The 57085-nt window shown below is 71.5% G+C and carries 52 protein-coding genes (1 of these 52 cut by a window edge); 36 read left to right on the plus strand and 16 right to left on the minus strand.

Features of this window, described 5'->3' with window-relative positions:
• Positions 1–431: 2-phospho-L-lactate transferase CofD family protein (locus Vgi01_RS03930; RefSeq protein WP_204290149.1), on the minus strand; the 431-nt coding region annotated here is incomplete at its 3' end.
• 98 nt (positions 432–529) lie between these two features.
• Between Vgi01_RS03930 and Vgi01_RS03935 the strand changes: the two genes are divergently transcribed.
• Together Vgi01_RS03935 and Vgi01_RS03940 are read left to right on the plus strand one after the other, a co-directional pair.
• Positions 530–1738: a hypothetical protein gene (locus tag Vgi01_RS03935; protein ID WP_204290151.1), complete on the plus strand. Its 1209-nt coding sequence runs from the start codon at positions 530–532 to the stop codon at positions 1736–1738.
• A gap of 69 nt (positions 1739–1807) precedes the next feature.
• Positions 1808–4366, plus strand: a complete 2559-nt coding sequence (locus Vgi01_RS03940; protein WP_204290156.1) for a bifunctional FO biosynthesis protein CofGH — start codon at positions 1808–1810, stop codon at positions 4364–4366.
• A 13-nt stretch (positions 4367–4379) separates the two neighbouring features.
• Here the strand turns inward: Vgi01_RS03940 and Vgi01_RS03945 are convergent, their stop codons facing one another.
• Positions 4380–4595: a hypothetical protein gene (locus Vgi01_RS03945; RefSeq protein WP_158244951.1), complete on the minus strand. Its 216-nt coding sequence runs from the start codon at positions 4593–4595 to the stop codon at positions 4380–4382.
• Between the two features lie 653 nt (positions 4596–5248).
• Here Vgi01_RS03945 and Vgi01_RS03950 point away from each other — a divergent pair.
• Positions 5249–5506: a WhiB family transcriptional regulator gene (locus Vgi01_RS03950; RefSeq protein WP_013731688.1), complete on the plus strand. Its 258-nt coding sequence runs from the start codon at positions 5249–5251 to the stop codon at positions 5504–5506.
• Between the two features lie 94 nt (positions 5507–5600).
• Here the strand turns inward: Vgi01_RS03950 and Vgi01_RS03955 are convergent, their stop codons facing one another.
• The gene (locus Vgi01_RS03955; protein ID WP_043719749.1) at positions 5601–6050 is read right to left on the minus strand and encodes a metallopeptidase family protein; all 450 of its coding nucleotides are present in this window, start codon (positions 6048–6050) and stop codon (positions 5601–5603) included.
• A gap of 150 nt (positions 6051–6200) precedes the next feature.
• Here Vgi01_RS03955 and Vgi01_RS03960 point away from each other — a divergent pair, with 150 nt between their 5' ends.
• Positions 6201–6584 carry a DUF3499 domain-containing protein gene (locus Vgi01_RS03960; protein WP_102660718.1) on the plus strand — a complete coding sequence of 128 codons (384 nt, stop codon included), beginning with the start codon at positions 6201–6203 and terminating at the stop codon, positions 6582–6584.
• Positions 6585–6630: 46 nt separating this feature from the next.
• On the opposite strand, the gene Vgi01_RS03965 is transcribed toward Vgi01_RS03960, so the two are convergent.
• Both Vgi01_RS03965 and Vgi01_RS03970 read right to left on the minus strand, forming a co-directional pair.
• On the minus strand, positions 6631–8007 hold the full coding sequence (locus Vgi01_RS03965) for an NAD(P)/FAD-dependent oxidoreductase (RefSeq protein ID WP_204290163.1): 1377 nt from the start codon (positions 8005–8007) through the stop codon (positions 6631–6633).
• Positions 8008–8090: 83 nt separating this feature from the next.
• Positions 8091–9437 (minus strand): aspartate aminotransferase family protein, encoded by a 1347-nt coding sequence (locus Vgi01_RS03970; protein WP_204290164.1) that lies wholly within the window; start codon positions 9435–9437, stop codon positions 8091–8093.
• A gap of 359 nt (positions 9438–9796) precedes the next feature.
• On the opposite strand from Vgi01_RS03970, the gene Vgi01_RS03975 reads away from it, so the two are divergent.
• Together Vgi01_RS03975 and Vgi01_RS03980 are read left to right on the plus strand one after the other, a co-directional pair.
• A complete protein-coding gene (locus Vgi01_RS03975; RefSeq protein WP_204290165.1) occupies positions 9797–10567 on the plus strand; it encodes a helix-turn-helix domain-containing protein in 771 nt (256 codons plus the stop codon).
• Entirely contained in the window at positions 10558–10755 is a 198-nt protein-coding gene (locus tag Vgi01_RS03980; RefSeq protein ID WP_102660975.1) for a DUF397 domain-containing protein, read from the plus strand. Before Vgi01_RS03975 ends, Vgi01_RS03980 begins: the two co-directional genes overlap by 10 nt.
• 120 nt (positions 10756–10875) lie before the next feature.
• Here the strand turns inward: Vgi01_RS03980 and Vgi01_RS03985 are convergent, their stop codons facing one another.
• The gene (locus Vgi01_RS03985; RefSeq protein ID WP_204290166.1) at positions 10876–11400 is read right to left on the minus strand and encodes an Lrp/AsnC family transcriptional regulator; all 525 of its coding nucleotides are present in this window, start codon (positions 11398–11400) and stop codon (positions 10876–10878) included.
• 202 nt (positions 11401–11602) lie between these two features.
• Between Vgi01_RS03985 and Vgi01_RS03990 the strand changes: the two genes are divergently transcribed.
• The 15 genes from Vgi01_RS03990 (at position 11603) to Vgi01_RS04055 (ending at position 27700) form a co-directional block, all read left to right on the plus strand.
• Positions 11603–12787, plus strand: coding sequence for a polyamine ABC transporter substrate-binding protein (locus Vgi01_RS03990; RefSeq protein WP_204290167.1), 1185 nt, complete (start codon positions 11603–11605; stop codon positions 12785–12787).
• A gap of 2 nt (positions 12788–12789) precedes the next feature.
• Positions 12790–13941, plus strand: coding sequence for an ABC transporter ATP-binding protein (locus Vgi01_RS03995; RefSeq protein ID WP_102660973.1), 1152 nt, complete (start codon positions 12790–12792; stop codon positions 13939–13941).
• On the plus strand, positions 13938–14852 hold the full coding sequence (locus Vgi01_RS04000; protein WP_102660972.1) for an ABC transporter permease: 915 nt from the start codon (positions 13938–13940) through the stop codon (positions 14850–14852). Before Vgi01_RS03995 ends, Vgi01_RS04000 begins: the two co-directional genes overlap by 4 nt.
• The gene (locus tag Vgi01_RS04005; protein ID WP_102660971.1) at positions 14849–15691 is read left to right on the plus strand and encodes an ABC transporter permease; all 843 of its coding nucleotides are present in this window, start codon (positions 14849–14851) and stop codon (positions 15689–15691) included. Before Vgi01_RS04000 ends, Vgi01_RS04005 begins: the two co-directional genes overlap by 4 nt.
• Positions 15688–17106, plus strand: coding sequence for an NAD(P)/FAD-dependent oxidoreductase (locus tag Vgi01_RS04010; RefSeq protein WP_204290174.1), 1419 nt, complete (start codon positions 15688–15690; stop codon positions 17104–17106). Before Vgi01_RS04005 ends, Vgi01_RS04010 begins: the two co-directional genes overlap by 4 nt.
• Complete coding sequence (locus Vgi01_RS04015) at positions 17106–18308, plus strand: saccharopine dehydrogenase family protein (RefSeq protein WP_204290179.1); 1203 nt, start codon at positions 17106–17108, stop codon at positions 18306–18308. The genes Vgi01_RS04010 and Vgi01_RS04015 overlap by 1 nt, the downstream gene beginning before the upstream one ends.
• Positions 18305–19318: an agmatinase gene (speB, locus tag Vgi01_RS04020; RefSeq protein WP_204290180.1), complete on the plus strand. Its 1014-nt coding sequence runs from the start codon at positions 18305–18307 to the stop codon at positions 19316–19318. The genes Vgi01_RS04015 and speB overlap by 4 nt, the downstream gene beginning before the upstream one ends.
• A 350-nt stretch (positions 19319–19668) precedes the next feature.
• A complete protein-coding gene (locus Vgi01_RS04025; RefSeq protein WP_239088791.1) occupies positions 19669–20514 on the plus strand; it encodes a type IV toxin-antitoxin system AbiEi family antitoxin in 846 nt (281 codons plus the stop codon).
• A 408-nt stretch (positions 20515–20922) separates the two neighbouring features.
• The gene (locus tag Vgi01_RS04030; protein WP_102658255.1) at positions 20923–21591 is read left to right on the plus strand and encodes a response regulator transcription factor; all 669 of its coding nucleotides are present in this window, start codon (positions 20923–20925) and stop codon (positions 21589–21591) included.
• Positions 21588–22646: a sensor histidine kinase gene (locus Vgi01_RS04035; RefSeq protein WP_204290181.1), complete on the plus strand. Its 1059-nt coding sequence runs from the start codon at positions 21588–21590 to the stop codon at positions 22644–22646. Before Vgi01_RS04030 ends, Vgi01_RS04035 begins: the two co-directional genes overlap by 4 nt.
• A gap of 128 nt (positions 22647–22774) precedes the next feature.
• Positions 22775–23953 (plus strand): acyltransferase family protein, encoded by a 1179-nt coding sequence (locus Vgi01_RS30455; RefSeq protein ID WP_239088792.1) that lies wholly within the window; start codon positions 22775–22777, stop codon positions 23951–23953.
• Between the two features lie 62 nt (positions 23954–24015).
• On the plus strand, positions 24016–25092 hold the full coding sequence (locus Vgi01_RS30460) for a threonine ammonia-lyase (RefSeq protein WP_239088793.1): 1077 nt from the start codon (positions 24016–24018) through the stop codon (positions 25090–25092).
• On the plus strand, positions 25089–26252 hold the full coding sequence (locus Vgi01_RS04045; protein WP_204290182.1) for a D-alanine--D-alanine ligase family protein: 1164 nt from the start codon (positions 25089–25091) through the stop codon (positions 26250–26252). The genes Vgi01_RS30460 and Vgi01_RS04045 overlap by 4 nt, the downstream gene beginning before the upstream one ends.
• Positions 26249–26884, plus strand: coding sequence for a M15 family metallopeptidase (locus Vgi01_RS04050; protein ID WP_204290183.1), 636 nt, complete (start codon positions 26249–26251; stop codon positions 26882–26884). The genes Vgi01_RS04045 and Vgi01_RS04050 overlap by 4 nt, the downstream gene beginning before the upstream one ends.
• 141 nt (positions 26885–27025) lie before the next feature.
• Positions 27026–27700 carry an RlpA-like double-psi beta-barrel domain-containing protein gene (locus Vgi01_RS04055; protein WP_102658243.1) on the plus strand — a complete coding sequence of 225 codons (675 nt, stop codon included), beginning with the start codon at positions 27026–27028 and terminating at the stop codon, positions 27698–27700.
• Between the two features lie 58 nt (positions 27701–27758).
• On the opposite strand, the gene gabT is transcribed toward Vgi01_RS04055, so the two are convergent.
• Both gabT and Vgi01_RS04065 read right to left on the minus strand, forming a co-directional pair.
• On the minus strand, positions 27759–29030 hold the full coding sequence (gene gabT / locus Vgi01_RS04060) for a 4-aminobutyrate--2-oxoglutarate transaminase (RefSeq protein WP_204290184.1): 1272 nt from the start codon (positions 29028–29030) through the stop codon (positions 27759–27761).
• 8 nt (positions 29031–29038) lie between these two features.
• Positions 29039–30475: a gamma-aminobutyraldehyde dehydrogenase gene (locus tag Vgi01_RS04065; protein WP_102658241.1), complete on the minus strand. Its 1437-nt coding sequence runs from the start codon at positions 30473–30475 to the stop codon at positions 29039–29041.
• A gap of 140 nt (positions 30476–30615) precedes the next feature.
• Here Vgi01_RS04065 and Vgi01_RS04070 point away from each other — a divergent pair, with 140 nt between their 5' ends.
• Positions 30616–32055, plus strand: a complete 1440-nt coding sequence (locus tag Vgi01_RS04070) for an aldehyde dehydrogenase family protein (RefSeq protein ID WP_204290185.1) — start codon at positions 30616–30618, stop codon at positions 32053–32055.
• Positions 32056–32116: 61 nt separating this feature from the next.
• Here the strand turns inward: Vgi01_RS04070 and Vgi01_RS04075 are convergent, their stop codons facing one another.
• On the minus strand, positions 32117–33349 hold the full coding sequence (locus Vgi01_RS04075) for an SUKH-3 domain-containing protein (RefSeq protein ID WP_204290186.1): 1233 nt from the start codon (positions 33347–33349) through the stop codon (positions 32117–32119).
• A gap of 72 nt (positions 33350–33421) precedes the next feature.
• On the opposite strand from Vgi01_RS04075, the gene Vgi01_RS04080 reads away from it, so the two are divergent.
• From Vgi01_RS04080 to ahcY, 10 genes are all read left to right on the plus strand, one after another.
• On the plus strand, positions 33422–33841 hold the full coding sequence (locus tag Vgi01_RS04080; RefSeq protein ID WP_199180202.1) for a YbaB/EbfC family nucleoid-associated protein: 420 nt from the start codon (positions 33422–33424) through the stop codon (positions 33839–33841).
• Positions 33841–34179 (plus strand): hypothetical protein, encoded by a 339-nt coding sequence (locus tag Vgi01_RS04085; RefSeq protein ID WP_199180201.1) that lies wholly within the window; start codon positions 33841–33843, stop codon positions 34177–34179. Before Vgi01_RS04080 ends, Vgi01_RS04085 begins: the two co-directional genes overlap by 1 nt.
• An 18-nt stretch (positions 34180–34197) precedes the next feature.
• Entirely contained in the window at positions 34198–37383 is a 3186-nt protein-coding gene (locus Vgi01_RS04090) for a toxin glutamine deamidase domain-containing protein (RefSeq protein ID WP_204290187.1), read from the plus strand.
• A gap of 188 nt (positions 37384–37571) precedes the next feature.
• On the plus strand, positions 37572–38792 hold the full coding sequence (locus Vgi01_RS04095) for a hypothetical protein (RefSeq protein WP_204290188.1): 1221 nt from the start codon (positions 37572–37574) through the stop codon (positions 38790–38792).
• A 69-nt stretch (positions 38793–38861) separates the two neighbouring features.
• A complete protein-coding gene (locus Vgi01_RS04100; protein WP_102658253.1) occupies positions 38862–40241 on the plus strand; it encodes a phosphomannomutase/phosphoglucomutase in 1380 nt (459 codons plus the stop codon).
• Between the two features lie 62 nt (positions 40242–40303).
• Complete coding sequence (locus Vgi01_RS04105) at positions 40304–40486, plus strand: Trm112 family protein (RefSeq protein ID WP_013731721.1); 183 nt, start codon at positions 40304–40306, stop codon at positions 40484–40486.
• Positions 40483–41679: an SIS domain-containing protein gene (locus Vgi01_RS04110; protein ID WP_102658235.1), complete on the plus strand. Its 1197-nt coding sequence runs from the start codon at positions 40483–40485 to the stop codon at positions 41677–41679. The genes Vgi01_RS04105 and Vgi01_RS04110 overlap by 4 nt, the downstream gene beginning before the upstream one ends.
• A gap of 16 nt (positions 41680–41695) precedes the next feature.
• Positions 41696–42649 (plus strand): cation diffusion facilitator family transporter, encoded by a 954-nt coding sequence (locus tag Vgi01_RS04115; protein ID WP_102658234.1) that lies wholly within the window; start codon positions 41696–41698, stop codon positions 42647–42649.
• 3 nt (positions 42650–42652) lie between these two features.
• A complete protein-coding gene (gene manA / locus Vgi01_RS04120; protein WP_204290189.1) occupies positions 42653–43828 on the plus strand; it encodes a mannose-6-phosphate isomerase, class I in 1176 nt (391 codons plus the stop codon).
• A 296-nt stretch (positions 43829–44124) separates the two neighbouring features.
• The gene (gene ahcY, locus Vgi01_RS04125) at positions 44125–45624 is read left to right on the plus strand and encodes an adenosylhomocysteinase (protein ID WP_204290190.1); all 1500 of its coding nucleotides are present in this window, start codon (positions 44125–44127) and stop codon (positions 45622–45624) included.
• A gap of 69 nt (positions 45625–45693) precedes the next feature.
• Here the strand turns inward: ahcY and Vgi01_RS04130 are convergent, their stop codons facing one another.
• Positions 45694–45849 (minus strand): hypothetical protein, encoded by a 156-nt coding sequence (locus Vgi01_RS04130; RefSeq protein WP_199180203.1) that lies wholly within the window; start codon positions 45847–45849, stop codon positions 45694–45696.
• Positions 45850–45900: 51 nt separating this feature from the next.
• Positions 45901–46962 carry an RDD family protein gene (locus tag Vgi01_RS04135; protein WP_204290191.1) on the minus strand — a complete coding sequence of 354 codons (1062 nt, stop codon included), beginning with the start codon at positions 46960–46962 and terminating at the stop codon, positions 45901–45903.
• A 45-nt stretch (positions 46963–47007) separates the two neighbouring features.
• Between Vgi01_RS04135 and Vgi01_RS04140 the strand changes: the two genes are divergently transcribed.
• Complete coding sequence (locus tag Vgi01_RS04140) at positions 47008–47961, plus strand: stage II sporulation protein M (RefSeq protein WP_204290192.1); 954 nt, start codon at positions 47008–47010, stop codon at positions 47959–47961.
• Positions 47962–47986: 25 nt separating this feature from the next.
• Here Vgi01_RS04140 and Vgi01_RS04145 read toward each other — a convergent pair whose 3' ends face one another.
• Genes Vgi01_RS04145 through Vgi01_RS04165 form a run of 5 tightly spaced genes read right to left on the minus strand, consistent with a single transcriptional unit; the run spans position 47987 to position 53118 of the window.
• The gene (locus Vgi01_RS04145; RefSeq protein ID WP_204290193.1) at positions 47987–49297 is read right to left on the minus strand and encodes a DUF58 domain-containing protein; all 1311 of its coding nucleotides are present in this window, start codon (positions 49295–49297) and stop codon (positions 47987–47989) included.
• The gene (locus Vgi01_RS04150; protein ID WP_199180200.1) at positions 49294–50280 is read right to left on the minus strand and encodes an AAA family ATPase; all 987 of its coding nucleotides are present in this window, start codon (positions 50278–50280) and stop codon (positions 49294–49296) included. The genes Vgi01_RS04145 and Vgi01_RS04150 overlap by 4 nt, the downstream gene beginning before the upstream one ends.
• Entirely contained in the window at positions 50277–51629 is a 1353-nt protein-coding gene (locus Vgi01_RS04155; RefSeq protein ID WP_199180199.1) for a DUF4350 domain-containing protein, read from the minus strand. The genes Vgi01_RS04150 and Vgi01_RS04155 overlap by 4 nt, the downstream gene beginning before the upstream one ends.
• Positions 51626–52276, minus strand: a complete 651-nt coding sequence (locus tag Vgi01_RS04160; protein WP_204290194.1) for a DUF4129 domain-containing protein — start codon at positions 52274–52276, stop codon at positions 51626–51628. Before Vgi01_RS04160 ends, Vgi01_RS04155 begins: the two co-directional genes overlap by 4 nt.
• The gene (locus tag Vgi01_RS04165; protein ID WP_204290195.1) at positions 52273–53118 is read right to left on the minus strand and encodes a hypothetical protein; all 846 of its coding nucleotides are present in this window, start codon (positions 53116–53118) and stop codon (positions 52273–52275) included. Before Vgi01_RS04165 ends, Vgi01_RS04160 begins: the two co-directional genes overlap by 4 nt.
• Before the next feature lie 214 nt (positions 53119–53332).
• Here Vgi01_RS04165 and mtrA point away from each other — a divergent pair, with 214 nt between their 5' ends.
• The 3 genes in view from mtrA to Vgi01_RS04180 are tightly spaced (at most 13 nt apart) and all read left to right on the plus strand, a layout consistent with a single transcriptional unit that may run on beyond the window.
• The gene (gene mtrA / locus Vgi01_RS04170; RefSeq protein WP_013731734.1) at positions 53333–54022 is read left to right on the plus strand and encodes an MtrAB system response regulator MtrA; all 690 of its coding nucleotides are present in this window, start codon (positions 53333–53335) and stop codon (positions 54020–54022) included.
• 13 nt (positions 54023–54035) lie between these two features.
• Positions 54036–55793, plus strand: a complete 1758-nt coding sequence (gene mtrB / locus Vgi01_RS04175) for an MtrAB system histidine kinase MtrB (protein WP_204290196.1) — start codon at positions 54036–54038, stop codon at positions 55791–55793.
• Positions 55790–57085 carry the 5' portion of an LpqB family beta-propeller domain-containing protein gene (locus tag Vgi01_RS04180; protein WP_204290197.1) on the plus strand. The gene runs 498 nt beyond the window's last position, so 1296 of the gene's 1794 nt are visible here — the first part of the coding sequence; its start codon is at positions 55790–55792; the stop codon falls past the right edge of the window. The genes mtrB and Vgi01_RS04180 overlap by 4 nt, the downstream gene beginning before the upstream one ends.

Raw genomic sequence — 57085 nt, forward strand, 5'->3', positions numbered from 1 at the left:
ATGGCGTGGGTTTCGAGGCGGTCGTTGGTGGCTGGGAGCAGGCGGATGCCGGGCTGCCAGCGGGTCGCCAACGCCTCGGTCACCTCGTGCAGGGGGTAGCCCGCGTCCAGCATCTGGGTGCGAACCAGGTGGGTGGCGAGGTCCTTGTCGCCCAGCCCGAACCAGCTCGGCTCGGCACCGTACGCGGCCAACTCGTCCTTGACTGTCCAGCTCTCCCCGGTGCGGCCCCAGCCCCGCTCCGGGTCGGCACCCCCGCCCAGGGTGTACATGACGCTGTCCAGATCCGGGCAGACGCGTAGCCCGTGCAGGCGTAGGTCGTCGCCGACGTTGACCACGGCGGTAACCTCCGCGCCCACCTCCCGGGCGTAGGCCCGCACCCCGAGCAGGAAGCGGGCTCCGCCGATTCCCCCGGTCAGAACCACGATGCGCATCCGACCATCCTCGCCTACCTGACGCCTGCGGCGGGAAGTCGCCCCGGGAGACTAGGCTCACGTCGGCATCTGTCCGCTTTCGCCCCCAGGGAGAGTTCGTGACCAGCCCCGCCGAGCCCCCGCCCCACACCCCGACGCCGGCCGCTCAGGTGACCGGGCCGCTGCGGGAACTCGCCGCCCTCGTGCTCCTCGCCGCGAACGCCGTATTCCTCTTCGTCGGTCTGATCCGGCTGGTCACCCCCCAGGGCGCCTACAGCACGGTGACCGGCCGTGCGGGCAGTGCCTTCTTCGCCTTCATCGGGCTTGAGGCGGTCGTGCTGCCGGTGCTGGCCGTGCTGCTGGCCACGCACATCGCCCCGGCGGTACCGAGAGCCAAGTTGATCACGCAGGTCGCGCTCGTGGAGTACGCGGTAAGTGCCGTGCTCGGCGGGCTGACCCTGTTGATCTGGACGGTCGGTCGGCTGGCCGAGGCGCAGATCTTCGACGCCCTCACCGGCATGCTCACCCGGGCCGCCTGGGTGGCGCTGTTCGGGGTGGCGGCGTACGTGGTGTGGAGCATCTGGCGGCGGCTCTACCACGTGCCCCGGCCCAAGGCCGAGCCCGGCATGTACGGCACCCCGCAGTCCGGCTGGCCGGGCAACCCGGGCCAGCCCGGCGGTGCTCCCGGTCAGCCCTGGTACCCGGGCCAGCCCGGTCCCGGCGGGGCCGGCCAGTCCGGATATCCGGGTCAGCCTGCTCCCGGCCAGTCCGGATATGCGGGTCAGCCGGGCCCCGGTGGGGTCGGCCAGTCCGGATATCCGGGTCAGTCGGGTTCCGGTGAGGGCGGGCAGTCCGGTTATCCGGCCGGGGGATGGTCGAGCGGCGGGTGGTCTGCTGGTGACCAGCCGAGCAGCACCGGTGCGGGTCAGGAAACCGGCTCCGGTGCCGGGTGGCCGATGGCCGGGCAGGCACCGTCTTCGCCGGAGTCGTCCGCGTCCCCGCACACCTGGCCGCCGCACGGTCAGCCGGCCGTCCCCCCGCAGTCGCCACCGTCCGCGTCGCAGCCCTCCGCGCCGCCGTTCGGTCAGCCCGCGTCGACCGATGCCACCCAGACCATCGCGCGCCAGAACGCCGAGCCGACCGAGGCCATCGCCCGTCCGGGCGCCGAGCCGACCCAGGCCATCGCGCGTCCGAGCGAGGCCACCTCCAGCGGCGATCCGACCGAGGCCATCGCGCGTCCGGGCGCGGAGCCGACCCAGGCGCTGCCCCGACCGGACGGTGACGAGGACCGTACCCGGCGCATCGATCTGGGCGGGCAGTCGACCTGACGTGTGACGCCACGGTGTGGTTGCCCACGCCAGCGCAATGGGACGGGCCGCAGCGAATAGGCTGAGCGGATGGTTGACGGGAGCGGGCCCGTGTCGAACGAGACCGGCGTGCGCCGGGCGTTGCGCCGGGCTGCGGCCGGGCGGGCGCTCGACGTCGAGGAGGCGTCGACACTGCTGACCGCGCGCGGCGCGGCGCTTGACGAGTTGCTCGACATCGCCGGGGCGATCCGCGACGCCGGTCTGCGTGACGCCGGTCGGCCGGGTGTGGTGACGTACTCCAAGAAGGTCTTCATCCCGCTGACCCGGCTGTGCCGGGACCGCTGCCACTACTGCACCTTCGCCACCGTGCCGCACCGGTTGCCGGCCGCGTTCCTCGACCGCGACGAGGTGTTGGAGATCGCCCGGGCGGGTGCCGCGCAGGGGTGCAAGGAGGCGCTGTTCACGCTGGGCGACCGGCCGGAGGAGCGCTGGCCGGCGGCCCGGCAGTGGCTCGACGAGCGGGGCTACGAGTCGACCCTGGACTACCTGCGGGCCTGTGCGGTGGCGGTGCTGGAGGAGACCGGCCTGCTGCCGCACCTGAATCCGGGCGTGCTCTCCTGGTCGGAGTTGCAGCGGCTCAAGCCGGTCGCGCCGAGCATGGGCATGATGCTGGAGACCACCGCGACCCGGCTCTGGTCGGAGCCGGGTGGCCCGCACTACGGCTCACCGGACAAGGAACCGGCGGTACGGCTGCGGGTGCTCGACGACGCCGGCCGGGTCGGTGTCCCGTTCACCACCGGCATCCTGATCGGCATCGGTGAGACCCTCGCCGAGCGGGTGGAGGCGATCTTCGCGATCCGTCGGGCGCACCGGGAGTACGGCCACCTCCAGGAGGTGATCGTGCAGAACTTCCGCGCCAAGCCGGACACCGCCATGCGGTCGATGCCCGACGCGGAGCTGCACGATCTCGCCGCGACGGTGGCGGTGGCCCGGGTGCTGCTCGGCCCGAAGGCCCGCATCCAGGCCCCGCCCAACCTGATCGCCGGCGAGTACGACCTGCTGCTGCGGGCCGGCATCGACGACTGGGGCGGGGTCTCCCCGGTGACCCCGGACCACGTCAACCCGGAGCGCCCCTGGCCGCAGCTCGACGAGTTGGCGGCGCGTACCGCCGGGGCCGGGTTCACGTTGCGGGAGCGGCTGACCATCTACCCGGAGTACGTGCGGGCCGGCGACCCGTGGCTGGATCCGCGGCTGCTGCCGCACGTCGGTGCGTTGGCCGATCCGGCGACCGGGCTGGCTGTGGAGTCGGCCCGGCCGGTGGGTCGGCCGTGGCAGGAGCCCGACGAGGCGTACGGCGGGCGTACCGATCTGCACGTCACCATCGACACCACGGGGCGTACCGCCGACCGGCGGGGCGACTTCGACCACGTCTACGGCGACTGGTCGGAGGTGGCCGCCAAGGCCGTCGTACCCCCGACCCGGGCCGCTGCGGACGGCCAGGCAGCAGCGGCCGGCCGGTCGGCCACCGCGGGCGTCGGCGACGCCGACCTGCGCGCCGGGCTGCGGCTGGCCGCACAGGATCCGGCGGCGCTGCTGGAGCCCCGGCACGCCGACGCGGCACTTGCGTTGTTCGCCGCCGACGGCGAAGCGCTTGACGAACTCTGCCGTACCGCCGACGACCTGCGCCGCGACGCGGTGGGGGACGACATCACCTACGTCGTCAACCGCAACATCAACTTCACGAACGTCTGCTACGTGGGGTGCCGCTTCTGCGCGTTCGCCCAGCGTGAGCGCGACGCTGACGCGTACCGGCTGTCGGTGGAGCAGGTCGCCGACCGGGCCGAGGAGGCGTGGCAGGCCGGTGCCAGCGAGGTCTGCCTCCAGGGCGGCATCGATCCGAAGCTGCCGGTGACCGGCTACGCCGACCTGATCCGCGCGATCAAGGCGCGGGTGCCGCAGTTGCACGTGCACGCCTTCTCGCCGATGGAGATCGCCACCGCCGCCGCCAAGGCCGGCGTGTCGGTACGCGAATGGCTCAGCGGACTGCGCGAAGCCGGGCTGGACACCATTCCGGGCACCGCCGCGGAGATCCTCGACGACGAGGTGCGCTGGGTGCTGACCAAGGGCAAACTGCCGACCGCCGCCTGGGTCGAGGTGGTCAGCACCGCCCACGAGCTGGGCATCCGGTCCAGCTCCACGATGATGTACGGACACGTGGATCATCCGGGCCAGTGGCTTACGCATTTCCGGGTGCTGGCCGGGATCCAGGATCGTACGGGTGGGTTCACCGAGTTCGTGGCGCTGCCGTTCGTGCACACCAACGCGCCGATCTACCTCGCCGGCATCGCCCGGCCGGGGCCGACCTGGCGGGACAACCGGGCGGTGCACGCGATGGCGCGGGTGCTGCTGCACGGCCGCATCCACAGCATCCAGTGCTCCTGGGTCAAGCTCGGCGACGAGGGCAGCGCGGAGTTGCTGCGCAGTGGCTGCAACGACCTGGGCGGCACGTTGATGGAGGAGACCATCTCCCGGATGGCGGGCTCGGGCAACGGGTCGGCGCGTACCGAGGAGCAGTTGCGGGCGATCGCGGCGGCAGCGGGACGGCCGGCGCGTAGGCGTACGACTGCGTACGGTCATGTTCAAGCCTGACGTCGAACCTTCGTCAGTCGCCGGCCGTACCTGTCGATGCCGACACCAGCACCGGCCCGTTCACCCAGGTTTCCCGACTGGGTAACCCGTTGTTCAAAGAGGCAGCGGAACAGTCCTGCTCGATCTGGGTGGCGACACCGGCGCTTTGATCATTTACACCGGGCGTCAACTGCTCGGCCGGGAAATCGAGATCAGCCCGCTGGGTGAGGACGGTGGACCGCGTACCCATGCTGCGGTGCGGGAACGCCCGGTCCGGGACGGGACATTCCACAGTGCAGTGTATCCGGACCTTTGTGCTGGTCTGTATACCGTATGGTGGGACGAAATGCGGTCGGCCGGTACGGTCACCGTGGCCGGTGGCGGTGTGGCCGAGTTCGTCTGGCCCACCAGGGATTCTCCACCCGCTGACTGACTCTGATCGCTCCGCCGACGGCCGCGCCCAGTCCACAATGTGGACGAGGTGCGGCCGTCGCGTTTGTGGCCGACGGGCAGGGGCGGCGAAGTCGGGATAACCTTGCGGGTCAAGATCAAAGGTTTGCCGGGGAGACTGCCGGAAGCGCTTGCGCGCGGCCCGACGGGGCTGGCCGCGGAACGAGCGCCACGGGAGAAAACTCGCGCAACTCGCCGGGAGGGGCGTTACTCGGCCGGGGTCTGAATCGATAGGGCAGGGCGAGACCGGGTGGTCCGGACGGCAGTCCGGGGGCGTGTCGGGAGGGCGACTCCATTATCAAGTTTGGCTTGACGGCGCACGCATTACACGCGTGTAATTTGAATGGGGTTGTTCGCACGGAACGCAACAAAACGGGGCCGGACGGACAAACACGCCTTTCGCGTGGGGGGTTGCAGCGGCGATGACGCCGGTGCGCGACAAGGAGGCAATTGATGGACGGCCAACTCGAGGCGGCCGACCTGCTCGGAAACGCGCCGGAGTGGCAGGAGCGGGCGTTGTGCTCGCAGACCGACCCGGAGGCGTTCTTTCCCGAGAAGGGCGGCTCGACCCGCGAGGCGAAGCGGATCTGCTCGCGGTGTGAGGTCAAGACGGAGTGCCTCGAATACGCTCTCGGACACGACGAGCGGTTCGGGATCTGGGGCGGGCTCTCCGAACGGGAGCGTCGCAAGCTCAAGCGGCGCGCCGCCTGATTCGTCGTCGGGGTGGGGGCGGTGGGGGACCGCCCCGCCCGGGCTGGGACGGCGTGTCGCGGTGGGGGCCGCGACAGTCGTTCGGACCCGAGGGTCAGGCCAGCTCGTCCGGGTCGACGCCGAGCAGGTTCGCCACCTGCTCGATGATCACGTCGTGTACCAGGTCGGCCAGGTCTTCCCGGTCCATCGCCCGGAACTCCAGCGGTCGGCGGTACAACACGATCCGGGGCGGCACCTCCTGGCGGCCGGGCCGACCCGGCAGCAACCGGGCCAGCGGGACCTCGCCGTCCTCCAGCACGTCGGAGTCGTAGACGTTGAGCTCCGGCGGGACGTCCTCCACCGCGAACTCCACGCCGGCCAGCTCCTTGGCGAACCGGCGCTCCAGCGTCTCGACGGTGTCCAGCACCAGGTCGTCGAAGATCTCCGCCTTGGTGCGCGCCAGCGGCACGGTGGCCGGCACGAGCCGTCCGCGCAGGCCACGGCCATGCCGGTCGCGGTGGCCGCGCCGGCTGCCGCCGGGGCGGCGGCTCTCCGGGCTCGTCATGAGCCAAAGGGTAGCCTCCGCCCGGGGCAGGTCACAGCTGCGTCGGCACGTGGCGCGTCGGACCCTCGTGTAGGAAATGTGATCACCAAGACGGGCGTGTCGTAACGCGAAGCGGTGCGCCGGACCCGGTAATGGAGATACCCTGCGCCCGTGAGGTCACCACGGCGCTGCTCCCGCAACGGCTGCCCCCGGCAAGCAGTCGCCACGCTGACCTATGTCTACAACGAGTCGACAGCCGTGGTCGGCCCACTGGCGGCCTTCGCCGAACCGCACACGTACGACCTCTGCGAGCCGCACGCCCGCAGCCTCACCGCCCCCCGGGGTTGGGAGGTGGTCCGGCACGAGGGCGAGTTCGAGCCCCCGCCGCCCACCACCGACGACCTGGTCGCCCTCGCCGAGGCGGTACGTGAGGCCGCCCGCCCCGCCCCCCGTCCGCCCCAGGACGACCAGAAATCCAACGCCCAGGCGAGCACGCCCCCCGGCTCTTCGACCTCCCGCCGCGGCCACCTCCGCGTGATCCCCCCGTCCCACTGACCCGCGCCGGCGTCCCGCCCGGTGCCAGAGGTGGGGACGGAAGGGCTCAGCTGTCGAGCAGGCGGGAGAAGGTCTCGGCTCGGCGGGAAGGGCGGCCGGTGCGACTTTCGGCGTCGTCGGCGGAGTACATGACCCGTAGGCCGGCGTTGACGGCCAGCCAGCGCAGCGGCTCCGGCTCCCAGCGCGGAGAACGGTGGTTGACCCAGGGCAGCGCGGTCAGTGCGGTCTGCGCACCCCGGATCAGGTCGGCCAGGGTGCGTCCGGCCAGGTTGCTGGTGCCGACACCGTCGCCCACGTACCCGCCGGCCCAGGCCAGCCCTTCGCTCGGGTGGTAGCCGACCGAGGCGGTCCAGTCCCGGGTCACCCCGAGCGGCCCACCCCAGGTGTGTGACACGGGCACGTCGGCGCCCAGCACTGGGAAGAGTTCGGTGAGCGTGCGACGCAGCGCCGCGAAGACCCGCGGCTCCCGGTCGTACGCGGCCCGCACCCGCGAGCCGAAATGGTACGGGGCACCCCGCCCGCCGAAGGCGAGCCGACCGTCGGCGGTGCGTTGGCCGTAGATGATGACGTGTCGGAGATCCGTGAACGTCTCCCGTTCGACCAGGCCGATGTGGGCCCAGGTGGCCGGCGGGAGCGGCTCGGTGGCGAGCATCAGCGAGTAGACCGGAGCGATGGCCCGCCGCTGCCCGGGCAGCCCCGGGGTGTACCCCTCGGTCGCCCGCACCACCACCGGCGCGCGTACCGTCCCGTGCGGGGTCACCGCCGCGCCCCGACGGATCTGGGTGACCGGGGTCCGTTCGTGGATGGTCACCCCTCGTCGCTCGACCGCCCGGGCCAGCCCGCGGACCAGCCGGGCCGGGTGCACGGTCGCGCAGTGCGGGGTGTACGTGCCACCCCGTACCCCCTCGGCGGCGCACCGGGCCTCGGCCTCGTCGGGACCGAGCAGGGCGAGATCCTCGGCGCCGAAACCGAACTCCCGAGCCTCCAGGACCGTCGCGCGGGCCCGCTGGAGTTGCGGTGCGCTGCGGGCGAGCACGACGGTGCCGGCGTACGCCCAGTGGCAGTCGATGCCCTCGGCCGCGACCACCCGACCGACCTCGCGCACCGTGTCGTGCATGGCGTGCTGCATGGCGATCGCGGCGTCCCGGCCGTGTCGACGGGCCAGCCCGGTCAGCGAGGTGGGCAGCAGGGCGGAACACCAGCCGCCGTTGCGCCCGGACGCGCCGAACCCAGCCACCTGACGCTCCAGCACCACGATGCGCAGCGTCGGGTCGGCGTGCGCCAGGTAGTACGCCGTCCAGAGCCCGGTGTAACCGGCACCGACGATCACCACGTCGGCGTCTGCGTCACCGCCCAGCGTCGGACGCGGAGTCAGCGGCTCGTCGACGGTGGACAGCCAGTACGACAGGTCGTGATAGGACACGGCGACTCCCGACGCTGCTGGTCGGACCGGACCTGTGACAGCCCGGCCCGACCAGGATGGACGCTGGCGCGGCCCGGCTTGTGTCAGAGGCGGGACCAGGCCTCGGTGAGCACGCTGCGCAGGATCTGCTCGATCTCGTCGAACTGCTGCTGCCCGGCGATCAGCGGCGGAGCGAGCTGCACCACCGGGTCACCCCGGTCGTCGGCCCGGCAGTAGAGCCCGGCGTCGAAGAGTGCGGTGGAGAGGAAGCCGCGCAGCAGCCGCTCCGACTCGGCCTCGTCGAAGGTCTCCCGGGTCTCCTTGTTCTTGACCAGCTCGATGCCGTAGAAGTAGCCGTCGCCCCGCACGTCGCCGACGATCGGCAGGTCGTGCAGCTTCTCCAGGGTCGAACGGAACGCATCCTCGTTGGCCCGTACGTGCCCGACGAGGTCCTCACGGGCGAAGACCTCCAGGTTGGCCAGGGCCACCGCGCAGGAGACCGGGTGACCGCCGAAGGTCACCCCGTGGGCGAACATGCCGGTCTCGGTCAGGAACGGCTCCATCAGCCGGTCGCTGGCGATCATCGCGCCGAGTGGGGCGTACCCCGAGGTGATGCCCTTGGCGGTGGTGATGATGTCGGGCTGGTAGCCGTAGCGGACCGCGCCGAAGTACTCGCCGAGCCGCCCCCACGAGCAGATCACCTCGTCGCTGACCAGCAACACGTCGTACGCGTCGCAGATCTCGCGGACCCGCTCGAAGTAGCCGGGCGGCGGCGGGAAGCAGCCGCCGGAGTTCTGCACCGGCTCCAGGAAGACCGCCGCGACCGTGTCCGGCCCCTCCCGCTCGATGGCGCGGCCGATCTCGTCGGCGGCCCAGCGGCCGAACGCCACCGGGTCGTCGCCGTGCTCCGGTGCCCGGTAGAAGTTGGTGTTCGGCACCTTGATGCCGCCCGGGACCAGCGGCTCGAAGTCCGTCTTGATGCCCGGCAGGCCGGTGATCGACAGGGCGCCCATCGAGGTGCCGTGGTAGGCGATGTACCGGCTGACCACCTTGTGCTTGGTGGGCTTACCGACCCGCTTGAAGTACGCCCGGGCCAGCTTCCACGCCGCCTCCACCGCCTCGGAACCGCCGGTGGTGAAGAAGACCCGGTTCAGGTCGCCGGGGGTGAGGCTGGAGATCCGTTCGGCCAGCTCGACCGCGGTCGGGTGCGCGTACGACCAGAGCGGGAAGTAGGCAAGCTCGCCGGCCTGCTTGGCGGCGGCCTCCGCCAACTCGGTGCGCCCGTGGCCGGCGTTGACGACGAAGAGCCCGGCGAGCCCGTCCAGGTAGCGGCGACCCTGCGCGTCCCAGACGTACGCTCCTTCGCCGCGCACGATGGTCGGCACCTCGCCCGCGGAGTAGCTCGCCATCCGGGTGAAGTGCATCCAGAGGTGGTCGGTGGCGTTGGCCATGTCAGCCCCATCGGTCTCGGGCCGGTCAGGGGTCACCGGCCGCTCTGCCCACGGTTATCCCACAGTCAAGCGACGAATGGCAAGTGCAATCGGTTGGCCAAGCGGCCCATGGCGACGGATTCAGCAAGTCCGGACCTTGCAGGCAACGGAATCCGTATTCGAGTGTGACGCATGTCGGCTCCGGGGCCGCTGGTGGGGCCGGGCCGGGTGGGGGCATGTCGGGGGCGATTGGGGGGCGTTTCGGGGACGTTTGAAGTGTGCGAAACAGTCCTTACGCGACACGCCGGGAGCGGGCGGACAGGGCCACGCAGGGTGGCTAGCGTGCTGCGCAACGTCATGGGCGGGGTGGAGGTCGGGAAGTGAACGAGGTGCTGCGGCTGGCGATGGCGAACAAGGGGGAGACGGCTGAGTCGTTGGCCGGGAAGGTTGGCGTCGACCCGAAGACGGCGGGTCGGTGGATCGCGGACGGGCGGGTTCCGCATCCTCGGACCAGGGTCGCGGTGGCCACGGTGCTCGGGCGGCAGGCCGAGGAGCTGTGGCCCGAGCCGTTTCGCCGCCGCGATCTGCCGTGGTTCCGGGAGTGGGCGGATCTGGAGCAGAAGGCCAGCTCACTCCGATCATATGAGCCGCTGTTGGTGCCGGGGTTGCTGCAGACCGAGGCGTACGCCCGGGGGGTGCTGGCCACCGGCGGCCTGATGTCGCCGACGGAGGTCGAGGAGATCGTTGCGGGGCGGATGGCGCGGCAGCGGGTGTTGGAGCGGGAGAGTCCGCTTCAACTGGTGGCGGTGATCGACGAGGTGGTGCTGCGTCGGCAGGTGGGCGGCGATCGGGCGGTGATGGCCGGGCAACTCGGCCACCTGGCGGAGTTGAGCGATCGGGAGCACGTGCAGGTACGGGTGATTCCGGCGGAGAACCCGTGGCACACCGGGCTGGCCGGGCCGTTCGTGCTGGCCCGCACACCGGACGGCGGCGAGGCGGCCTATCTGGACAATCAGCTGCGCGGTCAGGTGGTGACCGAGCGTGCCGACCTTGCTAGCCTGAGCGCGAGATGGGAGAGCGTCACCGGTGAGGCGCTGCCCCGTCGCCAGTCCATCGAGCTGATCAGGGAAGTGGCGACGACATGGAGATGACCGGCGCCCGTTGGCGCACCGCCACCCGCAGCAGCAACAACGGCGGCAACTGTGTCGAGGTGGCCGACAACCTGCCCGGCCGGATCCTGGTGCGCGACAGCAAGGACCGGGCCGGCGGCGTGCTGACCTTCGCTCCTGACGCCTGGCGCGCCTTCGTCGCCGCCACCGGGCGCCGACCCGGCCGCTGACTGTCGCGGTTCGCCACGTCGATCAAGCACAAGCCGGTTGGCGGGCCAGCCCGGCCCAGCCCGGCCGGGCCGAGGCGGGCAGGGCAGGCGGGCCGGGTCCAAGCGGGCAGGGCGGGTGGGTCAGGCGGTGCCCCAGGTGTAGGTCTGCTTGCGGAGCTTGAGGTAGACGAACGCCTCGGTGGAGACGACGCCGGTGACGGCGCGCAGGCGTTGCAGGATCTCCAGCAGGTGCTCGTCGTTGCGGCAGACCACCTCGGCCAGCAGGTCGAACGAGCCGGCGGTGATCACCACGTAGTCGACCTCGTCGAACTCGGCGATCCGGTCGGCGACGGACTCCAGGTCACCATCGGTACGAAGGCCGATCATGGCTTGTCGGGGGAAGCCGAGTTGGAGCGGGTCGGTCACCGCGACGATCTGCATCACCCCGGCGTCGAGCAGGCGCTGCACCCGCTGGCGTACGGCTGCCTCGGAGAGCCCGACCGCCTTGCCGATGGTGGCGTACGGTCGGCGTCCGTCCTGCTGCAACTGCTCGATGATCTGCTTGGCCACGTCGTCGAGCAGGGCGTGGCTCGCGCCCTCGCGCACACTGACCCGGCGGCCCCCGTTGCCGTTGCCGTTGCCGTTGTCGTGCTGCCGGTTCGTCATCGACCGCTCCCCATGTCCGTCACCGGGATGAGCCTAATGCCATCGGAGAGTTTGGCGTAATTCGTCGTCGGAAGCTAATGCGGCAACGGAATCCCTTGTACGAGAGGGTTGCTCATGTCAGGATCAGTCGTCCATCGCCATTGATCCTCCCGTTGGCGCGCCACCCCCGTCTCGCCGCCGACCGATCAATAGGAGTCGTCATATGCGTAGTGCCTTCCGGCCCCTCACCCGGCGTGGTCTGCTCACTGGCACCCTCGGTTCGGCTGCACTGCTCGCTGCGGGTGGAACCCTCGCCGGCTGTGGCACCCCGGCCGCCCAACAGACCGAAGAGGGCTGCGTCAGCGAGGACCTTTCCGGTACGGAGAAGAAGCTCGCCTTCTCCAACTGGCCGCAGTACATGGACGTCGACGACGACGACAACGCCAAGCGACCCTCGTTGGACGGATTCGTCAGCAAGACCGGCATTCAGGTGGCCTACACCGAGGACGTCAACGACAACAACGAGTTCTTCGGCAAGGTGCAGAACCAGCTTGCGGCGTGCCAGGGCACCGGGCGGGACATCATGGTGCTCACCGACTGGATGGCCGCCCGGATGATCCGGCTGGGCTGGATCCAGAAGCTGGACAAGGCGAACCTGCCGAACGTCGAGGCGAACCTGCTGCCGTCGCTGCGCAACCGCCCCTTCGACGTGGACAACCACCTCGCCGTACCGTGGCAGTCCGGTCTGGCCGGGCTGGCCTACAACGGCCGGGTCACCGGCGAACTCCGTACGCTCGACGAACTGCTCACCCGCCCGGATCTCAAGGGCAAGGTGACCGCGTTGACCGAAATGCGTGACACCATGGGGCTGCTGTTGATGTCCAACGGGCACAACCCGTCCGACTTCACCAGCAGCCAGTTCGACGACGCGCTCAACAAGCTCAAGCGGGCCGTCGACTCCGGGCACATCCGCCGGTTCACCGGCAACGACTACGCGCCCGACCTGGCCAAGGGGGACATCGCGGCGTGCATCGGCTGGTCCGGTGACATCATCCAACTCGGCTTCGACGACGAGCAGATCAAGTTCGTGGTGCCCGAGTCCGGGGTGATGCTCTGGTCGGACAACATGCTCGTGCCGAACAAGGCGACCCACAAGGCGAACGCCGAAGCGCTGATCAACTACTACTACGACCCTGCGGTCGCCGCCCAACTCGCCGCCTACGTCAACTACATCTGCCCGGTACAGGGCGCGCAGGCGGAGATGGAGAAGATCGACCCGGAGCTGGCCTCGAACCCGCTGATCTTCCCCGACGAGGCCATCCTCTCCAAGGCGCGGGTCTTCATGGCGTTGGACGAGAAGCAGGAGCGCGAGTACGAGACCAAGTTCCAGCAGGTTATCGGAGCGTGACGATGGCGCAGGAGACACCGGCGGGCGACCTGCGCCTGGCCAACCTCACCAAGACGTTCGGCCCGTTCACCGCCGTCGACGATCTCAGCCTGACGATCGCCCAGGGCTCGTTCTTCGCCCTGCTCGGTGCCTCCGGCTGCGGCAAGACGACCACGTTGCGGATGATCGCCGGGCTGGAGGAGCCGACCAGCGGGCAGGTGCTGCTCGGTGACCGGGACATCGCCGGGCTGCGCCCGTACAAACGGCCGGTCAACACGGTGTTCCAGAGCTACGCCCTCTTCCCGCACCTGGACATCTTCGAGAACGTGGCCTTCGGGCTGCGGCGACGCGGCATCCGGTCGGTGGACAGCCAGGTGCGCGAGATGCTGTCGCTCGTGCAACTCGACGGCTACGAGCGACGCCGACCGACCCAGCTCTCCGGCGGGCAGCAGCAGCGGGTCGCGTTGGCCCGGGCGCTGATCAACCACCCGCAGGTGCTGCTGCTCGACGAGCCGCTGGGCGCGCTGGATCTCAAACTGCGTCGCCAGATGCAGATCGAACTCAAGCGGATCCAGACCGAGGTCGGCATCACCTTCGTGCACGTCACCCACGACCAGGAGGAGGCCATGACGATGGCCGACACGGTCGCGGTGATGAACGCCGGACGGATCGAGCAACTCGGCGCACCAGCCGACATCTACGAGTTCCCGGCCACCGCCTTCGTGGCCAACTTCCTCGGCCAGTCCAACCTGATCGCCGGTGAGGTCTCCGGCAGCAACGGCGACGACACCCTGGTCACCGCGCGGGGGGCGCGGTTCTCCGTGCCGTCGGCCCGGGCCCGCGCCGACGAAGGCCCGGTCTACCTCGGCGTACGCCCGGAGAAGCTGCACCTGGCCGGTGCCGCCGTGCAGGTGCCCGCCGGCAGTCAGCATCTCGAAGGGACCATCTCCGACGCCTCGTACGTCGGGGTGAGCACTCAGTATCTGCTGCGCACCAGTTGGGGCACGGAGCTGAGCGTCTTCGTCGCCAACAGCGGGACGCAGCAGCGCTTCGCCGTCGGGGAGCGGGCCGTGGCGTACTGGGACCCCCGGCACGCCTTCCTGCTCGGCCGTCGCGCCGACGAGGACGACCGCACCACACCGGTGCTCGACCAGCCGGTGGGCGCTTCCTCATGAGCATCCTGGCGCACGTACCCGCCGGATCCGGTCAGCCGGCGTCGCCGCCGCAGACTGCCCGATCGGCGCGGTACCGGTTCCTGCCGTACCTGCTGTTGTTGCCCGGCGCGGCCTGGCTGTTGCTGTTCTTCGCCGTGCCGCTCGTGCAGCTCGCCTCGGCCAGCCTCTACGACCCGGAGGGCTCACTCTCCACCGGGTACGCGCTGACCTGGGCGTTCGGCAACTATCCGACCGCGCTGCAGCAGTACTGGCCGCAGTTCAGCCGGTCGTTCCTGTACGCCGGCATGGCGCTGGTGCTGGCGCTGCTGATGGGCTACCCGCTGGCGTACGCGATCGCGCAGAAGGCCGGCCGCTGGAAGAACCTGCTGCTGGTCTGCGTGGTGGCCCCCATGTTCACCAGCTTCCTGGTGCGCACGCTGGCCTGGAAGACCATCCTGTCGGACAACGGCTGGCTTGTCGGACTGCTGCGCGACGTGCACCTGCTCGGCCCGGACGGGCGGCTGCTGGCCACCCCGATCGCCGTGGTGCTCGGCCTGACGTACAACTTCCTGCCGTTTCTGGTGCTGCCGCTGTACGCGAGCCTGGAGCGGCTCGACTACCGGCTGCTGGAGGCCGCCAGCGACCTGTACGCCAGCCCGCTGAAGACCTTCCGCCGGGTCACCCTGCCGCTGTCGATGCCCGGTCTGATCGCCGGCACCCTGCTGTTCTTCATCCCGGCGACAGGTGACTACATCAACGCCGAACTGCTGGGCACCCCGAACCAGTACATGATCGGCAACGTCATCGACTCGGCCTTCCTGGTCCGGCTGGACTACCCGCAGGGCGCGGCCCTGTCGTTCCTGCTGATGTCGGCGATCCTCGCGGTGGTCTTCGTCTACCTCCGCCGGGCCGGTACGGAGGATGTCCTATGAGCCGCGTGTCCCGATGGCTTGCCCAGCACTGGGTGATGGGGGTCGCGCTGCTGGTGCTCGGCTACCTGTTCCTGCCGATCGCCGTGGTCGCCGCGCTGTCGTTCAACCGCCCGTCGAGCCGGCTGTCGTACGACTTCAACGAGTTCACCCTCGACAACTGGCGTAACCCGTGCGCCACCTCCGACATGTGCGACGCGGTGCTGCGCAGCGCGCAGATCGGCTTCCTCGCCACCGTGGCCGCCACCGCGCTCGGCACGCTTATGGCGTTCGCGCTGGTCCGACACCGGTTCCGGGGCCGCTCCGGGCTCAACGTGCTGATCTTCCTGCCGATGGCCACCCCGGAACTGGTGATGGGCACCTCGCTGCTCGCCCTGTTCGTCGCCGGTGGGGTGCCGCTGGGCTTCTGGACCATCGTCATCGCGCACGTCATGTTCTGCCTGTCGTTCGTGGTGGTGACGGTCAAGGCGCGGCTGGCCGGGATGGACCGGCGGCTGGAGGAGGCCGCGATGGACCTGTACGCCAGCGAGTGGCAGACGTTCCGCCGGATCACCCTGCCGCTGGTGCTGCCCGGCATCGTCGCCGCCGCCCTGCTGGCCTTCTCGTTGAGCTTCGACGACTTCATCATCACGAACTTCAACTCCGGCACCACCGTCACGTTCCCGATGTACGTCTGGGGTGCCGCCCAGCGGGGCATCCCACCGCAGGTGAACGTCATCGGTACGGCCATGTTCGCGATCGCGTTGCTGCTGGTGCTGGCCACCATGCTGCGGGGGCGGCGGGCCCGCCGGTCGGCGATCACGGCGGCCGTACCGGCACCCCGGGCGGCCAGCCGGTCATGAACCTGCCGCCGCCCGGCCGCGCCCTCACCGACGCGGTACGCGCACCGTACTGGCTCGACCGGCCGGAACGCCCCGATCCGGTCCCGCCGCTGGCCGGGCCGACCAGCGCCGACCTGCTGGTGATCGGTGGCGGGTACGGCGGGTTGTGGGCCGCCCTGCTGGCCAAGCAGGCCGACCCGGGACGGGACGTGCTGCTTGTGGAGGCGGGCACCTGCGGCTGGGCGGCCTCTGGACGCAACGGCGGGTTCTGCGCCGCCTCGCTGACCCACGGGCTGGCCAACGGGGTGCAACGCTTCCCCGACGAGATCGACGAGTTGGAGCGGCTCGGCCGGGAGAACCTGGACGCCATCGCGGCGACCGTGGCCGCGTACGGCATCGACTGCGACTTCGAACGCACCGGCGAGTTGGCGGTGGCGGTCGAGCCGTACCAGCTCGACGGGTTGGCCGAGGACGTCGCGCTGGCCCGCCGGTACGGCCACGACGTCAGCCTGCTCGACGCCGACGAGGTACGGGCCGAGGTGGACTCACCGACGTACCTCGGCGGATTGTGGGACCGCGACCGGGTGGCGATGCTCGACCCCGCGCGACTGGCCTGGGGGCTGCGGCGGACCTGCCTCGACCTCGGTGTACGCATCCACGAGCGCACCCGGGTGACCGGGCTGCGCCGGGCCGGTGCGGCGCTGCTCGCCGAGACCACAGGCACCGACGACGTGCCCGGGGCGGTACGCGCCGACCGGGTGGTGCTGGCCACCAACGCGTTCCCGCCGCTGCTGCGTCGACTGCGCGCCTGGGTGGTGCCGGTGTACGACTACGCGCTGATGACCGAACCGTTGACGCCCGCGCAGCGCGACGCCATCGGCTGGCGCAACCGGCAGGGGTTGGCGGACACCGGCAACCAGTTCCACTACTACCGGATCACCGGCGACGGTCGGATCCTGTTCGGCGGCTACGACGCGGTCTACCACTACGGCAACCGGGTGGCCCCCGCCCTGGAACAGCGTGACGCCACCTTCACCGCCCTGGCCACGCACTTCTTCACCACCTTTCCGCAACTGGCCGACGTGCGGTTCAGCCACCGGTGGGGCGGGGTGATCGACACCTGCACCCGGTTCTGCGCGTTCTTCGGCACCGCGTACGACGGGCGACTGGCGTACGCGGGCGGCTACACCGGGCTGGGGGTCGGGGCGACCCGGTTCGGTGCCCGCGTGCTGCTCGACCTGGTCGCCGGGGCGGACACCCCGCTGACCCGGCTCGCCCTGGTGCGGGACAAGCCGATGCCGTTTCTACCCGAACCGGCCCGCGCGGTCGGCATCGGGCTCACCCGCTGGTCCATGGCCCGCGCCGATGCGCATGAAGGGCGGCGCAACCTCTGGCTCCGTACGCTCGATCGGTTTGGTCTGGGGTTTGATTCCTGATGCGTGTCCTGCTTGTCGGCGCTGGTGGGGTCGGTGCCGCCGTGGTCGCCATCGCGGCGCGGCGCGCCTTCTTCGAGGCCATTGTGGTCGCCGACCACGACCCCGCCCGCGCGGCGCGGGCGGTCGCCGGCCGCGACGCCCGCTTCGTCGCCACGACGCTTGACGCCGGCTCCGCCGAGGCGGTCGCCGCGGCCTGCCGCGAACATCGGATCACCCACGTGCTCAACGCGGTCGACCCGCGGTTCGTCATGCCGATCTTCGAGGGGGCGTACGCGGCCGGCGCCGACTACCTGGACATGGCGATGTCGCTGTCGAAGCCGCACCCGATCCGGCCCTACCAGGAAACCGGCGTCAAGCTCGGCGACGAGCAGTTCGCGGTCGCGCAGCGCTGGGCCGACGCGGGCCGGCTGGCGCTGGGCGGCATCGGCGTGGAACCGGGCCTGTCCGACGTCTTCGCCCGCTACGCCGCCGACGAACTCTTCGCCGACATCGACGAGATCGGGGTACGCGACGGAGCGAACCTGACAGTCGACGGCTACGACTTCGCGCCGTCATTCTCGATCTGGACCACCATCGAGGAATGCCTCAACCCGCCGGTGATCTGGGAGGACGGACGGGGCTGGTTCACCACCGAGCCGTTCAGCGAGCCCGAGGTGTTCCACTTCCCCGCAGGCATCGGGCCGGTCGAGTGCGTCAACGTGGAACACGAGGAGGTGCTGCTGATCCCGCGCTGGGTGCCGGCGAAGCGGGTCACCTTCAAGTACGGCCTCGGCGACGAGTTCATCGAGGTGCTCAAGACGCTGCACAAGCTCGGCCTTTCCGCGACCTCCCCGGTACAGGTGGGCGGGGTGTCGGTGTCGCCGCGCGACGTGGTGGCCGCCTGCCTGCCCGACCCGGCCACCCTCGGCGACCGGATGCGCGGCAGGACCTGCGCCGGCACCTGGGTACGCGGCACCGGCGTCGACGGCCGCCCCCGCGAGGTGTACCTCTACCACGTGGTCGACAACGAGTGGTCGATGCGCGAGTACGGCCACCAGGCGGTGGTCTGGCAGACCGCCATCAACCCGGTCGTCGCCCTGGAACTGCTGGCCGGGGGCGTCTGGTCGGGTGTCGGCGTGCTCGGCCCCGAGGCGTTGCCCCCGAAACCCTTCCTCGACCTGCTCACCGATTACGGCTCACCCTGGGGCATGGAGGAACGATGACCCGCTACGGCCCGATGTTCGGCCCCGACGTGACCTTCCTCGGCGTGCCACCCTGCACCATCGAGGAACCGGTGACGTACGCCGACGCCGACGTGGTCATCATCGGCGCGCCCTTCGACGGCGGCACCTCCCACCGCCCCGGCACCCGGTTCGGCCCGTCGGCCATCCGCCAGGCCTGCTACCTGCCGCACGACGGCTCCCGCCCCTCCCTGGCCCTGCGCGTCGACGCCCTCAAGGACCTGTGCGTGTACGACGCCGGTGACGTGGAGATGTTCTCCGGCGACATCGAACGCTCCCTGGCCGCCCTGGAAACCGCCGTGTACGCGGTGACCTCGGCCGGCGCGATCCCGGTGATCCTCGGCGGCGACCACTCCATCGCCCTGCCCGACGCCACCGGAGTCGCCCGCCACCACGGGCTCGGCCGGGTGTCGCTGCTGCACTTCGACGCGCACGCCGACACCGGGGACATCGAGTTCGGTTCCCTGCACGGGCACGGCCAACCGATGCGTCGACTCATCGAATCCGGTGCGGTACGCGGCGACCGCTTCCTCCAGATCGGACTGCGCGGCTACTGGCCGGGCCCGGAGACGCTGCGGTGGATGGCCGAGCAGCGGATGCGCTCGTACGAGATGACCGAGATCGTGGCCCGAGGCCTGGACGACTGCCTGTCCGAGGCGTTCGGCATCGCCACCGACGAGTGCGAGGGTGTCTTCCTCTCCGTCGACGTGGACGTGGTCGACCCCGGCATGGCACCCGGCACCGGCACCCCCGAGCCGGGCGGCTTCACCTCCCGCCAACTGCTCGACGCGGTCCGCCGGGCCTGCTACGAACTCCCGATCGTCGGAGTCGACGTGGTCGAGGTCGCCCCACCGTACGACCACGCCGACATCACCGCCTACCTGGGCAACCGCATAGTCCTGGAAGCCCTCTCCGCCATCGCCCGCCGCCGCCACGACGCCACCGGCGCCCCACCCTGGACCCCCACCCAACCCCTCCTCGACTCCCCCTGACCCCACCCTCCCCGCACCTCGCGCCCCTCACCCCGCAAGCCCGCCCTCCCGCGCCCTCGCCGCCCTCCCGCGCCCTCGCCGCCCGCGCCCGGCCCAGCCCCGTGCTCCAGCCCCGTCGATCTTGCACTTTTGGTCGAGGAATAAGGGGCATAAGCCGTGAATAGGCGACGGTAAGTGCAAGATCGGCGGGGTGGGGGCGGGGCAGGGTGGGGTGGGGCGGGGTGGGGTGGGGGTGGGGGTGTTTAGCACGAGGGTGGGGGTGGGTGGGGGTTATCCACAGGGTGGGTGGTTGTCCACAGGGGGCGGGTGTGGGGTGGAGGGGCGGGCGGGCTGCGGGGCAGGGTGCCGGGATGACTGCTCAACTGTGGCGGGTGGAAACCCTGATGCGCACACTGACCGCCCGTCGTCTTCGTACCCGGCTCAGCCGGGAGGAGTTGCGCCGGGTGCGGCGAGGTGTCTACGCCGATCAGCCCGTCGACGACGAGGACGAATTACGGGCGCTCCTGCTGTGTCTGCCGGCGGGGGCCATGCTGGCCCGGCAGACTGCGGCCCGGCGGCACGGATTCGGCGTACTGCGCGACGATCTCGTGCACGTCCAGGTGCCACCCACCGTGCCGAAACCTCGACTGCCCGGGCTGGTGGTGCATCACTGCGTGCTGCCGGTGCAGCCGGTCCTCGTGCAGGGCCTGCCGTGCGTACCGGCGGCGCGCTGTGCGATCGACCTCGCGCGTACCGTGTCGCGGTTCGATGCCCTTCCCGTCCTGGATTCTGCGCTGCGCGCCGAGGCGGTGACGCCGGACGATCTGCTCGCCGAGGTGTACGCGCATCGCGGGCTGCGCGGGGTGCGGCAGGCGCGCGAACTGGTGCCGCTGGCGGACGGGCGGGCGGAATGCCGTCAGGAGAGCCAACTGCGGTTGGTGCTGCTGGACGGCCGGCTGCCTCCACCCGAACCGCAACTGTGGGTTCCGGACCGCTACGGCGCGCTGCGTTACCGCCTTGACCTGGGCTACCGAGAGCGCAGGGTCGGCATCGAGTACGACGGCCTCAGCCACCTGGATCGCGATGCCCTGCGGCACGACCGGGAACGCGTCAACTGGCTCGACGCGCAGGGCTGGCGGATGCGCTACTTCACGGACCGCGACCTCTACCGCCGCCCGTCCCACATCGTCGCCACCATCCGAGCCGCCCTCTCCTGACCGACCCCACACCCCGCCGCACTCCCACCCCCCGCCCGCGCCGCCCCGCGCCGCCCCGCCAGCCCCGCGATCTTGCACTTCCTGTCGCCGCAAAAGGGATGTAACTAGCCAAATGTGCGACCGAAAGTGCAAGATCGCGGGATCTGGGCGGGGTCGGGGCGGGGTTGGGGTGGGCGGGGTTGGGGTGGGGCGGGCGGGGTGGGGGGTGAGGTGGGTCACTTTGAGGGGGTGGGGAGGGGGTGTTTGGGGGTGGTTGGGGTTGCTGGGTAGGCGGCTGGAATGGGGTGGGGGGCCTGGACTTGTTGTCGGGGCGGTGGCGTGGAGTATTGCGGCGGCAGGCGCTTACAGAACCCTTAACTCCGGCCTGCGAACGTGTGCCGGACAGTTGCGGATCACGGGGGAGTGCACGTGCGGGTGTTGGTGGCGGACGACGAGCGTTTGCTGGCGGACACGGTCGCCGAGGGGTTGCGCCAGTTCTCGATGGCGGTCGACGTCTGTTACGACGGCGGCGGTGCCCTGGAGCGGATCGGGGTGAACCGGTACGACGTCGCCGTGCTGGACCGGGACATGCCGGTACACACCGGTGACGAGGTGTGTCGCAGCCTCGCCGAATCCGGTGCCACCACGCGGGTGCTGCTGCTCACCGCAGCTGCCGGCATCCGGGACCGGGTGGAGGGGCTCGGTCTCGGTGCGGACGACTACCTGACCAAGCCGTTCGCCTTCGCCGAGTTGGTGGCGCGGGTGCAGGCGCTCGGGCGGCGCTCGGCACCGGCGGTGCCGCCGGTGTTGCGCCAGCACGGTGTGGCGCTGGACGTGGCCCGGCACACGGTGACCCGGGACGACCGCGAGGTCAGCCTGAGTCCGAAGGAGTTCGCCGTGTTGCACGTTCTCATGCGCGCCGAGGGGCGGGTGGTCAGCGCGGAGGAACTGCTGGAGCAGGCCTGGGACGAGTTCGCCGACCCGTTCACCAACGCCGTGCGGGTCACCGTGATGACGTTGCGTAAGAAGCTCGGCACGCCGCAGATCATCCACACCGTGCCGCGAGCCGGCTACCGGATCGGCGGTGCGGCAGCATGACGCCGCGTCGGCGGATCGTGCTGGTCGGCGCGGCCGCCCTGATCGCCGGGATCGCCATGCCCCTCGTGGTGAAGAGGGTGCTGAACCTGGTGTGGCTCTACGGCCAGCGGCTCTGCGACGCTGGGGTGCCGGGGGTGCGCACGGCGTGCGGGGCGGCCGGGAGTGTCGTCGGCCAGCTCAGCACGTTGACCGGCCTCGTGGTCCTGCTGATCGCGTTGATCGGGATCTGGGTCGCCGGGGCGTGGTGTCTGCGCCCGGTGAGTGATCTCGCCGGGCCGATCGCGCAGGTCGGGCCGCAGAACCTCGGCTACCGGATCCGGCCGCGCGGCAACGACGAGATGGCCCGGCTGGCCCGTGCCATCGACGAGATGATGGAACGCATCGCGGCCGGCTACGAGGGCCAGCGTCGGTTCGCCGCGAACGCCTCGCACGAACTGCGTACGCCGTTGGCGGTGCAGCGGACGCTGATCGAGGTCGGGATGGCCCGTTCGCTCACCGGCGAGCAACTCGAACTGTTGACCAGCCAACTGTTGGAGACCAACGAGCGCAACGAGCGGCTGATCGAGGGTCTGCTGGCGCTCAGCGAGAGCGACCAGGGTCTGCGGGCACGGCTTCCGCTGCGGCTGGACGAGATCGCCGGCACGGTGCTCGCCGGCTACCAGGAACGGGCCGAGGAGGCCGGGGTGACCGTGCAGAGCCACCTCGTACCCCGGGTGGTCATGGGTGAGCGGGTGTTGCTGGAACGCCTGGTCAGCAACCTGGTGGAGAACGCGATCAAGTACAACCGGCCGGGCGGGACGCTTACCGTCACGGTTGGCCGGGAACCGGCGCTGACCGTGGTCAACAGCGGTCAGGTGGTGCCGGCCGAGGCGGTGGCCGGGCTCTTCGAGCCGTTCCGCCGACTTGCTCGGGACCGTACGAATCACAGCGGCGGGGCGGGCCTCGGCCTGGCCATCGCCCGCTCGATCACCCAGGCGCACGACGGCCTGATCGCCGCCCGACCGGCCGAGTACGGCGGGCTACGGGTCGACGTCCAGCTACCCAAGGCGCCCTGACCCGGTCCAGCCGACCGCGCACCGCACCCACCCCGACAGCACCGCACCCCACATCGACCGCCGAGCGCGGCAACTCGGCCTTCGGCGTGCCCGGAATCGGGCGCTGCCCGGCAGAGAGGAGCAACATCGTGACCACCCGAGAGCACACGGCACCGCCCACCAGCGCTGCCCCGGCTCCGACCGGGCCGGCCCACGACGAGCAGGCCGGGTCGGTGCCGGTCGGGAAGTCCGGGCCGGCGCACGGCGGGGTGGCTGCTGGGCGGCTGGCCTGGGCGGACGTCGCCAAGGGTGGCTGCATCGTCCTGGTCCTGCTCTGGCACGTGATCATGAAGGACTACCTGCAGATCGAGTGGCAGCTCGCGGTGCCGGTGCCCGGCGCCTGGGGTGTCTTCGGCGAGCTGTTGCTGCCGATGCGGATGCCACTGTTCTTCACCATCTCCGGCATGTTCGCGGCCGCCGCCGTGCACCGGCCGTGGCGGGCGGTCGCCCGCTCCCGGGTCGCCAAGTTCCTCTACCTGTACGCCCTCTGGCTGCTGATCCACACCGCCGTGCTGGCCTTCGCCCCGGACTTCCCCACCGACCGGGCGAGCAGCGTGGGTCAACTGCTGGCCCAGCTCACCATCACCCCGTCCAACCTCTGGTACCTGTACGCGCTGGCGCTCTACTTCGTACTGGCCAAGGCGTTGCGTCGGGTCCACCCGGCGGTGCTGCTGGGCGCGGCGGGCACCCTCGCCGCCGTCGCAGCCACCGGGCTGCTGGACACCCCGGGCAACCGGGGTGGGCTCTACCAGAATCTGGTGTTCTTCCTCGCCGGTCTGCACCTGCGGCCGTACGTGCTGAGGTGGGCGCAGGCGGTCACCGGCCGACGTCTGCTGCTCGCGGCGGCGGCGTACGGCGTCGGGTCTGCGGTCCTGCTCGCCACCGACGTCGGCCGGCTGCCCGGCGTGGCGGTGCTGGTGTCCACCGTCGCGGTGCTGTTCGGCATCGCCGGGGCGGTACGCCTCAGCCGGTGGCCGGTGGTCGCCGAACCGTTGGCGGCCCTCGGCCGGCACACACTTCCGATCTACGTGATCCACATGCCGGTGCTCGCCCTGCTGCATCTGCTGATCGCCGACCGGGTCGCCGGCCTGGACGACAGTGCCCGGCTGGCGCTGGCCTTCGGCTTCCCGTTGTCGCTCACCGTCGCCGTGCTGGCGCTGACTCTGGGCGTGCACCGGACCCTGCTCGCGGCCCGCGCGTGGTGGCTGTTCGACCTGCCCAACCGCCGCGTCGACCTGCCCGCCCGGCGGACGGCCGCGTCGACGTGATCATCACCCGGCCTGCCACCCACCTGACCGGCGTTTCGCCGGCTGAACCAGAAGGAGACGACATGTCCCGCTCAGCTTCCCCGGAGGGCGACCCAGCCCGGGTCGACGTGGCGGAGGCCGCCCGTTGGCTCGACGGCCGGGTGCTGCGTACCCCGTTGTTGCGGTCCCCGGCGATCGACCGGCTGGCCGGCGTGCGGGTGCTGATGAAGGCGGAGAACCTGCAGCGTGGCGGCTCGTACAAGATGCGGGGTGGGTTGTTCGCGGTCGGCCGGCTCGCGGCGGCCGGGCACGGTGGGGTGGTCGCGCAGAGCACCGGTAACCATGCCGTCGCGGTGGCGCTGGCGGCGCGGCGACACGGCGTGGCCGCCACTGTGGTGCTTCCGGTCGACGCGCCCGCGACGAAGGTCGAGCGGGCCCGGGCGGCCGGTGCGCGGGTGGTGCTCGCCGGTACCGACGTCGCGCAGCGGCTGACGGCGGCCCGGCAGATCAGCGACGAGACCGGCCACCCGATCGTCGACGCGTACGACCATCCGGACGTGGTCGCCGGGCAGGGCACCGCAAGCCTCGAACTGATCGAGGATGCCGAGCGGGCCGGCACTCCGCTGGACGCGCTGGTGCTGCCCGTCGGTGGGGGCGGCGGTGTGGCCGGCGCGTGCCTGGCCGCCGCCGGGCGGCCGATCGAGGTGTACGGCGTGGAGCCGTACGGCTGCGATTCGCTGGCCCGCAGCCTGGACGCCGGTCGACCGGTCCCGGTCACGCCCGCACCGACGATCGCCGACGGTCTTCGGCCCTCCTGTGTGGGTGCGCTGCCGTTCGCCATCGTCCGGGACCGCCTGAGCGGGGTGATCCGGGTGGACGACGAGCAGATTGCCGAGGCGTTCCGGCTGCTCCTGCTGGAACTGAAGGTGCTGGCCGAGCCGTCGGGCGCGGCCGGCCTGGCCGGCGTACTCCGGTTGACCGGCAGCAACGCCGAGCAACTCGGCGGCCGGTACGCGAAGGGGGCAGACAGTGCCGGCGGGCCGACCGGTGGTGGGCGGCTGCACACGGTCGGTGTGGTGCTGACCGGCGGAAATGTGGAAGCGGACCTGGTCGCCCGACTGGCGACCCCGCATCGGATCGAGGAAGGGGCGGCAGCATGAGCGAGCGGCACAGCGGGGGAGTACGACGGGACGGCGGCAGGCCGCAGGTGATCGGGGTGCTGTTCGGCGGCCCGTCCGCGGAGCACGAGGTCTCCTGCGCCTCGGCGCTCGGCGTGGCGCGGGCGCTTGTCGGCGGCGGGTACCAGGTCGTGGCACTCGGCGTCACCCGTCAGGGCCGGCTGCGGCTCGTGCCCGAGGAGACACTGTCCGCCCACATCGACGGTACGGCGGCGGCACGGGCCATCGACGACCGGCTGTCGGTGACCGGGTCGGCCGTGGAGTTGCGGGCCGGCGAGCGGCCCGGCACCGCGCTTGTCACCGGGGCGGAGTCGCCCGGCGAGGTGCACGTCGTACTCGACGTGGTCTTCCCGGTCCTGCACGGCCCGTACGGGGAGGACGGTGTGGTGCAGGGGCTGCTCGAATCGCTTGGCGTGCCGTACGTGGGATGCGGGATCCTCGCCTCCGCCGTCGGGATGGACAAGGTGGCGATGAAGCGGGCGCTGCGGGCCGAGGGAGTGCCGATCACCCCGCACGTCTGGTTCGACGAGCACACCTACCGCACCACCGAGGACGTGGAGAAGCTGGTGGTGGGGCTGCGCCGGCCACTGTTCGTCAAACCGGCGCGGATGGGTTCGTCGATCGGCATCTCCCGGGTGACCGAGGACGACGACCTGGCCGCGGCGGTGGAGGAGGCACTGCGGCACGACAACCTGGTGGTGGTGGAGCAGGGCGTCACCGGCCGCGAGTTGGAGTGCGGGGTGCTCGGCGGAACCCGTCCCGAGGCGTCCACCGTGGGCGAGGTGCGGGTCACCGGAGGCTGGTTCGACTACCAGCAGAAGTACTTCGGCGACGCCGATCCGATGGTGGTGCCGGCGGTGCTGCCCGACGAGGTGACCGAACGGATCCGGGACCTGTCGCTGCGGGCGTTCGCCGCGATCGGCGGCTGGGGGCTGGCCCGCGTCGACTTCCTCTACGACGAGACGACCGGCGAGTTGTACGTCAACGAGTTGAACACGATGCCCGGCTTCACCGCGCACTCGATGTACCCGAAGGTGTGGGCGGCTGCCGGGGTCGGCTACCAGGAGATCGTCGATCGACTGGTCGCGCTCGCTGTCGAGCGGCAGGCGAGCCGTCCCACCGGCGAGGAGGGCCAGGCGTGATCCTGCTCTGCGATCCCCGGGTGGCGGCGGTGCCCGGCGTCGACGACGGTGACCCCCTGGTCGACCTGCGGGACGTACCCGAACTGCGGCTCGACGGCCGGGCCGCCGATCCGGCCGGGGCGTACGCCCGGTTGCGCCAAGGGATGGTGGACCGTCTGCTGGCCGCGCAGCGCACCCTGCCCGACGGCCTGCGCCTGCTGGTCATCGAGGGATACCGGCCGTACGAGGCGCAGCTGAACATCTTCACCTCCTACCGGGACGAGTTGCGCCGCAACCATCCGGACTGGTCGCCGCAGCGGGTGTACGAGGAGACCACCAAGTTCGTCTCCCCGGTGGAGGTGGCCCCGCACAGCACCGGTGGGGCGGTGGACCTGACCCTGTGCACCGCCGACGGGTCCGAGGTGGACATGGGCACCCCCGTGGACGCCACCCCCGAGGCGAGCGGAAACGCCTGCTTCACGGCCGCCACGTCGATCGACGCGCCGGCCCGCCGGTACCGGCGGATCATGGGTGCCGCGCTGGCCTGCGCGGGACTTGTCAACTACCCCACCGAGTGGTGGCACTGGTCCTACGGCGACCGTTACTGGGCACTGATGACCGGGGCACCGCACACCCGCTACGGCCCGCTGTGAAGGTGCGGGACGACGTCATCCTGTGCGGGCACGGTGTCGGAGAGTCGATGTGAAGGATTGTTTCCGATCCACCTGAACCCGACAGCGCTCCCACGCCGTACCAGCCTCCGAACGCAGATGCCGAGGTACGGGAGGCGACAGGTGAAGGTGCAGCGCAAGCACATGCTGGCGGCAGGGGTGGCGGTGGTGGCCGCCGGGGCCTTGGCGGTGAGCACCGGGCTCGGCTTCGCCGACAGCACGCCTACCGCCCAGAGCGTCTGCCCCGGCTCGATCACCTTCTCGGCCGAAGGGGGTGCCCCGGCCGCCACCAGCAACCAGTTCCCGGTCGGGACCCGGCTGCGGGTGACAAACCTGGACAACGCCAGGACGGCGGAGGTGACAGTGGTCGGGCCGTCGGGCAGTTGCGTGCTGCTCAACGCCGCCGCGATGGAGCTGGTCCGCGAACCGGGAAAGAACGTCATCCGGCGCAACGTGGTCGAACGGCTGGGCGGTGTCGCCGTACCGCCCAGGCAGCCGGACCAGGTCGCCGACCGGCCCGGCGTCGCGTCACCGCCCGCGGTCCGCCCGGTCGACGGGTCGGCCTGCCAGGGCGCGATCACCTTCTTCGAGGAGACCGCCGCCCCGGCCGCCACCAGCGACCGGTTCCCGGTCGGCACCCGGCTGCGGGTGACAAACCTGGACAACAACCGGTCGACCACTGTGACGGTGACCGGGCCGTCGGGCAGTTGCGTGCTGCTCAACTCCGCCGCGATGGAACAGATCCGGGAACCCGGCAAGAACCTGGTCCGCAACAACACAGTCGAGCTGCTGCGCTGAGACCGGGCCGGGTGGCTGTCGCGCGGTGCGGACGCGGCAGTCACCCGGCCGTCCAGGGTCACCCGAAGGCGGCGTCGAGGATCTCCATCGCACGGGACAGCTCGTCGTCGGCGATGACCAGCGGGGGCAGGAAACGCAGCACGTTGCCGTAGGTGCCGCAGGTGAGGGTGAGCAGGCCGGCGGCGTGGCAGGCCGCCGAGACCGCCGCCGTGGCGGCCGGGTCGGGAGTGAGGGTGCCCGGCTGCACGATCTCCACGGCGAGCATCGCGCCGCGACCGCGTACCTCGGCGATCGCCGGATCCCGTTCGGCGATCGCCCGCAGCCGGGCACCCAGTACGGCCTCGATCCGCCGGGCCGCACCGGCCAGGTCCAGCTCGTGCATGGTGTCGATCGAGGCGAGCGCGGCGGCGCAGGCGATCGGGTTGCCCCCGTAGGTGCCACCGAGCCCGCCGACGTGCACCGCGTCCATCAGCTCCGCCCGGCCGGTCACCGCGGCCAGCGGCAGCCCACCAGCGATGCCCTTGGCCAGGGTGATCAGATCCGGTTCGACGCCCTCGTGCTGGCAGGCGAACCAGTCGCCGGTGCGGCAGAAGCCGGTCTGGATCTCGTCGGCGATGAAGACCACCCCGGCCGCCGTCGCCCACTCGCGCAGCGCCGGCAGAAAACCCGCCGCCGGTACGACGAAACCGCCCTCGCCCTGGATCGGTTCGATCAGCAGCGCCGCTACGTTCTCCGCACCGACCTGCTTTTCCACCAACTCGATCGCCCGGGCCGCAGCGGTGGCACCGTCCAGGCCACCGTCGCGCAGCGGGTACGACATCGGCACCCGGTAGATCTCTCCGGCGAACGGCCCGAACCGGTGCTTGTACGGCATGTTCTTCGCGGTCAACGCCATGGTCAGGTTGGTCCTGCCGTGGTACGCGTGGTCGAAGACCACCACCGCCGGCCGACCGGTGGCGTGCCGGGCGATCTTGACAGCGTTCTCCACCGCCTCGGCACCGGAGTTGAACAACGCCGAGCGCTTCTCGAAGCCGCCCGGAGTCAGCTCGTTGAGCTGCTCGCAGACCGCCACGTACGACTCGTACGGCGCGACCATGAAGCAGGTGTGGGTGAAGCGTTCGACCTGGGCGCGTACCGCCTCGACCACCTTCGGGGCGGAGTTGCCCACGTTGGTGACGGCGATGCCGGCGGCGAAGTCGATCCACTGGCGGCCCTCGACGTCGGTGAGGGTGCCGCCCGAGGCGGTGTCGACATAGGAGGAAATGACGCTGCCGACACCCCGTGCGACGGCCGAACCCCGCCGCTTGTGCAGCTCCGCTGAAGAGGTCATGAGACTGCTCAGCCCTCGATGTTGTGCATGACGTGCTTGATCCGGGTGTAGTCCTCGAGGCTGTAGATCGAGAGGTCCTTGCCGTGCCCGGAGTGCTTGAAGCCGCCGTGCGGCATCTCGGAGATGAACGGGATGTGGGTGTTCACCCAGACGCAGCCGAAGTCGAGCCGCCTGGTCATCCGCATGGCGCGGCCGTGGTCGCGGGTCCAGACCGAGGCGGACAGGCCGTAGTCGACGCCGTTGGCCCAGCGCACCGCCTCGTCCTCGTCGGAGAAGCGCTGCACGGTGATGACCGGGCCGAAGACCTCCTGCTGAATGATCTCGTCGGCCTGTTGCAGGCCGGAGACGACGGTCGGGGCGTAGAAGTAGCCGCGCTCGCCCACCTGCGCACCGCCGGTCTGCAGGTTCGCGTGGTCGGGCAGCCGGTCCACGAAGCCGCGTACCCGGGCCAGTTGGTTGGCGTTGTTCAGCGGGCCGTAGAGCACGTCCTCCTCGTCCGGCAGGCCGGTCCTGGTGTTGCGGGCCTGCTCGGTGAGGGCAGCGACGAAGTCCTCGTGGACGCCGGGCGCGGTCAGCACCCGGGTGGCGGCGGTGCAGTCCTGGCCAGCGTTGAAGTAGCCGCCCATCGCGATGGCCTCGGCCGCCGCCGCGATGTCGGCGTCGTCGAAGATCACCACCGGGGCCTTGCCGCCCAGTTCCAGGTGGGTGCGCTTGAGGTCGGGTGCGGCGGCGGCAGCGACCTCCATGCCGGCCCGGGTGGAGCCGGTGATCGACACCAGCTGCGGGGTGGGGTGCGCGACCAGGGCACGACCGGTGTCCCGGTCACCGCAGACCACGTTGAACACGCCCGGCGGCAGGACCTCGGCGGCGATCTCGGCCAGCAGCAGCGTCGACACCGGCGTGGTGTCCGACGGCTTGAGTACCACCGTGTTGCCGGCGGCGAGGGCGGGCGCGATCTTCCAGACCGCCATCATCAGCGGGTAGTTCCACGGGGTGACCTGGGCGCAGACGCCGATCGGCTCGCGCCGCACGTACGAGGTGTGCCCGGCCATGTACTCACCCGCTGAACGGCCCTCCAGCAGCCGGGCGGCACCGGCGAAGAAGCGGAACTCGTCCACCGCGGGCGGCAGCTCCTCGTCGGCGGTGAGCTGGCGGGGCTTGCCGGTGTTGCGAACCTCGGCGTCGACCAGGTCGGCGGCCCGGGCCTCGACCGCGTCGGCGAGCTTGAGCAGGGCCTTCTGCCGCTCCGCCGGAGTGCTGTCCCGCCAACTGTCGAAGGCGGTGGCGGCGGCCCGCATCGCCGCGTCGACATCGGCGGCCCCGGAGACCGGGGCCTGGGCGAAGACCTCCCCGGTGCAGGGGTCGATCAGGTCGGCGTAGCCACCGTCGACCGGCTCGACGTACTCGCCGTTGACGAAGTTGCGCAGCTTCTGCTGGTCACTCATGACAGGATCACTCCGAAGGGTCCGGGGGCGCGCTGCGGCGGTTATCGCAACCTTCGTGCCATCTTCGCTACTGAATTCGCGGCAGACAAGGGTCTGGGCGACCGTATCCGTCGGCCTGGCTCTGGATTAGGCTGCGGAACGTGGAGCTCACACCGTTCTTCGTCGCCGGTCGACCCAGCCACGGCACCGACGAGGTGACCGTCCACCATCCGTACGACGGGCGTCCGGTGGGGCGTACCAGCCTCGCCGCCGCCGACCAGGTCGAGGCGGCCGTGGCGGCGGCGGCCGAGGTGGCGGCGACGGCTGCCGCACTGCCCGCGCACGCCCGCGCGGCGGCCCTCGACCACGTCTCGCGCCGACTCGCCGAACGGGCCGAGGAGATCGCCGCCCTGATCACCGCCGAGAACGGCAAGCCGGTCAAGTGGGCCCGCGCCGAGGTGGGCCGAGCGGTGTCGACCTTCCGGTGGGCGGCCGAGGAGGCCCGGCGCTACTCCGGTGAGCTGCAACGACTCGACACCGACCCGGCCGCCACCGGCCGCATCGCCCTGGTCCGACGGGTGCCGAAGGGGCCGGTGCTGGGCATCACCCCGTTCAACTTCCCGCTCAACCTGGTGGCCCACAAGGTCGCCCCGGCCCTGGCGGTCGGCGCACCCATCGTCGTGAAGCCGGCCCCGGCCACCCCCCTCTCGGCGCTGCTGCTCGGCGAGATCCTGGCCGAGACCGACCTGCCCGCAGGCATGTTCTCGGTGTTGCCGCTGCCCAACGACCGCGCCGCCGAACTCGTCACCGACCCCCGCCTGCCGGTCGTCTCGTTCACCGGCTCCGGGCCGGTCGGCGCGAGCATCCGCCGATCCGTACCGGACAAGCACGTGACGCTGGAACTGGGCGGCAACGCGGCGGCCCTGATCTGCGAAGACTGGTCCGCCGACGAGGACCTCACCTTCGCGGCGCAGCGGATCGCCACCTTCTCCAACTACCAGGCCGGCCAGTCCTGCATCGCGGTGCAGCGGGTGTACGTGCACGAGTGGCTCTACGACGGGTTCCTGCCCCGCCTGGTCGCGGCCGTACGGGAGTTGCGTACCGGCGACCCGACCGATCCGCTGACCGACGTCGGTCCGTTGGTCTCCGTCGACGCCGCCCGCCGCGTGGAGGCCTGGGTGGACGAGGCGGTGGCGGCGGGCGCCACCATCGAGACCGGCGGCCAGCGGGACGGTGCGACCTACCCGCCGACCGTCCTCAGTGGAGTACCTGCTGGCGCGAAGGTGTGCACCGAGGAGGTGTTCGGCCCGGTGCTCGTCGTGGACCGGGTCGAGAGCGACGCCGCCGGGTTCGCCGCCGTCAACGACTCGGCGTACGGGCTCCAGGCCGGTGTCTTCACCCACCGCCTCGACGTCGCCTTCGCCGCGGCCCGCACCCTGGAGGTCGGCGGGTTGATCGTCGGCGACGTGCCGTCGTACCGCGCCGACCAGATGCCGTACGGCGGGGTGAAGGGCAGCGGCGTAGGACGGGAAGGACTGCGCAGCGCCATGGACGACTACACCGACACCCGGGTCACCGTCCTCACCGGCCTGGCCCTGTAAGGAAGGGCACCTTATTAACGCCTGCGGTAGAGGAAGGGCCCCCTATTAACACCGGGATGGCTCACCAACTGCCGTCGTCGCGTACCCGAGCCGGGGCGCGGCCGAGCAGCAGGGTGACGAGAGCCTCGTCGATGTCCGCGCCGAGGAACCACTCGCCGGCCTGATCCAGCGCGAAGATCCGGCCGTGCTCGTCGACGGCGATGATGCTGTGCTGGTTCTCCGTACCGATGGGGAACAGCCGTGCCCCGATCACCGCCGCGAAGTCGGCAAGCGTGTCAGCGGTGTGCGCGACCTGCCGAGGCCGAATGTCGAACCGGGAGATCCACACCTCTTCCCCCGGGCCCCGTCGTCCGCCAACCAGGCCCGGAAATGCTGTGAGAGTGGAGGTTGCGGCGGGAAAGACCGTGTGCTCATGAAGCTTGCCGCGTACAGCGCTCACATCGCGGATGGCGGACATCGCGACGACTTCGTCGCCGAAGTGAGGGCGCCAGCCGGCGGCGACCAGGGCATGAGTGACCTCTGGCGGAAATCGATCCGGTGAAGGGTCGGGCGCGGGTTCGGGATACCACGGGACGGTGTATGCCCGGTCTGACCATGGCAGCAGGCTGAAGTCCACCAGCATGTCGAGGCAAGAATCGCAAGGCCGCTCAGCCGGCCCACTGTGCGGATCACCCGGCTCGCGGACTCGGAACACCTCGATGCGCGCGGAACTCAGTAGGTCTCTTGCATCGCCCATGCCCATCGGGGCGATGCCTTCGGCGGTGCGGCGGTGGTCGTACTCGTGCAGGACGTCGGAGACGACGATCAGTTCGGCGTGCCGGTCGCCGCCACGGACCAGGTGCCCGGTGGGCAGCCCGTCGAGGTACGCGCGGACCAGCGGATGATGGTTGAGCTCGATGTCGCCCTTCGCGCCGTGCGCGGTGAAGATGCGGCCCTCGATGGTCAGGTGTGCCGCAGTGGTCGGCGTGGGTAGCCGACGGATCTCCCGCAGCAGTTGGCCGGCCGGATCCACGGTGCGAGGGACCGGCGGGCCGGTGGGGCGACCGCGGCGGAAGAGTTGCTCGACCACCTCGGGCGGCACCCGCGGCCAGGTGGTCACCTCGCCGGTCTCCTTGTCGACCACTGTGGTCGGCAGGTCACCCGGCAGTGATCTGACCCCAGTGGACACCGTAGAGGTGATGACGTACCCGAGGTCGAACTCCGTGACCATGGGACGGCACTCGTGACCCAGGCGCTGCGAGTCGCGGCGGGCCCATACTGCCGCGATCTGCTCGGCCTGCTCGCGGTCAATCACACCGCGAACCTACCGGACAACGCGAACTCGTGGCAGCCGGTATGGTGCGGCTTACCGACGGTTACGAGAGGGATGGCGTTGACCGACAGCGTGAACCGTGATGCCAATCGTGCTCTCCGGGCCCGCTTCGACGAGGTGTACGGGCAGTATCAGCAGCTGCGGTCCGGTTTGGACGAGCTGCAGGCCAGGCTCGCCGAGCTGCGGGTGACGCAGCGCTCCGACGACGGCCAGGTGACCGCGACCGTCGGCGCCCAGGGCGAGCTGATCGCGGTGGACCTGAATCCCTCGATCTACCGTGACCACGACGCCAAGGCGTTGAGCGCGAAGATCACCGCCACGGTACGGCGGGCCGCCGCCGCCGCGACGACTGCCACCCAGGACCTCGTGAGCACCTACCTGCCGGCCCGGTCCGGCGCCGCCGACTTCCTGCGTACCGGTGACTTCGGCACCCTGCTCGGCCGGGCCGACACCGTGCTGCGACGGAGCGAGTGATGGCCGGACAGCTCTGGCTCGACCCGGCCCGGGCCCGTCGCGGCGGCGCGGACCTGACCCGCGCGGGCGAGGCGGTGACCGGTCGGCACGCCGAGGCCGGTGCCGCGATAACGGCGGCCAGCAACCGGCGGCCCTGGGGCCGCGACGACATCGGCGCGGCGTTCGAGCGGCAGTACCGGGGCTACGAGGAGATGGCACTGCGGGTCTGGGCGGGTGTCGGACGCCGACTGGCCGACCTCGGCGCGGACGTGGTCCGCTCCGTCGAGACCAACCAACAGACCGACGCGGCCAGCGGCGCCCGCTTCGACCGCATCTCCGACCCGCGCTCGCGGCGCTGATCCGGGCCGGGATCCGCGATGACGCTGTTGCCGAGCCCGATTCCGCACCCACTCGACTATTCGCCGTGGGACCTGCCGGGCTGGATCTACGAGGCGCTCGACTGGGTGATCGGCGTCGAATGGCCGGAAGGCGACGAGCGCGCCGTCTGGGATCTGGCCGACCAGTGGTACGCGGCTGCCGCATCCCTCGCCGGCCCTCAGGCGGATGCGAGCACCGCCGCCGCCGAGGTGCACCAGGGCTACGGCGGCGTCGGTGCGGTCGCGACCGCGTTCGGCGGGGTATGGCGGCGGGTGGCCGATGGCGAGGAGGCCCCGCTGCCGGTGCTGCTCGCGGTCAGCCACGAGCTGGGTCGGGTGGTGGAGGAGTGCGGGTGCGACATCGAGGGTGCCAAGCTCGAAGTCTGGATCGAGCTGGGCATCCTGGTCATCGAGTTGTTGGCGTTGGCGGTGGCGGCCGTGCTCACCGCCGGGGCCGCCTCGCCGGCCGCCGCCGGGGTCATCGCCGCCACCCGCTTCCTCGTCCAGCAGATATTCCGGCGTCTGCTCGCCCAGCTGGCTCGAAAGTCGCTGAAGCAGGGTCTCAAGGAAGTCGGCGAACGCGCGGCGAAGCAGGTGACCGCCACGGGTGCGCGTGGGCTCGGCCGGCACGCCGCCCGAGAAGGGCTGACGGAGGCGGCCCAGGAGACCGGGGTCAACCTGGCCACCCAGGTTTATCAGCAGAACACCGGCCGTCGGCACGAGTTGGACGTGACCGACCTGAGCACGAACGCGATCGGCGGCCTGGCCGGCGGGGCAGCGGCCTCACTGGCCGGTCTCGGGCGGCACGCCACCGGTGGGGGTGCCCGGATGGCCGAACACCTGGGCCGGGAGATGACCGGCGAGGTGATCGCCGACCAAGCCGCGAGCCTGGCCACCGGCCAGGGGTTGACGTCGCTGGAGGACGCCGCCCGGGCGGCTGCTTCGGGTGCTCGCGGCTCGGCCACCGGCCAGGCTGACCGGGCGTTGCAGGCCCGGCTCGACGGCCAACTGGCTGCCCTGTCCGGCCCGACGCTCCCGACGGTGCTGCCCGGGCCGGCCGTCCCGGTGCCTTCCGTCCCGGTGCCTTCCGCCCCGGAGCTGACGCTTCCGCTCGCCGGCGGAGCATCGAGCCAGCCAGCGCCCCTCACGGAGTCGGCGCAAAGCGTGGCGATTCCGGCTCAACGAATCTCGGCCGAGCCACCTGCCGTCGGGCTGATAGGCGAGCCACCTGCCGTCGGGCAGTTTGATTCGACGTCGCTTGCTGCCGGGCCTGCGCTGCCCCTGTCGACAGCCGAAGGCGGCTTGGGACAGCAGCCGTCTCATGCCGGCGGGCCGGTGAGTCTCGCTGGCCCCGGCCTGAACGAAGCGTCGCAGGCCCTGCCGGGTTCGGCCCTGACTACTGAGACGGCCCCGACTCCGGGCTCGGCTTCGACCACTGAGCCGGGCTCGACTCCGGAACCGGCCCAGCCGGGCCGTGAGGTCCCGGCGAGTGCTCAGTCAAGCGTTGCTGCCGTAAGCCCAGCTTCGACGGCCGGACTGGTCGACGTCTCAGGGCCGGCGTTGTCCACGGTCGCGCCACCGTCGGTCGTGCCAGGTGTCGCTACCGGCCCGGACATGACGGCGGCGGGCGGAGGAGTGGTTAACGGTCCGGCACATCCGAGCGTTCCGGCTCATCCGAGCGCTCCGGCCCATGCGCCGAGCCCGGTAGCCGCGGTCGGCATCAGCGGGTCGTCGACTGCGACGGGCTCCGCAGCAGCAGGGCCGGTGATGGACCGGGTGCCGGGCGCGCCGACGACGCGGCCGGAGGCAGGTTCTCCCAGCAGCGCACCGGCGCGGCCGGAGTCTCCGCCCGCGCCTCACCGCTCCGCACTTGTCGAAGCACTCGTTCCGAATGCGCCTGCGGTGAACTCTCCAGGGCGTGTCACGCCACCCACCGCGCCGCCGACACCCCCCGATCCCGACGCCAGCCGGGCCGCCGAGTACGACGCCCTCGAACGGCGTCGTTACCAGGGCTATTACGAGTCACAGCGGGCGTGGTTCGAGGAGAAACGTCGCCTGGACGAAACGATGCGGCTGAGAAGTCAGGCGGATGAGCATTACCAGCGCGCCAGCGACTTTGCCGCATATGCGCGCCAACTCCACCGGGCGGGCCATCGCGATGCGTCAGCCAACTGGCAGCAGGCGGCGAATGCCGAAACCCGTGCGTACGGGCGGTGTCTGGATCTGGCCGACGCGGTGGCGTCGGGTGCCGTCGTGCCCGACGTGGTGGCCGTCGACCGGCCGGAGGACTTCCACCGGATCAACGACGACGTCGGCGATCTCGCTGTCGGCGCGATCGACACCGGCGATCGTTCCGCCCTGACCGGCGACGACCATCCGCCGCCGATCGACAGGTCCCGCCGGTACGGCCAGCCGGGCGGACTGCGTCCACCACTGGCTCTGCACCAACGGGACGTGGAACAGCAACTGCCCCGCGACGAGGCGGGCAACGTGGTGCGGACCGCCGATCCTCGGGCCGGGGACTGGTTCGGGCTGATGAACGACGGTGGGCCGCGGGCGGACCCGACCCGAGGGATCAACTGCCTGGACTGCACCCTGTCGCTCTACGACACCTGGGTGCACGGGCGTCCCCGGGTCGCCGCGCCACGCACCTTCGACGCGTACCAGGCCGGTGACGTGACCCGGCCGCTCAACGGCGAGCAGGACGGCACCGGGCGGGTCGAGGATGTCACAGGTGGCCGCTTCCAGCGGCTCTGCGACGGCACCGCCCGTACGCCTGCGGAACTGCAACGGGCACTGGACACCGGTTACCGCAACCTGCGCGACCAACTCGTGCTCGGTGGGCACGGCAGTTTCGCCTTCGTCGTCAACCATCTGGAGCGGGGTGGTGCGCACATCTGGGTGGCGTTGAACCAGAACGGCACGGTGCTCTACGTCGACCCGCAGGTCGGGCTGGTCAGCGATCAACCGCTGTACCGGTACCACGGGGCGGCGCACCCGTTCAACGCGGTCGACGCGGACGTGCTGGTGCTCGACGGCGGCGCCCGGCCCATGCCGCTGGCCGGGTTGCGTCGGGGCATCTACAGCCAGCGACCGGATCTGCCCCGATATCCGCCGGCGGAGGAGTTCGAGGGGTACGGCGACCCGTACCTCAACCGGGTGCACCTGCTCGGCGAATCCGGCTGACCGTCACCACCGGGCCGAGGGAGGCAGGCGACCGTCCGGCACGGGTGAGGCCGTCACGCCGGTGCGGTCCGCGACTGTCGACGGCGTGGCGGGTCGCACATCCGGGGTGGTCGATGACGAGCCGAGTGTGGGCGCCGGTAGTAGCCTGACCGGCGGTTCCCCCGTCGGGGGAGGAACGGTGGGAGCTCATGTCGGTAGGTCGCCGCGCGGCGCGGCTCGCGACGGTCTGCGTGTTCCTCGGCGGGCTGGTGACGCTCGGTGCCGCACCGGCGCACGCCGACGAGGACCGGGTGCGCGTCCGGTCGGCCGGCAGCTTCACCGCGGGCCGGGCCGCCCAGGACGTCCGGCTGGAGGTACGCAAACGTACCGACGGCTGTGTACGGGTGCGGGGCGCGCTGGGGCTCAGTCTGCCCGGCGTACGACCCGAGCAGGTCGCCGTCCAGGCGGAGGTCGACCGCCGATGGGTGTCCGTGCCGGTCTCCGGCGCCGACGGGCTGGTGACCACCGCGCCGGTCGCCCCGGCCAGGGACGAACTCTGCAAGCGCAAGGGCACGGTGCTCCGTTTCCGGGTGGCGTTCGGCGCCGAGGCTCCCGGGGGGCGGCTGGTCGTGACGGGCGAGGCGGTCACGGCGCGCGGTGTCCTGCTGGGGCGTGCCGTCGCGGAGTCCCGGGTGAACGGTGGCCGTGTCGCCCCGTCGCCGTCCCCCTCGCCGTCTCCCAGCCCCACTCTGGACGAGGTGGTCGAGACGCCGCCCGCGCCCACCGCGACGGTGGCGTTGGCGGTGGACAGCCCGGGGGAGGCGAGCCAGGCAGCCAACCAGTCCGGCGGCATCTCGTCGGTGATGTACGTCGGCATCGCCATGGTCGCGGCCGGTGCCCTGCTCATCGGGCTGCTGGTGTTCCGCTCACGCCGGGATCGGCGGCAGCGTGGCGAGCAGGCCGACGTCCCGCTGCCGGGTAATCCGGGCGGCACCACCTACCGTTCCACCAGGTCTTCGGTGCCGACGCAGGCCGGTCCGCAGGTGCTGCCGCCGCCCGGTCCGCAGGCGGTGCCGCCGCCAGCACCCGGCCAGGTGTACGGGACGGGTCGACCGCCCACGCCCCGCGTTTACGGCGGCGGTACGCCGACGGCCCGGCCCACCGGCGGCCTGTACGGTGCGCGGCCGACCGGTGCCGGCGACCAGAGCCCGGCCGCCCCGGCCGAGACCGCTCCCGCCGGCTCCGCGACCGCACCGCCGGTGTCCAGCCCTGCGGCGGTACCGCCGGTGTCGGGCTCTGCGACCGTGCCGCCGGTGTCCGGCTCCGCGGCCGTGCCGCCGGTGCAGGGCGGGTCGCCGGGGTGGCAGGACCCGCCGCCGCCCGCCGCGGCAGGCGACGATCCCAGGTACGGGGGCGGGCTGCCCGGCTGAGCCGGGGTGGGGGCCGTGCCTCCGATACGCTCAGCTTTGTTGACGGACCGCAGTCGAGGAGTGGAACTGGTGTCTGATCTGTCCCAGATCGTCAAGGCGTACGACGTCCGTGGGACGGTGCCGCAGCAGTGGGACGAGGGGGTTGCCGCCGCCTTGGGCTCCGCCTTCGCGCAGATGCTCGACGCCACCGGCGATGCGGGAAAGGCCGTGCTGATCGGGCACGACATGCGCGCCTCCGGCCCGGCGCTGGCGGCCGCCTTCGCGACCGGCGTACGCGCCGAGGGGCGTGCGGTCATCGAGATCGGGCTCGCCTCGACCGACATGATCTACTACGCCTCCGGTTCGTTGGATCTGCCTGGCGCGATGTTCACCGCCAGTCACAATCCGGCGCAGTACAACGGCATCAAGATGTGCCACGCGGGAGCCCGCCCGGTCGGGCAGGACACCGGGTTGGCCGAGGTCCGTGAGCGGGCGCAGGCGCTGCTGGACAAGGGCGAGCCGGTCGGTGAGCCGACCGCGCCGGTGCACCGGCAGGATCTGCTCGCCGACTACGCGGCGCACCTGCGCACGTTGGTGGACCTGTCCGGCATCCGGCCGTTGACCGTGGTCGTGGACGCGGGCAACGGGATGGCCGGGCACACCGTGCCCAGCGTGCTCGGTGACGCCGCGTTGGCGGCCCTGCCGTTGCGGATCGTGCCGATGTACTTCGAGTTGGACGGCACGTTCCCCAACCACGAGGCCAACCCGCTGGACCCGGCCAACCTGGTCGACCTGCAACGCGCGGTGGTGGCGCACGGCGCGGACATCGGCCTGGCGTTCGACGGGGACGCCGACCGCTGCTTCGTCATCGACGAGCGCGGCGAGCCGGTCTCGCCGTCGGCGATCACCGCGCTGGTCGCGGCCCGGGAGTTGGCCAAGCACCCCGGCTCGACTGTCATCCACAACCTGATCACCTCACAGGCGGTGCCGGAGATCATCCGGGAGCACGGCGGCGAGCCGGTGGTGGCCCGGGTGGGGCACTCGTTCATCAAGGCGGAGATGGCGCGTACCAACGCGATTTTCGGTGGTGAACACTCCGCCCACTACTACTTCCGGGATTTCTGGTTCGCCGACACCGGCATGCTGGCCGCGATGCACACCCTGGCCGCGCTCGGCGAGCAGCCGCAGCCGCTCTCCGTGCTCGGTGCCGAGTACGAGCGGTACGTCGCCTCCGGTGAGATCAACTCCACGGTGACGGACCAGGCCGCCAAGGTCGCCGAGGTGCGGGCCGCCTACCCGGATGCCGAGGTCGACGAACTGGACGGACTGACCCTGCGCTTCCCGGACGGGGCGTGGTTCAACCTGCGTGCCTCGAACACCGAGCCGTTGCTGCGGCTCAATGTCGAGGCGCCCACTGTGCAGCGAATGACGTCGCTGCGCGACGACGTGCTCGACCGGGTACGCCGATAAGATCGCTCGCGCCGTTCGGTGCCGCCGATCGGTGAAACCGCATACGTGGAAGGAGCCGCGCCGTGGCCCTCGACCCGCAGTTGCTGGAAATCCTCGCCTGCCCGGACACCCACCATGCCCCGCTCGACTACGACGCGCAGGCACAGACGCTGACCTGCACCGAGTGCGGCCGGATCTTCGAGGTCCGGGACGACGTCCCGGTGCTGCTGCTGGACGAGGCACGCGGCCCTGCGGAGCGGTCGTGATCGACGGGACGGCCGGGGTCAGCGGCCACCGCCACGCCGACGACCGACTGCTCGACGACCCGAAGGCGTTGGCCGAGCGGGATCCGGGTGGCATGCTGCGGCACACCGCCTCGGCCGGCGCGCAGGTGCGCGAGTCCGCCGCGCTGGCCGCCGAGGCGAACCTGTCGATGCTCGCCGACGACGGCCGTCCCCGCGCGGTCGTGATCGCCGGCATCGGCACCGCCGGGCGTACCGGTGACGTGCTGGCCACGGTCGCCGGGCCGCGCTGCCCGGTGCCGGTCATTGCGCACCGCAGCGCGGGCGTGCCGGGCTGGGTCGGTGCCGCCGACGTGGTGATCGCGGTCAGCGCCTCCGGTCGCAGCCCGGAGGCGCTCGGTGCCGCCGAGGCGGCGCACCGGCGCGGTGCCCGGCTGGTGGCCGTCGGCCCGGCCGACTCCCAGTTGCAGTCACTTGCCGAGCGGGCCCGTGCCCCGTTCATCCCGGTGCCCCGCCGGGCACCGGCGCGGGCCAGCCTCTGGGGCCTCACCGTGCCGGTGCTGCTCGCCGCCCGGGCGCTCGGTCTGGTGAAGGTCAACGAGGCGGACCTCGCCGAGACGGCGGCCCGGCTGGACGCCGACGCCGACCGCTGTCGGCCCACCGCGGAGTCCTTCGTCAACCCGGCGAAGTCGCTCGCCCTCGGCCTGGCCGGCTCCATCCCGATCGTGTGGGGTTCGTCCCCGCTCGCCTCGGTCGCGGCTCGCCGGTTCGGTGACACCCTGTCGGCCAACGCCCGCTACCCGGTGGTCACCGGGGCGCTCGGCGAGGCGGGCCGGGGTCGGGTCGGTCTGCTCGACGGCGTCTTCGGCGGCCTCGCCGAGGGCGAGCGGGACATCTTCGCCGACCCGGAGGAGTCGACGCCCGACGGCACCCGGCTGCGGCTGGTGCTGCTGCGCGACGGTGGCCTGAACGCCGAGGACGACGCCGACGAGCCTCTCGCGGTGGAGGAGCGGCGCGCCGACGCGGTGCAGACGCTCGCCGAGCGGCGGGGCGTACGGTGCGATGTGGTGACCGCCGAGGGCGGTTCGGCGCTGGAACGGCTGGCCTCCCTGGTGGCGGTGCCGGACTTCGCCTCGATCTATCTGGCCCTGGCACACGGCCTGGATCCGATGGCGGTGCCGGCGATCACGGAGATGAAGGAGCTGGCCAACCAGTGACCGGAACAGCGGCGGCATGAGCGCCGGGGGCGGCACCAGGGCGATCGTCGCGGCGTTGCTGGCCAATCTCGGCATCGCGGTGACGAAGTTCGTGGCGTACCTGCTGACGATGTCGTCGTCGATGCTGGCGGAGTCGATCCACTCGGTCGCCGACACCGGAAACCAGGCACTGCTGCTGGTCGGTGGCAAGCGGGCCCGGCGGGCACCCACCGCGCAGCATCCCTTCGGCTACGGCCGGGAGCGTTACGTCTACGCGTTCATCGTCGCCATCGTGCTGTTCAGCCTGGGCGGGGTCTTCGCGCTCTACGAGGCGTGGCACAAGTGGTCGGATCCACACGGGATCACCAGCTGGCAATGGGTGCCGGTGGCGGTGCTGCTGGTGGCGATCGGGTTGGAGTCGTTCTCGTTCCGTACCGCGATCAAGGAGTCCAACCTGGTCCGGGGCCGGCAGTCCTGGGCCAGGTTCATCCGCCGGTCCAAGGCGCCGGAGTTGCCGGTGGTGCTGCTGGAGGACTTCGGCGCCCTGGTCGGTCTGCTCTTCGCGCTGTTCGGCGTGGGGATGACCCTGGCCACCGGCGACGGCCGGTGGGACGCGGCGGGCACCGCGATGATCGGCCTGCTGCTTGTCACGATCGCGATCGTGCTCGCCCTGGAGACCAAGAGCCTGCTGCTCGGGGAGGGCGCCGAGCCGGCCGAGATCGCCGCCATCGAGCAGGCGGTCACCGGCGGGCCGGAGGTCGAGCGGATCATCCACATGAAGACGCTCTACCTCGGCCCGGAGGAGTTGATGGTGGCCGCGAAGATCGCGGTGGCGCGCTGGGAGACCGCCGAGGAGTTGGCGCGCGGCATCGACGCGGTGGAGGCCCGGATCCGTGCGGCGGTGCCGACCGCCAAGGTGATCTATCTGGAGCCGGACATCTACCGGGGAGAGGCCGGGCCGGCGGAGGCGTCCGGTCGATCGGGGAGCTGACCGGTGGAACTGCTGTACGGGCCGATCAAGGACTACGCGTGGGGTTCCCGCTGCGCCATCGCCGAGTTGCAGGGGCGTCCGGTGCCCAGCGAGGGCCCGGAGGCTGAACTGTGGTTGGGCGCTCATCCGGGTGCGCCGGCCAGCGTCGACCGGGACGGTGGCCGGGTCGCCCTGACCGAGGTGCTCGCCGCCGATCCGGCCGGCTGGCTCGGCCGGCGGGTCGTCGACCGGTTCGGCGCGCGACTGCCGTTCCTGCTGAAGGTGCTGGCCGCTGCGGCTCCGCTGAGCTTGCAGGCCCATCCGGACGCCGAGCAGGCCCGAGCGGGGTACGCCGCCGACGATGCCCGGTGCGACGGGCACCGCAACTACGTCGACCCGTTCCACAAGCCGGAGTTGCTTGTGGCGCTCGGGCCGATGGAGGCGCTCTGCGGTTTCCGGGATCCGGCGGTCTCGGCCGAGGTGTTGGCGGGGCTCGGCGTACCGGAGTTGGGGCCGGTGCTCGACGCGCTCGATGCCGGTGCGGCCGGGTTGGCCGAGGCCGTACGCCTGCTGCTGACCTGGCCGACGGCGGACCGTGCCGGGCTGGTGGCGGCGGTGCGCAAGGCGTCGGTGCGCAGGGCGGCGGTGGCCGGGCCGGACGCGGAACTGGTCGAGTTGCTGGCCGAGGCGTACCCGGCCGATCCGGGGGTGGTGGTGGCGTTGCTGCTCAACCGGGTGCGGTTGGCGCCGGGCGAGGCCATCTGGATGCCCGCCGGAAATCTGCACGCCTACCTGCGCGGTACGGGTGTGGAGGTGATGGCGGCCAGCGACAACGTCCTGCGTGGCGGGCTCACTCGCAAGCGCGTGGACGTGGCCGAACTGCTCCGGGTGCTTCGTTTCGAGGTGCTCGACCAGCCGGTGGTGGCGCCCCGACCGGTTGCGGACGGGGTGGTGACCTGGCCGGTTCCGGTGACGGATTTCGCACTGCACCGGGTGACGGTGGGTCGACAGCCCGAGGTCACCTTGACGGTGCCGGGGCCGTGGCTGGTGTTGTGCACGTCCGGGCAGGTGGACGTCGCCGACATGGTCGCCCCGGTGACGCTCGGGACGGGGCAGGCCGCGGTGGGGTCCGCCGCCGGCGGGTCACTCACGGTCAGCGGTGCGGGTGAGGTGTACGTCGCGTCGCCGGGGCACTGCTGAGTCGTCCGGGTTGTCGGAGCGAGGCCGACCTGGCAACACGCGAGTCCGACTTTTCCGGAATAGCTTGACTCGGCACATGCGGAGTGTGACTCTATGAGTGCGCAGCGTTATCGCGACGAAGGTCCGAGAACGCGCGGGGGAACCAAACCGGGGGGATGCGCGGGGCGGCTGGAGATGGGCGGTGAAACGTCCGTCACTGGTCGCCCCGTGCGCTGTTTGCCCTCACGCCAGCCGTGATCGGGTGGGCGCGCGTAAAGTGAGAGGTTGCGCAGCACAATCGTCCGACAGGAGCTTTTATGACCAGCACCCTCCCGGCGTCCGCCAGCGGCACGTCGCCGAATGCCCGGCCGCGCACTCTCGCCGAAGGCGACTTCCGGGTGGCGGATCTGTCACTCGCCGAGTTCGGGCGCAAGGAGATCCGCCTCGCGGAGCACGAGATGCCCGGCCTGATGGCGATCCGCCGCGAGTTCGCCGAGGCGCAGCCTCTCGCGGGGGCGCGGATCACCGGTTCGCTGCACATGACGATTCAGACCGCCGTCCTGATCGAGACCCTGGTCGCGCTTGGCGCCGAGGTCCGCTGGGCCTCCTGCAACATCTTCTCCACCCAGGACCACGCCGCCGCCGCGATCGTCGTCGGCCCGGACGGCACCCCCGACGCCCCCACCGGCGTGCCGGTGTACGCCTGGAAGGGCGAGACGCTGGAGGAGTACTGGTGGTGCACCGAGCAGGTGCTCGACTGGCCTGACGGGCAGGGCCCGAACATGATCCTCGACGACGGTGGCGACGCGACCCTGCTCGTCCACAAGGGAGTCGAGTTCGAGAAGGCCGGTGTCGTACCGCCGGTCGAGTCCGCCGACTCCGAGGAGTACGCGGTCATCCTCGGCGTACTGCACCGCTCGCTGGCCTCCGACGGCCAGCGGTGGACCCGGATCGCCGCCAACATCAAGGGCGTCACCGAGGAGACCACCACCGGCGTGCACCGGCTCTACGAGATGCACCGCGCCGGCACCCTGCTCTTCCCGGCGATCAACGTCAACGACTCGGTCACCAAGAGCAAGTTCGACAACAAGTACGGTTGCCGTCACTCGCTCATCGACGGCATCAACCGGGCCACCGACGTGCTGATCGGCGGCAAGATGGCGGTCGTGCTCGGCTACGGCGACGTGGGCAAGGGCTGCGCCGAGTCGCTGCGTGGCCAGGGCGCCCGGGTCGTGGTGACCGAGGTCGACCCGATCTGCGCCCTCCAGGCGGCGATGGACGGCTACCAGGTCGCCACCCTCGACGACGTGGTCGAGATCGCGGATATCTTCATCACCGCGACCGGCTGCTTCGACGTGATCACCAATGAGCACATGGCCCGGATGAAGCACCAGGCCATCGTCGGCAACATCGGTCACTTCGACAACGAGATCGACATGGCCGGTCTGGCCAAGCGCTCGGACGTCACCCGGGAGAACATCAAGCCGCAGGTCGACCTCTGGAAGTTCGACGACGGCCACGCGATCATCGTGCTCTCCGAGGGACGTCTGCTGAACCTGGGCAACGCCACCGGTCACCCGAGCTTCGTGATGTCGAACTCGTTCGCGAACCAGACGATCGCCCAGATCGAGCTGTTCACCAAGACCGAGGAGTACCCGATCGGCGTCTACGTGCTGCCCAAGCACCTGGACGAGAAGGTCGCCCGGCTGCACCTGGCCGCCCTCGGTGCCAAGCTCTCCACGCTTACCAAGGAGCAGGCCGCGTACCTCGGCGTCGCCGTCGAGGGCCCGTTCAAGCCGGATCACTACCGCTACTGATCACCTCGTCGAACCGGGTCGACCCTTCCTCGGGTCGGCCCGGTTCGGCATGTCAGGCCGGGCTGCGGGTCAACGCGGGTTGCTGCGGCGGCCGGGGCGGATCCAGGTCCAGACGCACCAGATCAGCCAACCCACCGACACCAGCGCGGCCAGGGTGCGTAGCCGCAGCGCGCTGAGCAGCAGCACCACCGCGAGTACCGCCAGCCACGGCCCGAAACCTCTCACCACTGCCTCCCCGGTGTCCGCTCGACACCGGCCACCGGCATCGCTCGCGTCTCAGTGTCCGCCCGTCCCGTCGGCCCCGCTGCGGCGGGCCGGCACCGACGGGCGTACGCCGACCGGACCGCTCGGCGCGGCCTGCCCCGAGTGGACGGTTCTCGGGCTCGGCACCGGACCTGGGGCCGAGATCGGCGCAGGGTCGGGCAGCGTCGGCTCGGCGGACCGGAGGAGCGGTGTCGGCTCGGCTGGCCGCAGGAGCGGCGTCGAGCCCAGTTGCGGCCACAGCGCGGCGGCCAGCCCGCGTTCACCGGCGAGCCGTTGGCGGGCCCGGCGGTGCCGCTCGCCCAGGACGGCGGCCAGGTAGACCGCCTCCGGCAGCCCCGGTGGGGGCGGCGGACCGGTCGTCGCGGCCACCTCCCGCCACAACTGCCGGGCCAGGTCGCTGCGGGCCGGCTCGGCGAACTGGTGGGACCGGGTCAGATACTGCCGGGTGGTCAGCGCCAGGCTCGGGTCCAGCCGGCTCAGATCGAGCGTGTACGCCCAGGAGGTCAGCACCGGCAGCGGGGCCGGCACCGGACGCCAGCTGACCGCGGTACGGGTGTGCACGACAAGCGTGCCCGCCACCAGGTCACCGAGGCGTCGACCCCGAGCGTCGGTGAGCATCACCGTCGCACCGGCGACCCAGGACAGCAGCGGCAGCACCAGACCCGGCCACTCGACGGCGACCCCGACCAGCGCCCGGGTCAGCGACTGGCGCAGCCCCACCGGGCCACCGTCGTGGCTCACCACCCGCAGCCCGACCGCGGCCTTGCCCGGCGTGCGCCCTTCGTTGAGCCGTTCGAAACACACCGGGTAACCGATCAGCAGCAGGACCACCCCGACGGTGAGCAGCGCCTGTTCCAGGGCCGCGTCGAACACGCCGTACGGCAGGGCGGCCAGCGCCAGCGTGGCGATCACGATGAGCAGCAGGCCGAACACCAGCTGAAGCAGTACGTCGATCAGCAGCGCGAGCACCCGGGAACCGATTCGGGCGGCCCGTACGTCCAGCCGTACGGCCTCTCCGCTGACCAGACCGGCGTCACCGGCGGCCGGGGCGGTCCACCGCGCTGCTGTGCTCACCTACGACAGTGAACACTATGATCGCGCGGACGGGGGTGGCTGGCGGTGGATCTCGACGCGTACGTCGCGGAGCATGGCGGGGAGTGGCGTCGGCTGAGCCAGCTCTGTGACCGGCGGCGGCTCGACGCCGCCGAGGTCGACGAGCTGGTGGCGCTATACCAGCGGGTCACCACCCACCTGTCGGTGCTGCGCAGCCGCTCTCCCGATCCGGCGCTGCTGGGCGAGTTGTCCCAGGTGGTGCTCCGGGCCCGAGCCCGGCTCACCGGCCGACCCCGGCCGTCCTGGGCGGCGGTACGCCGGTTCCTGCTGGCCGGGTTTCCCGGGGCGGTCTGGCGGGCGGCACCGTGGTGGTGCGCGGTGGCCACCGTCTTCACCCTGCTCACCTTCACGCTCATCGGGTTCGTCGCGGACAACCCGGAGACGGCCGCAGCCTTCATCGGTGACGAGGAGGCGGCGCACCTGGTCGAATCCGGATTCGCCGGCTACTACACGGAGTTCTCCGCGCCGACGTTCGCCTTCCACCTCTGGACGCACAATGCCTGGTTGGCGGCGAAGTGCCTGGCCGCGGGAGTGCTCATCGTCCCCGTCGGCTACCTGCTCTGGCAGAACGTGCTGAACATCGGCGTGGTCGGTGGGGTGATGATCTCCTACGGCCGGGCGGACGTCTTCTTCGGCCTGATCACCCCGCACGGGTTGCTGGAGCTGACCGGGGTCTTCGTCGCCGCCGGGGTGGGGCTGCGTACCGGCTGGGCCTGGATCTCACCACCGGAGCAGCTGACCCGGGGGCAGGCGGTGGCTCGGGCGGGCCGCGACGCCATCCTGGTCGCCCTCGGCCTGGTCGGGGTGTTCGCGGTCGCCGCGGTGATCGAGGCGTTCGTGACCCCCGCACCCGTGCCGACGGCCGTACGCGTCGCCGTCGGTGCCGCCGCGTGGCTCGGCTTCCTGGCCTACGTCGTGCTGCTCGGCTCCCGGGCCAGAGCCGACATCGACGATCGGTGACGACGGGGGCCGCCAGGAGGGCGGCTCAGAGCCGGCCGGTGGCCTTGAGGCGCAGGTAGGTGTCGGCCAGGGCCGGAGCCAGCCGGGGGGCGGGCACGTCCACCACAGCGACGTCGTAACGGGCCAGCGCCGCCGTCAGCCGGTCACGTTCGGCGAGCGTACGCCAGGCAGCGGCGGCGTTGTAGGCGTCCCGCGGATGGCGGGGCGGTGTGCTGGTGAGGGCGGTCAGCACCGGATCCTGGGCCGCCGCCACCAGCACCCGGTGCCGGGCGGCGAGCCGGGGCAGCACCGGCAGCAGTCCCGACCCGAGCGCCCCGGGCTCCAGCGAGGTGAGCAGCACCACCAGACTGCGCGGCCGGTGGCGGCGCAGCAGCTCGCCCGCGATCAGCTGGAAGTCGGTCTCGACAAGCGCCGGTTGCAGGGGGGCCAGCGCATGTGCCAGCCGGGGCCACTGGGCCGGTCGTTCGGCACCGCCGATCGAGGCGCGCGACACGGCATCGGCGGCCAGCACGTCCACCCGGTCACCGGCCCGCGCGGCCAGGGCGGTGAGCAGCAGGGCCGCGTCGATCGAGGCGTCCAGCCGGGGCTCGTCGCCGAGCAGCACGGCGGAGGTACGGCCGGTGTCCAGCACGCACACCAGCCGCCGGTCCCGTTCCGGCCGCCAGGTGCGTACCAGCACCTCGGCCCGGCGGGCGCTGGCCCGCCAGTCGATGGACCGTACGTCGTCGCCGGGCACGTACTCGTGCAGGGTGTCGAACTCGGTGCCCGCCCCGCGTCCCTGGCCGACCTGCGTGCCGTCGATCACCCGCAGCCGGGACAGCTTCTCGGGTAGATGTCGGCGGGAGTCGAAGCGGGGCAGCACCCGCAGCGTCCACGGTGGGGTGGGCGGACGTCCGGTGCGCTGCCGGAACGCCAACCCGAGCGGCCCGAGCGAGCGGACCGTCAGCGCCACCGCCGGCCGGTCACCGCGGCGGGTCGGGGTGAGCCGGCTGGGCAGGGCCGCCACGTCACCGGCGGGCACGTGCACGACGCGGTCGGGTGGTACGTCCGGCTGTGCCCCGGCCGACGGCACCCAGGCATCGCGGATCTGGGCGTGCAGCGTCCGGCCGGAGGCGTTGTGCAGCTGCACCGTGACGGTGGCGGTCTCACCGAGCCGGACGGAACGGTCACCGTCGCGCTCGGCGGTGAGCCCGCGCAGCGGTGCGGCCAGCCCGAAGTCCAGGGCGCACAACAGCAGGACCACGCCGGTCATCACCGCCACCCCGACGAAGGGCGCCGGCCAGGCGGGCAGGGTCAGCGCACCGACCGCGAGCAGTGCCGCCGCCCGCCACGTCATCGTGGTGCGGGCACGGTGGCGAGCACCGAGTCCAGTACGGCGTCCATCCCGACCCCCTCCAGTTCGGCCTCCGGGCGCAGCCGCAGCCGGTGCCGCAGGGTGGGCCGGGCCATCGCCTTCACGTCGTCGGGCACCACGTGGTCGCGCCCGGCCAGCCAGGCCCACGCCTTGGCGGTGCCGAGCAGCGCGGTCGCCCCACGTGGCGAGGCGCCCAGTTCGAGCGCGGGCGTGGCGCGGGTGGCCCGGCACAGGTCGACGACGTAGCCGAACAGCGGTTCGGCGACGTGCACCCGGCCGACCGCCGCGCGGGCCACGGCGAGGTCGGTCGCGTCGGCCACCGGGCGTACGCCGGCGGCGGCCAGGTCCCGGGGGTCGAAGCCGGCGTGGTGGGCGCGCAGGACGCCCAACTCCTCCTCACGGCCGGGTAGCGGCACGGTGAGCTTGAGCAGGAACCGGTCCAGCTGCGCCTCGGGCAGCGGGTAGGTGCCCTCGTACTCCACCGGGTTCTGGGTCGCGGCGACGATGAAGGGGTCGGGCAGCGGATGCTGCGTGCCCTCGATGGTGACCTGCCGTTCCTCCATCACCTCCAGCAGGGCGGACTGGGTCTTCGGCGGCGTGCGGTTGATCTCGTCGGCGAGCAGCAGGTTGGTGAAGACGGGTCCTTCCCGGAAGGTGAAGGCCGCCGTGCGGGCGTCGAAGATCATCGAGCCGGTCACGTCGCCCGGCATCAGGTCGGGGGTGAACTGCACCCGTCGCGTCGACAGGTCCAGCGCCGCGCCGAGGGTGCGTACCAGGAGCGTCTTGGCCACCCCGGGGACGCCCTCCAGCAACACGTGACCACGGCAGAGCAGGGCGATGATCAGCCCGGTGACCACCCCGTCCTGCCCGACGACCGCCTTGGCCACCTCGGTACGCAGTCGGTGCAGCGCGGCCCGGCTGGGGTCGGCGGCCAGCGGGTCGCTGAGCGTGGCGGGTCGGGTCACCGGGGATCTCCTTCGGATCGGGGCAGCGGCGGCCGAACTGGGGACGGTCGTGGGTCGCGGGCGGTGCGATCCAGGTCCTTCGCCAGTTCCAGCAGTTCCTGGTCGGTGTCCGGGGCGTCGCCGTGGAGCAGGTCACGAACGGTGTCCGGGTGTTCGCCGGTCTCGGCGGCCACGACGGCGGCCACGTCGGGGGTGTCGGCCGGCAGATGCAGTCGCCGCCCCAGCCGGTCCTTCGCGGCGGCGCGGAGCACCTCGGCGGCGCTCTGGTGAGCCTTCGCCTGATGGTAGAGACGAGCCCGGCCGAAGACCGTCTCCGCGGCCGGGACGGTCACCGGCAGCGGTTCGGGCGTGGGCGGGCCGAAGCGGCGGGCCCGGGCGACGGCGATCAGCAGTGCAGCCAGTACGAGCTGCGCCAGCAGCGCCCAGAACCAGGGGGGAAAGGCCGACCAGAGCGGGTTGCTGGTCTGCTCCCGGCCCGGTCCGCCGGAGCCGGAGGCGTTACCGCCCGGTGGTGCGGCAGGCGTGGTCTCGGTGCTGTCGCCGGCACCCGGATCACCCTGGTCGTCGTCGGGTTCGTCGTAGGGTCCGCCGTCCGGCTCGGACGGGGGTGTGGTCCGGACGGTGCTGGGTGTGGGTGGTGGCGGTGCCGGTCCGTCGAGGTCGAGCCAGAGCACCCGGCCGGTGGTGGCGAGCAGAGCGGTGGCGAAGAGTTCGTTGTCCCACTCGCCGATGCGACCGTTGCGGAACGGGTCACTTGCGCCCACCACCACGTTCTCGGCCGCGCCGGGAAGCCGGGCCAGCCCGGCGGAGTAGCAGAGGTCCACCGAGCCGGGCGGGCCGGTGGGGGCGTACCGCTGCCGGGCGACGGCGGCTGTCGCGCCGGTGACCTCGGGCAGTGCGCAGGGCCCGGTGAGGTGTGGGGCGACGGCCCGGGCCGCCCACCGTCGACCTGCCGGTCGCAGTGGCATCCCGGCGGCGTCCAGCACCCGCCGGGGAGGGTCGACGAGCACCAGGCGGGTGTGGCCGGGCAGCAGGTTCAGGTCGTCGACTGTCTGCGGATGCAGCAGTTGCGGGGCCGGTACGAACAGGGTGGCCGGGCCGGACCTCGCCGCCCGCAGCGCCGCGAGGGTGTCGGTCTCCCGCCGTACCTGCACGCCACGTTCGGCCAGGCCGGCCGCCAACCGGCTGCCGCCGTCGTCCCCGGTCGACAGCGGTGACAGGAATCCCGCGTCGGTCTGGTTCGGCTGGTCGATCGCGTGGGTGACCAGGGTCGTGATGACCACCAGGGCGCTCAGCAACACCGGAATCAGGATGCGGTGCCGCCGGCGGCGTACCCTCGGCGCGCTCATCGGGCGTACTCCCCGGAACCGTCGCCCCCGCCGCTGCCGGCTGGTACCGCGCCGTCGCTGCTGTCGGCGGGCCGGTCGGTGAGCAGCCGGTGCAGCGTGGCGGCGTGGTCGCGTACCTGCTTGTCGTGGTCGGCGGTGCCGGGACGCTGGGCGTACCAGACGCGGGCGAAGGTGGCCGCTGCGGCGGCCACCGGCGGCCCGGCCGGTGGGTGGCGGGTGGCGGCTGCCTCGACGATCTCGGTGACCGTCGTGCCGGGGCGTACCGACACCAGGCCACGGTCGGACAGTTCCCGGACCATGCCGCGCAGCCGCTCCCGGATCGCCTCGTCGTAGCGTCCTTCGGCGGCCAGCCGGTCGGCAAGCGAGACATGGTGCGCCGGTGGTCCGGTCGGCTGCGGCGACTCAGGGTCGACGGCAGCGTCGGTGTCGACCCGGCGCGGCCGGGGTGCCCGAGGGGGACGTCGGCGCCGACGCAGTCGGGGGAACCGGCGCGGTCGGGGAAAGCGGCGCGGCACCCAGGCGGGGTAGGTGTACCAGCCGGCGGCGGCCGGCACGGTGGCGAGCACCAGCAGCAACGCGACAAGGGGCAGCGGTACGTGATCACCGAGTGCGGCCGTGGTCTCGGTCCACCAGCGGGTGAAGCTCATCCGCCCACCGCCAACAGGGTGCTCTGCGGCGCGTCGACGGGTGCCCGGGAGAGGTGGATGTCCAGCCCCTCGGTGCGGATCCGGGTCTCCACGTGCAGGACCGCGTCCAGGCAGGCCAGCCCGGCGTAGCCGACCATGTTGACGGCCGTCCACAGCAGCATGGCCACGGCGACTGCCCAGCCCGTCGCGATCAGGTTCAGGCCGGACAACCCGGTGAACAGGCCCCAGGCGAGACCGACCCGCAGCAGCCACCAGACGAGGTAGCCGAGCAGCCGCAGACCGGCGGCACGGCCGCCGACCCGCAGCGCGAGGGTGACGGAACGGGCCGGCGCACGCAGCGGCCTGAGCCGGTCCAGGGCCAGTGCCGGGGCCACCCCGCCGAGCAGTGCGAATCCGAGGAACCAGGTCGGGCCGGGCAGGGACGCCAGCAGCATCGTGACGCCGACGACCGGGCAGAGCAGCAGGGTGGCGCCCCAGCGGGCATCCCGGGGGCGGAGCAGGTCCCGAACGCTGGCCGGGCGGCCGACCAGGGCGCTGCCGGCGGCCCTGGCGGCCGGGTTGCCGAGCAGCGTGATGATCATGGCTTCGGTAGCTGCGCCGATGGCGAGCAGGACCAGGAAGGGGCCCAGGCTGCCCATCGACAGGGTCCACCACAGTGGTGGCTCGACGCCGACGGCGGACCGCAGGGGCAGCAGGAGGAGTTGTTCGACGAGAGCGAGCGCTCCGGCCAGGGGAAGCAGTGCTCCCAGGTGCCCACGCAGCAGCAGTACTGCGGAGTCGAGCAGTTCACCGACGGTGAGCGGCCGGTTGGGGAGTACGGCGATCGAGCCGGCGTGGGGCACGCGCACTCCTGTCGAAGGCGGGGGCGGTGGCGCGCGGGGACGCAGCCAGGGATCATGTTGACACGCGCGAGTCGGACAGGTGGAGCCCCGGCCGGTGGGGCGGCTCGTGTGAGCGGTGTACCGGCGGGTGCTGGGCACGGCGTGGGTCCCGGCAGTAGCGTGCCGGGATGACGCCCGAACCCCCTGAACTGAACGGGATGGAAACATTAACCCCATGAGAGCCCGGGTACTGGTGGTCGACGACGACCCTGCGCTCGCCGAGATGCTCGGCATCGTCCTGCGTAGTGAGGGGTTCATGCCCTCGTTCGTGGCGGACGGGGAACGCGCGCTGGCTGCGTTCCGCGACAATCGTCCCGATATCGTCCTGCTTGACCTCATGTTGCCCGGAATGAGCGGCATCGACGTCGCGCGGGCGATCCGAGCCGAGTCCGGCGTGCCAATCGTGATGCTGACCGCCAAGAGCGACACCGTCGACGTGGTGCTCGGCCTGGAGTCCGGGGCCGACGACTACGTGGTGAAGCCGTTCAAGCCCAAGGAACTGGTGGCCCGGATGCGGGCCCGGTTGCGCCGGGGCGAGGACGCCGCGCCGGAGTTGCTCACCATCGGCCCGCCCGGCAACCAGATCGCCATCGACGTGCCGGCACACACCGTCAGTCGCAACGGCGAGGAGGTGAAGCTGACCCCGCTGGAGTTCGATCTGCTTGTCGCGCTGGCCCGCAAGCCGCGCCAGGTCTTCACCCGGGAGGTCCTGCTGGAGCAGGTCTGGGGCTACCGGCACGCGGCCGACACCCGGCTGGTGAACGTGCACGTGCAGCGCCTGCGGGCCAAGATCGAGCCGGATCCGGAGCGACCTGAAATCATCCTCACCGTGCGGGGCGTGGGCTACAAGGCGGGTACCGGATAGCCTGGGTCGCACTGTGACCGCCTCCCCGATTCCGGACCCTGACACCACGTCCCGCCGTCCCGGCGCGGGGCGGGAGTTGTGGCGTCGGCTCAGCGGTCGGGCCGCCCGCGTGTTCGCCGGCCTGCACCACACCTGGCGACGCTCGCTTCAGGTGCGGGTGGTCACTATCACACTCGTGGTGTCGAGCCTGCTGGTGGGCGGTTTCGCCTACCTGATCGCCGGCAAGATCACCAGCATTCTGCTGGACAACGCCAAGACCGACGTACGGCTTCGGCTGACCAGCGGAGCGGAGTACGCGGCCAAGCAGTTCAGCCTCTACAGCCAGCCGCAGGAGGCCCAGCTCCAGGAGACCATCGACGGCACGGTCAACTATCTGGCCGGCGGTGACCCGCAGCAGACCAGCGGCGTGGTGGTGGCGCTGACCGCGGACGGCGTCGGTGGCATGATCCTGCCGCGCAGTTCGCCCGCGGTGGACTTCCGGCCGTTGATCAGCCCCGAGCTGCGGGCGGCGGTGGCCGGCGGCAACGTGGCCAACCAGATCCAGACCGGCCGGCTCACCGGCGAACGGGACACCAAGTACCTGGTCTACGGCTCGCCGGTACCGACCCGCTTCGGTCAGGTGGAGCTCTACTACTTCGTACCGCTGACGTTGCAGGATTCGACGGCCAGCCAGGCGCGGGCCACGGTGCTCGCCACCGGCCTCGCCCTGGTGCTGCTGCTCGGCCTGCTCGCGGCGCTGGTGACCCGGCTGGTGGTGACGCCGGTACGGGTGGCGGCCCGCACCGCCCAGCGGCTCTCCGCCGGGCTGCTCGACCAGCGGATGGCGGTCAACGGCGAGGACGACCTGGCCCTGCTCGCCGCCTCCTTCAACCAGATGGCCACCAACCTGCAACGGCAGATCCTGCGTCTGGAGGAGATGTCGCGACTGCAGCGGCGGTTCACCTCGGACGTCTCGCACGAACTGCGTACCCCGTTGACCACGGTACGGATGGCCGCCGATCTGATCTTCGCCGAGCGTGACGGGTTCGAGCCGTCGGTGGCGCGCAGCGCCGAGCTGCTGCAAGCCGAGCTGGACCGCTTCGAGGAGTTGCTGACGGACCTGCTGGAGATCAGCCGGTTCGACGCGGGTTTCGCGGTCCTCGACGCCGAGCCGACCGACCTGGTACCGGTGGTGCACCGGGTGGTGGACCGCCTCTCCGGCCTGGCCGAACGCGTCGGCGTGGAGATCGAACTGGACGTGCCGGCGGCCCCGGTGATCGCCGAGATCGACCCGCGCCGGGTCGAGCGGGTGCTGCGCAACCTGGTAGGCAACGCCGTGGAGCACGGCGAGGGGCGGCCGGTGCGGATCACCCTGGGGATGGACGACACCGCCGTCGCGGTCACCGTCCGCGATCATGGCGTCGGGCTCAAGCCCGGCGAGGAGAAGTTGGTCTTCAACCGGTTCTGGCGCGCCGATCCGTCCCGGGCCCGGCAGACCGGCGGCACCGGGCTGGGCTTGTCGATCAGCCTGGAGGACGCCCGGCTGCACGGTGGCTGGCTGGAGGCATGGGGCGCGCCGGGGCAGGGCGCACAGTTCCGGCTCACCCTGCCGGCGCGGGCCGGTGACCGGCTGATCACCTCGCCGCTGCGGCTGGTGCCGGCGGACGCGACCGTGTCGTTCGGCGCGACGTCGACCGAGAGCATGCTGGCCATCGGCCCGGGACCGGACGGGGCACTCACGGTGGGGCCGGCGAATCCGGTCCCCGAGCAGCGCGCGGAGGTGGCTTCGTGAGGCGACGACTGCTCAGCGGCGCGCTCGGCGTGACGCTGGTGCTGGCCGGCGCGGTCGGTTGCGGCATCCCCGACCGGTCGGAGGTACAGACCGAGCAGCGGGGGCCCGCGGCGGAGGCCAGTTGGTCGCTGGGCCGGGGCAGCGAACCGCCGGCCCGGGAAGCCAGCGGAAGCGACGCCGAGGCCTTCGTCCGCAACTTCCTGGCCGCCGCGGCCGGTGAGCCGGACCGGGCGTACGACCGGGTCAAGCAGTACATCGCGGTGGCGGAGCGCGGCGGCCTGCAGGTGAAGCAGGGCAGCGAGGTGGCGCTGTCGGTGGTACGCCTCACCGACGACCCGGTGATCGAGCCGGACGTCGACAGCATGAAGGTCACCATCAGCGTGCAGCAGGTCGGCCTGCTGCGGGCCAACGGCATGCTGGTGCCGCCGCTGGCCACCGAGACGACGTACGAGTTCCGCCTGATCAACGCCGGTCCGGCGGGCCAGGACGACGCCGGGTTCTACGTCAGCGGCCCACCGAACGTGTTGCTGCTCAGCGACGAGGCGCTGCGCCTGTACTACCAGGCCGAATCCATCTACTTCTGGAACTCCGAACGGACCCGGCTGGTGCCCGACCAGCGGTACCTCTCCTCGGCGGTGCCCGCCGAGCGTCGGGTGAGCGAGGTGGTCCGTTGGCTGACCGCAGGCCCGTCGGACTGGCTGCGGGTAGGGGTCTCCGGGCTGCCCGACCGCACCGAGATGATCAACAATGCCACCGGCTCGGACGGCCGGTGGGAGGTCAACCTCGACATGCCGGGCGCCGACGACGTCCGGTTGGAGCAGTTCGCCACCCAGCTGGCCTGGTCGCTGCTGGAGCTGGACGGCATCCTCGAGATCAAGATCCTGAACCAGTCCCGGAAGCTTGTCGACCTGGGTGAACAGCGGGCGTCGAACCAGCTGTACCAGCTCGACGACAGCAGCGCCCGACGGTTCTGCGTCTACGAGGGCGCGATCCACGCGCTCGCTGTCGCCAACGAGTCGATCGGCCGGGTTCCGGTGGCGGCCGAGGCGAACCACGACGTGCTCTCCGCCGGGCTGCGCCGCGCCGGCAGCGACGTGTTGGCCGCCCTGGTGGTGAGCGACGGTGCCGGGCAGCGGCTGCGGGTCGGCCGGGGCCGGGACGTGGTGGAGAGCTTCATGACGGGGCCGGCGCACACCGTGATCGGTCGGCCGGTCTGGCTGCGTACCGACAGCGATCAGCCGGCGGGTCTGGTGGTCGCCGACGGCGAGCTGTACCGCTTCGACGACCGGGGA

The sequence above is a fragment of the Micromonospora gifhornensis genome, assembly GCF_016863515.1.
Lineage (GTDB): Bacteria > Actinomycetota > Actinomycetes > Mycobacteriales > Micromonosporaceae > Micromonospora > Micromonospora gifhornensis.

What these genes read in the sequence shown, in the direction of transcription:
- Vgi01_RS03955 (WP_043719749.1), bottom strand. Translation starts at nt 6,050, where the DNA reads ATGACGAGCCCGGAGAGCCGCCGCCCCGGCGGCAGCCGGCGCGGCCAC.
- Vgi01_RS04080 (WP_199180202.1), top strand. Translation starts at nt 33,422, where the DNA reads ATGGCGTTGACCGACAGCGTGAACCGTGATGCCAATCGTGCTCTCCGG.
- Vgi01_RS04065 (WP_102658241.1), bottom strand. Translation starts at nt 30,475, where the DNA reads ATGAGTGACCAGCAGAAGCTGCGCAACTTCGTCAACGGCGAGTACGTC.
- Vgi01_RS03990 (WP_204290167.1), top strand. Translation starts at nt 11,603, where the DNA reads ATGCGTAGTGCCTTCCGGCCCCTCACCCGGCGTGGTCTGCTCACTGGC.
- Vgi01_RS04155 (WP_199180199.1), bottom strand. Translation starts at nt 51,629, where the DNA reads ATGAGCGCGCCGAGGGTACGCCGCCGGCGGCACCGCATCCTGATTCCG.
- Vgi01_RS03970 (WP_204290164.1), bottom strand. Translation starts at nt 9,437, where the DNA reads ATGGCCAACGCCACCGACCACCTCTGGATGCACTTCACCCGGATGGCG.
- Vgi01_RS30460 (WP_239088793.1), top strand. Translation starts at nt 24,016, where the DNA reads ATGTCCCGCTCAGCTTCCCCGGAGGGCGACCCAGCCCGGGTCGACGTG.
- Vgi01_RS04045 (WP_204290182.1), top strand. Translation starts at nt 25,089, where the DNA reads ATGAGCGAGCGGCACAGCGGGGGAGTACGACGGGACGGCGGCAGGCCG.
- speB (WP_204290180.1), top strand. Translation starts at nt 18,305, where the DNA reads ATGACCCGCTACGGCCCGATGTTCGGCCCCGACGTGACCTTCCTCGGC.
- mtrA (WP_013731734.1), top strand. Translation starts at nt 53,333, where the DNA reads ATGAGAGCCCGGGTACTGGTGGTCGACGACGACCCTGCGCTCGCCGAG.
- Vgi01_RS03980 (WP_102660975.1), top strand. Translation starts at nt 10,558, where the DNA reads ATGGAGATGACCGGCGCCCGTTGGCGCACCGCCACCCGCAGCAGCAAC.
- gabT (WP_204290184.1), bottom strand. Translation starts at nt 29,030, where the DNA reads ATGACCTCTTCAGCGGAGCTGCACAAGCGGCGGGGTTCGGCCGTCGCA.
- Vgi01_RS03995 (WP_102660973.1), top strand. Translation starts at nt 12,790, where the DNA reads ATGGCGCAGGAGACACCGGCGGGCGACCTGCGCCTGGCCAACCTCACC.
- Vgi01_RS04005 (WP_102660971.1), top strand. Translation starts at nt 14,849, where the DNA reads ATGAGCCGCGTGTCCCGATGGCTTGCCCAGCACTGGGTGATGGGGGTC.
- Vgi01_RS03940 (WP_204290156.1), top strand. Translation starts at nt 1,808, where the DNA reads ATGGTTGACGGGAGCGGGCCCGTGTCGAACGAGACCGGCGTGCGCCGG.
- Vgi01_RS04025 (WP_239088791.1), top strand. Translation starts at nt 19,669, where the DNA reads ATGACTGCTCAACTGTGGCGGGTGGAAACCCTGATGCGCACACTGACC.
- Vgi01_RS04000 (WP_102660972.1), top strand. Translation starts at nt 13,938, where the DNA reads ATGAGCATCCTGGCGCACGTACCCGCCGGATCCGGTCAGCCGGCGTCG.
- Vgi01_RS04015 (WP_204290179.1), top strand. Translation starts at nt 17,106, where the DNA reads ATGCGTGTCCTGCTTGTCGGCGCTGGTGGGGTCGGTGCCGCCGTGGTC.
- Vgi01_RS04035 (WP_204290181.1), top strand. Translation starts at nt 21,588, where the DNA reads ATGACGCCGCGTCGGCGGATCGTGCTGGTCGGCGCGGCCGCCCTGATC.
- Vgi01_RS04010 (WP_204290174.1), top strand. Translation starts at nt 15,688, where the DNA reads ATGAACCTGCCGCCGCCCGGCCGCGCCCTCACCGACGCGGTACGCGCA.
- Vgi01_RS04145 (WP_204290193.1), bottom strand. Translation starts at nt 49,297, where the DNA reads ATGACGTGGCGGGCGGCGGCACTGCTCGCGGTCGGTGCGCTGACCCTG.
- Vgi01_RS04085 (WP_199180201.1), top strand. Translation starts at nt 33,841, where the DNA reads ATGGCCGGACAGCTCTGGCTCGACCCGGCCCGGGCCCGTCGCGGCGGC.
- Vgi01_RS04160 (WP_204290194.1), bottom strand. Translation starts at nt 52,276, where the DNA reads ATGAGCTTCACCCGCTGGTGGACCGAGACCACGGCCGCACTCGGTGAT.
- Vgi01_RS03985 (WP_204290166.1), bottom strand. Translation starts at nt 11,400, where the DNA reads ATGACGAACCGGCAGCACGACAACGGCAACGGCAACGGCAACGGGGGC.
- Vgi01_RS04095 (WP_204290188.1), top strand. Translation starts at nt 37,572, where the DNA reads ATGTCGGTAGGTCGCCGCGCGGCGCGGCTCGCGACGGTCTGCGTGTTC.
- Vgi01_RS04115 (WP_102658234.1), top strand. Translation starts at nt 41,696, where the DNA reads ATGAGCGCCGGGGGCGGCACCAGGGCGATCGTCGCGGCGTTGCTGGCC.
- Vgi01_RS03950 (WP_013731688.1), top strand. Translation starts at nt 5,249, where the DNA reads ATGGACGGCCAACTCGAGGCGGCCGACCTGCTCGGAAACGCGCCGGAG.
- ahcY (WP_204290190.1), top strand. Translation starts at nt 44,125, where the DNA reads ATGACCAGCACCCTCCCGGCGTCCGCCAGCGGCACGTCGCCGAATGCC.
- Vgi01_RS04090 (WP_204290187.1), top strand. Translation starts at nt 34,198, where the DNA reads ATGACGCTGTTGCCGAGCCCGATTCCGCACCCACTCGACTATTCGCCG.
- Vgi01_RS03945 (WP_158244951.1), bottom strand. Translation starts at nt 4,595, where the DNA reads ATGGGTACGCGGTCCACCGTCCTCACCCAGCGGGCTGATCTCGATTTC.